At 70.0% G+C, this 57671-nt stretch carries 54 protein-coding genes (2 of these 54 running past the window's edge); 23 read left to right on the forward strand and 31 right to left on the reverse strand.

The features are described 5' to 3' along the window. The 5 genes from NCG93_RS12935 to NCG93_RS12955 form a co-directional block, all read right to left on the reverse strand. Positions 1–267: the 5' portion of a GNAT family N-acetyltransferase gene (locus tag NCG93_RS12935; RefSeq protein WP_194412243.1), read on the reverse strand. It extends 183 nt beyond the left edge of the window; only the first 267 of its 450 coding nucleotides appear in the window; the start codon lies at positions 265–267; its stop codon lies off the left edge, out of view. A gap of 156 nt (positions 268–423) precedes the next feature. Then, positions 424–1185, reverse strand: a complete 762-nt coding sequence (locus NCG93_RS12940) for a hypothetical protein (RefSeq protein WP_194412242.1) — start codon at positions 1183–1185, stop codon at positions 424–426. Positions 1186–1288: 103 nt separating this feature from the next. After that, positions 1289–1549, reverse strand: coding sequence for a hypothetical protein (locus NCG93_RS12945; protein WP_194412241.1), 261 nt, complete (start codon positions 1547–1549; stop codon positions 1289–1291). 108 nt (positions 1550–1657) lie between these two features. Further along, positions 1658–2620, reverse strand: coding sequence for an alpha/beta hydrolase (locus NCG93_RS12950; protein WP_194412240.1), 963 nt, complete (start codon positions 2618–2620; stop codon positions 1658–1660). Further along, entirely contained in the window at positions 2620–3537 is a 918-nt protein-coding gene (locus NCG93_RS12955) for an NAD-dependent epimerase/dehydratase family protein (RefSeq protein ID WP_194412239.1), read from the reverse strand. Before NCG93_RS12955 ends, NCG93_RS12950 begins: the two co-directional genes overlap by 1 nt. A gap of 91 nt (positions 3538–3628) precedes the next feature. On the opposite strand from NCG93_RS12955, the gene NCG93_RS12960 reads away from it, so the two are divergent. Then, a complete protein-coding gene (locus NCG93_RS12960) occupies positions 3629–3982 on the forward strand; it encodes a MerR family transcriptional regulator (protein ID WP_194412238.1) in 354 nt (117 codons plus the stop codon). Positions 3983–4047: 65 nt separating this feature from the next. On the opposite strand, the gene dnaB is transcribed toward NCG93_RS12960, so the two are convergent. Beyond that, entirely contained in the window at positions 4048–5433 is a 1386-nt protein-coding gene (gene dnaB, locus NCG93_RS12965; RefSeq protein WP_194412237.1) for a replicative DNA helicase, read from the reverse strand. Between the two features lie 612 nt (positions 5434–6045). Here dnaB and NCG93_RS12970 point away from each other — a divergent pair. The 3 genes from NCG93_RS12970 to NCG93_RS12980 all read left to right on the forward strand — a co-directional run bounded on the left by NCG93_RS12970 (position 6046) and on the right by NCG93_RS12980 (position 10390). Next, complete coding sequence (locus NCG93_RS12970) at positions 6046–7035, forward strand: hypothetical protein (RefSeq protein ID WP_252787549.1); 990 nt, start codon at positions 6046–6048, stop codon at positions 7033–7035. Positions 7036–7169: 134 nt separating this feature from the next. After that, positions 7170–8783: a hypothetical protein gene (locus NCG93_RS12975; RefSeq protein WP_194412236.1), complete on the forward strand. Its 1614-nt coding sequence runs from the start codon at positions 7170–7172 to the stop codon at positions 8781–8783. 332 nt (positions 8784–9115) lie between these two features. After that, positions 9116–10390 carry a GNAT family N-acetyltransferase gene (locus tag NCG93_RS12980; RefSeq protein ID WP_194412235.1) on the forward strand — a complete coding sequence of 425 codons (1275 nt, stop codon included), beginning with the start codon at positions 9116–9118 and terminating at the stop codon, positions 10388–10390. 117 nt (positions 10391–10507) lie between these two features. Here NCG93_RS12980 and rplI read toward each other — a convergent pair whose 3' ends face one another. From rplI to NCG93_RS13005, 5 genes are all read right to left on the reverse strand, one after another. After that, the gene (rplI, locus tag NCG93_RS12985; protein WP_194412234.1) at positions 10508–10960 is read right to left on the reverse strand and encodes a 50S ribosomal protein L9; all 453 of its coding nucleotides are present in this window, start codon (positions 10958–10960) and stop codon (positions 10508–10510) included. A 10-nt stretch (positions 10961–10970) separates the two neighbouring features. Beyond that, positions 10971–11225 carry a 30S ribosomal protein S18 gene (rpsR, locus tag NCG93_RS12990; protein ID WP_045301896.1) on the reverse strand — a complete coding sequence of 85 codons (255 nt, stop codon included), beginning with the start codon at positions 11223–11225 and terminating at the stop codon, positions 10971–10973. Between the two features lie 72 nt (positions 11226–11297). Continuing rightward, positions 11298–11828 (reverse strand): single-stranded DNA-binding protein, encoded by a 531-nt coding sequence (locus tag NCG93_RS12995; RefSeq protein WP_194412233.1) that lies wholly within the window; start codon positions 11826–11828, stop codon positions 11298–11300. 5 nt (positions 11829–11833) lie between these two features. Further along, the gene (gene rpsF / locus NCG93_RS13000) at positions 11834–12202 is read right to left on the reverse strand and encodes a 30S ribosomal protein S6 (RefSeq protein WP_163616223.1); all 369 of its coding nucleotides are present in this window, start codon (positions 12200–12202) and stop codon (positions 11834–11836) included. Positions 12203–12387: 185 nt separating this feature from the next. Further along, a complete protein-coding gene (locus tag NCG93_RS13005; protein WP_194412232.1) occupies positions 12388–13689 on the reverse strand; it encodes a glycosyltransferase in 1302 nt (433 codons plus the stop codon). A gap of 64 nt (positions 13690–13753) precedes the next feature. Here NCG93_RS13005 and NCG93_RS13010 point away from each other — a divergent pair, with 64 nt between their 5' ends. After that, positions 13754–14407, forward strand: a complete 654-nt coding sequence (locus NCG93_RS13010) for a TetR/AcrR family transcriptional regulator (protein WP_194412231.1) — start codon at positions 13754–13756, stop codon at positions 14405–14407. Positions 14408–14572: 165 nt separating this feature from the next. On the opposite strand, the gene NCG93_RS13015 is transcribed toward NCG93_RS13010, so the two are convergent. Then, on the reverse strand, positions 14573–15772 hold the full coding sequence (locus NCG93_RS13015; protein ID WP_194412230.1) for an acyl-CoA dehydrogenase family protein: 1200 nt from the start codon (positions 15770–15772) through the stop codon (positions 14573–14575). A gap of 286 nt (positions 15773–16058) precedes the next feature. Here NCG93_RS13015 and NCG93_RS13020 point away from each other — a divergent pair, with 286 nt between their 5' ends. From NCG93_RS13020 to NCG93_RS20360, 3 genes are read left to right on the forward strand one after another with little or no spacing between them, the layout of a single operon-like run. After that, positions 16059–16706 (forward strand): SGNH/GDSL hydrolase family protein, encoded by a 648-nt coding sequence (locus NCG93_RS13020; RefSeq protein ID WP_194412229.1) that lies wholly within the window; start codon positions 16059–16061, stop codon positions 16704–16706. Beyond that, positions 16703–17380 (forward strand): GntR family transcriptional regulator, encoded by a 678-nt coding sequence (locus NCG93_RS13025; RefSeq protein ID WP_194412228.1) that lies wholly within the window; start codon positions 16703–16705, stop codon positions 17378–17380. Before NCG93_RS13020 ends, NCG93_RS13025 begins: the two co-directional genes overlap by 4 nt. 58 nt (positions 17381–17438) lie before the next feature. Next, on the forward strand, positions 17439–18842 hold the full coding sequence (locus NCG93_RS20360) for a HupE/UreJ family protein (protein WP_194412227.1): 1404 nt from the start codon (positions 17439–17441) through the stop codon (positions 18840–18842). Between the two features lie 232 nt (positions 18843–19074). On the opposite strand, the gene NCG93_RS13035 is transcribed toward NCG93_RS20360, so the two are convergent. Then, positions 19075–20208, reverse strand: a complete 1134-nt coding sequence (locus NCG93_RS13035; RefSeq protein WP_194412226.1) for a WxL protein peptidoglycan domain-containing protein — start codon at positions 20206–20208, stop codon at positions 19075–19077. Positions 20209–20299: 91 nt separating this feature from the next. Then, positions 20300–22276, reverse strand: coding sequence for a purple acid phosphatase family protein (locus NCG93_RS13040; RefSeq protein WP_194412225.1), 1977 nt, complete (start codon positions 22274–22276; stop codon positions 20300–20302). A gap of 219 nt (positions 22277–22495) precedes the next feature. Here NCG93_RS13040 and NCG93_RS13045 point away from each other — a divergent pair, with 219 nt between their 5' ends. Further along, complete coding sequence (locus NCG93_RS13045; RefSeq protein ID WP_194412224.1) at positions 22496–23155, forward strand: type 1 periplasmic-binding domain-containing protein; 660 nt, start codon at positions 22496–22498, stop codon at positions 23153–23155. Between the two features lie 85 nt (positions 23156–23240). On the opposite strand, the gene NCG93_RS13050 is transcribed toward NCG93_RS13045, so the two are convergent. The 9 genes from NCG93_RS13050 to NCG93_RS13090 form a co-directional block, all read right to left on the reverse strand. Next, positions 23241–24287: a LacI family DNA-binding transcriptional regulator gene (locus NCG93_RS13050; protein ID WP_194412223.1), complete on the reverse strand. Its 1047-nt coding sequence runs from the start codon at positions 24285–24287 to the stop codon at positions 23241–23243. Between the two features lie 140 nt (positions 24288–24427). Continuing rightward, entirely contained in the window at positions 24428–26632 is a 2205-nt protein-coding gene (locus NCG93_RS13055; RefSeq protein ID WP_194412222.1) for an alpha/beta hydrolase, read from the reverse strand. A gap of 261 nt (positions 26633–26893) precedes the next feature. After that, positions 26894–27691 carry an amidohydrolase family protein gene (locus NCG93_RS13060; protein ID WP_194412221.1) on the reverse strand — a complete coding sequence of 266 codons (798 nt, stop codon included), beginning with the start codon at positions 27689–27691 and terminating at the stop codon, positions 26894–26896. Further along, the gene (locus tag NCG93_RS13065) at positions 27688–28629 is read right to left on the reverse strand and encodes an aldo/keto reductase (protein ID WP_194412220.1); all 942 of its coding nucleotides are present in this window, start codon (positions 28627–28629) and stop codon (positions 27688–27690) included. Before NCG93_RS13065 ends, NCG93_RS13060 begins: the two co-directional genes overlap by 4 nt. Continuing rightward, positions 28599–29390, reverse strand: a complete 792-nt coding sequence (locus NCG93_RS13070; protein ID WP_194412219.1) for an RraA family protein — start codon at positions 29388–29390, stop codon at positions 28599–28601. Before NCG93_RS13070 ends, NCG93_RS13065 begins: the two co-directional genes overlap by 31 nt. After that, positions 29383–31344 (reverse strand): DUF8034 domain-containing protein, encoded by a 1962-nt coding sequence (locus tag NCG93_RS13075; protein WP_194412218.1) that lies wholly within the window; start codon positions 31342–31344, stop codon positions 29383–29385. Before NCG93_RS13075 ends, NCG93_RS13070 begins: the two co-directional genes overlap by 8 nt. Before the next feature lie 2 nt (positions 31345–31346). After that, the gene (locus NCG93_RS13080; RefSeq protein WP_194412217.1) at positions 31347–32309 is read right to left on the reverse strand and encodes a carbohydrate ABC transporter permease; all 963 of its coding nucleotides are present in this window, start codon (positions 32307–32309) and stop codon (positions 31347–31349) included. Further along, positions 32306–33256, reverse strand: coding sequence for a carbohydrate ABC transporter permease (locus tag NCG93_RS13085; RefSeq protein ID WP_194412216.1), 951 nt, complete (start codon positions 33254–33256; stop codon positions 32306–32308). The genes NCG93_RS13080 and NCG93_RS13085 overlap by 4 nt, the downstream gene beginning before the upstream one ends. 114 nt (positions 33257–33370) lie before the next feature. After that, a complete protein-coding gene (locus NCG93_RS13090; protein WP_194412215.1) occupies positions 33371–34636 on the reverse strand; it encodes an ABC transporter substrate-binding protein in 1266 nt (421 codons plus the stop codon). 198 nt (positions 34637–34834) lie between these two features. On the opposite strand from NCG93_RS13090, the gene NCG93_RS13095 reads away from it, so the two are divergent. The 6 genes from NCG93_RS13095 to NCG93_RS13120 all read left to right on the forward strand — a co-directional run bounded on the left by NCG93_RS13095 (position 34835) and on the right by NCG93_RS13120 (position 40932). Then, a complete protein-coding gene (locus tag NCG93_RS13095; protein WP_194412214.1) occupies positions 34835–36061 on the forward strand; it encodes a hypothetical protein in 1227 nt (408 codons plus the stop codon). A gap of 337 nt (positions 36062–36398) precedes the next feature. Next, positions 36399–36887 (forward strand): FBP domain-containing protein, encoded by a 489-nt coding sequence (locus tag NCG93_RS13100; protein ID WP_194412213.1) that lies wholly within the window; start codon positions 36399–36401, stop codon positions 36885–36887. Positions 36888–37190: 303 nt separating this feature from the next. Then, positions 37191–38132 carry an ABC transporter ATP-binding protein gene (locus NCG93_RS13105; protein WP_194412212.1) on the forward strand — a complete coding sequence of 314 codons (942 nt, stop codon included), beginning with the start codon at positions 37191–37193 and terminating at the stop codon, positions 38130–38132. Further along, the gene (locus tag NCG93_RS13110; RefSeq protein WP_194412211.1) at positions 38129–38965 is read left to right on the forward strand and encodes an ABC transporter permease; all 837 of its coding nucleotides are present in this window, start codon (positions 38129–38131) and stop codon (positions 38963–38965) included. The genes NCG93_RS13105 and NCG93_RS13110 overlap by 4 nt, the downstream gene beginning before the upstream one ends. Before the next feature lie 180 nt (positions 38966–39145). Further along, complete coding sequence (locus tag NCG93_RS13115) at positions 39146–40330, forward strand: sensor histidine kinase (protein WP_194412210.1); 1185 nt, start codon at positions 39146–39148, stop codon at positions 40328–40330. Further along, positions 40327–40932, forward strand: coding sequence for a response regulator transcription factor (locus tag NCG93_RS13120; RefSeq protein ID WP_194412209.1), 606 nt, complete (start codon positions 40327–40329; stop codon positions 40930–40932). Before NCG93_RS13115 ends, NCG93_RS13120 begins: the two co-directional genes overlap by 4 nt. 437 nt (positions 40933–41369) lie before the next feature. On the opposite strand, the gene NCG93_RS13125 is transcribed toward NCG93_RS13120, so the two are convergent. Genes NCG93_RS13125 through NCG93_RS13135 form a run of 3 tightly spaced genes read right to left on the reverse strand, consistent with a single transcriptional unit; the run spans position 41370 to position 43811 of the window. Then, the gene (locus NCG93_RS13125) at positions 41370–41744 is read right to left on the reverse strand and encodes a group I truncated hemoglobin (RefSeq protein ID WP_194412208.1); all 375 of its coding nucleotides are present in this window, start codon (positions 41742–41744) and stop codon (positions 41370–41372) included. A 51-nt stretch (positions 41745–41795) separates the two neighbouring features. After that, positions 41796–42593, reverse strand: a complete 798-nt coding sequence (locus tag NCG93_RS13130; protein WP_194412207.1) for a DivIVA domain-containing protein — start codon at positions 42591–42593, stop codon at positions 41796–41798. A gap of 15 nt (positions 42594–42608) precedes the next feature. After that, entirely contained in the window at positions 42609–43811 is a 1203-nt protein-coding gene (locus NCG93_RS13135) for a globin domain-containing protein (RefSeq protein WP_194412206.1), read from the reverse strand. A 150-nt stretch (positions 43812–43961) separates the two neighbouring features. On the opposite strand from NCG93_RS13135, the gene NCG93_RS13140 reads away from it, so the two are divergent. Both NCG93_RS13140 and NCG93_RS13145 read left to right on the forward strand, forming a co-directional pair. Beyond that, positions 43962–44402, forward strand: coding sequence for a helix-turn-helix domain-containing protein (locus NCG93_RS13140; RefSeq protein WP_194412205.1), 441 nt, complete (start codon positions 43962–43964; stop codon positions 44400–44402). A 23-nt stretch (positions 44403–44425) separates the two neighbouring features. Next, positions 44426–44962 (forward strand): hypothetical protein, encoded by a 537-nt coding sequence (locus NCG93_RS13145; RefSeq protein WP_194412204.1) that lies wholly within the window; start codon positions 44426–44428, stop codon positions 44960–44962. A gap of 33 nt (positions 44963–44995) precedes the next feature. Here NCG93_RS13145 and NCG93_RS13150 read toward each other — a convergent pair whose 3' ends face one another. Both NCG93_RS13150 and NCG93_RS13155 read right to left on the reverse strand, forming a co-directional pair. Then, a complete protein-coding gene (locus tag NCG93_RS13150) occupies positions 44996–46423 on the reverse strand; it encodes a CCA tRNA nucleotidyltransferase (RefSeq protein WP_194412203.1) in 1428 nt (475 codons plus the stop codon). A gap of 44 nt (positions 46424–46467) precedes the next feature. Further along, a complete protein-coding gene (locus NCG93_RS13155; RefSeq protein WP_194412202.1) occupies positions 46468–47991 on the reverse strand; it encodes a DUF7059 domain-containing protein in 1524 nt (507 codons plus the stop codon). 184 nt (positions 47992–48175) lie between these two features. On the opposite strand from NCG93_RS13155, the gene NCG93_RS13160 reads away from it, so the two are divergent. From NCG93_RS13160 to NCG93_RS13180, 5 genes are all read left to right on the forward strand, one after another. After that, positions 48176–50545 carry a DUF6049 family protein gene (locus NCG93_RS13160; RefSeq protein WP_194412201.1) on the forward strand — a complete coding sequence of 790 codons (2370 nt, stop codon included), beginning with the start codon at positions 48176–48178 and terminating at the stop codon, positions 50543–50545. Beyond that, positions 50542–52155, forward strand: a complete 1614-nt coding sequence (murJ, locus tag NCG93_RS13165; RefSeq protein WP_194412200.1) for a murein biosynthesis integral membrane protein MurJ — start codon at positions 50542–50544, stop codon at positions 52153–52155. Before NCG93_RS13160 ends, murJ begins: the two co-directional genes overlap by 4 nt. A gap of 168 nt (positions 52156–52323) precedes the next feature. Further along, positions 52324–53310 carry a thioredoxin-disulfide reductase gene (trxB, locus tag NCG93_RS13170; RefSeq protein WP_194412199.1) on the forward strand — a complete coding sequence of 329 codons (987 nt, stop codon included), beginning with the start codon at positions 52324–52326 and terminating at the stop codon, positions 53308–53310. Positions 53311–53356: 46 nt separating this feature from the next. Then, entirely contained in the window at positions 53357–53722 is a 366-nt protein-coding gene (gene trxA, locus NCG93_RS13175; RefSeq protein WP_284444978.1) for a thioredoxin, read from the forward strand. A 211-nt stretch (positions 53723–53933) separates the two neighbouring features. Then, positions 53934–54350 carry a YciI family protein gene (locus NCG93_RS13180; RefSeq protein WP_194412197.1) on the forward strand — a complete coding sequence of 139 codons (417 nt, stop codon included), beginning with the start codon at positions 53934–53936 and terminating at the stop codon, positions 54348–54350. Between the two features lie 9 nt (positions 54351–54359). Here the strand turns inward: NCG93_RS13180 and NCG93_RS13185 are convergent, their stop codons facing one another. Beyond that, positions 54360–54707, reverse strand: a complete 348-nt coding sequence (locus NCG93_RS13185; RefSeq protein ID WP_372495992.1) for a tryptophan synthase subunit alpha — start codon at positions 54705–54707, stop codon at positions 54360–54362. Positions 54708–54764: 57 nt separating this feature from the next. Here NCG93_RS13185 and NCG93_RS13190 point away from each other — a divergent pair, with 57 nt between their 5' ends. Further along, positions 54765–56111, forward strand: a complete 1347-nt coding sequence (locus NCG93_RS13190) for an RNA polymerase sigma factor (protein WP_194412196.1) — start codon at positions 54765–54767, stop codon at positions 56109–56111. A gap of 7 nt (positions 56112–56118) precedes the next feature. Here the strand turns inward: NCG93_RS13190 and NCG93_RS13195 are convergent, their stop codons facing one another. Further along, entirely contained in the window at positions 56119–57096 is a 978-nt protein-coding gene (locus NCG93_RS13195; protein WP_194412195.1) for a ParB/RepB/Spo0J family partition protein, read from the reverse strand. Next, positions 57096–57671: the 3' portion of an AAA family ATPase gene (locus NCG93_RS13200; RefSeq protein ID WP_194413834.1), read on the reverse strand. It continues 1086 nt past the right edge of the window; only the last 576 of its 1662 coding nucleotides appear in the window; its start codon lies beyond the right edge, outside the window; its stop codon occupies positions 57096–57098. Before NCG93_RS13200 ends, NCG93_RS13195 begins: the two co-directional genes overlap by 1 nt.

Consider the following 57671-nt stretch of genomic DNA (forward strand, 5'->3'; position numbering starts at 1 on the left):
GCTCTGCACGTCCGCGGAGTGACGACTCACGTCGCCGAGATTGGGGGCCCGCTCGAAGACCACCATCCAGGCCATGCCGACCAACTGACCATCATCGTCGGCCACAGCGCACACGACGTCTGATCGCCGCAGCCACTCGTCCAGCGCGATCGTCAGCTGTTCGCTCTCACCGGCTTCCGCCTGCCGTCCCGCCCACTGAGTCTTCAACTCGACCAGGCCGGCCACATCCGGCGGAGCAGCGAACCGAACCACGACGCTGTCGATCATGGCCACAGCCTGTCAGAGACCGAGTGGCGGGGAACATTCTCGGCAGTGCGGCGAGCTGACTCCGCCGGAAGGAACCTCCGGTTCGGGCCGCGGCTCGTCGGCGCGCGATGGCGAGCATCACCGCTCGGGACATCCGCGGGGCCGGGTCGTCAAGAGCTACGCGAACATCTGGCGCAGCACGTCGAGGTCGCCGACGTCGAGTGCCTGCGCGATCACCTCGGCCTCGGCCGGGTCGGGGAAGAGGCCGGACAATTCGTTCGCGAAGATGTCACGCATCCGGTCGAGATCGCCGGCCTGCGCCGCAGCACTCATGGCTTCGACCGCCAGCTGGTACGGAATCTGCTGGTATCCGGCAGGCGCGGTCACGGGGTTGTAGTACGGCACCCACGGGATCGTCGGGTCGGGGTGGAGCAGCAGCACCTCGCCGGGCTGGATCGTGCGCGTGTGGTTCAGGGTCGCGATCGTGAGCGCGTTGGCGATGCAGAACCGGTCCCCGATGGCGAACAGCGCGTCACCCGCCGCGACCGTGTAGGTCTTGATCCGACCCTCGCCGTCGAGGCCCACCGTGCCCGCCGCGAATTCACGCTCCCCACGGTCGGCCAGGTCGCCGTTCAGGCGCGCGCTGGTCTGTCCCATGTGGAGCCAGATCGGCTTCTCGCAGCCCTCGGGCGTGTTCTTCGGGATCGCGGTCCCGTTCCCGACGTACACGTAGCCGTCACCCAGCTCGTCGATCATGTCCTCGCCGATCGCGTCATCCTCTGCGGTTCCCGGCTCGACGGCGGGCTGCTCGGTCGGCTGGAAGATCGGCCAAGACGACAGAGAGCCCTGCACCGAGGCGATGGCGGGCGCTGCGAGCGCCACCAGACCGCCGACGACGAGCACGACGACGCCCGTGGTGATCTTGGCGGCGAGGTTCATGGAACGAACCTAATGGGACTTGGTGTCCCTAAGCCATGGTCGTGTGTGCCGCGGAACTCAATGAGCTCCGCATCGGCGATCTCCTGCGTTGGGCCTCGGATCGCTACGGCCGCATGCGGCGCTCGCGCACCATGCGCGCAAGGGTGTAGACCGCGGCTCCGGCACCGAACGCCAGCAGACCCGCAAGCGCCGCCATCAGCAGTCCGCCGAGGACCTCGCCCGACGTCCACTGCTCCAAGACACCGGCGATCACAAAGGGGAGCAGGATGCTGCAGAAGAGGAGGAGCGCGCACGCCCAGAGCCCACGGCGCAAGCGAGTCTTGGGCGGCTTGCTGCGGCCGTAGGCGAACAGGGCCCAGGGCATGGCGACCTCACGTCGACGGAAACTCGTGCCAGTGTCTCACGGCGTGGCGGGGCATCCGGAAGTCGTTTGGAGGCCGTGGCATCGGATGCCAAGGGTGCCTGCGGAGCGTTACTCGGTTGTCTGTCTCCGCTCGTGCGGGGCAGCCGAGGGCTCGAGGGCCTTCCGGAGCGCTTCGGCGGCGGCCGAATGGAACTGGGTGGTCACGCCGGCGTTGCGGAAGACGGCGTCGAAACCGTGGAAGACTCCCGGGATCTCGAGGACTTCGGTGGCGACGCCGGCTTCGCGGAGGCGTTCCGCGTAGGCGAGGTCTTCGTGGTGGAAGAGGTCGAGTGTGCCGACGCCGATCCAGGCGGGCGGCAGACCGGTGAGATGGTCGCGTCGTGCGGGCACGGAGTACCGCGGCACGTTCGGGCTGCCGGCCGGTGCCCCGAGGTAGGACTCCCAGCCGAAGCGGTTGCTGGAGGGCGGCCAGATGCGGACCTGTCGGGTGTCGATATCAGTGCGGAGCACGGTGCGGTCGTCGAGCATCGGGTACATGAGCAGTTGGAAGACGGGCTCCGCCGTGCCGTCATCGTGGAGTCTTTGAGTGAGAGCTGCGGCGAGGCCGCCGCCCGCGCTGCCTCCGCCGATCGCGATGCGATCAGGCTCGACACCCCACTCGGCGGCACGGCCACGGATCTCGTGCCACCCGTCGTAGAGGTCGTCAAGGGCTGCCGGCGCGGGGTGCTCGGGCGCGAGCCGGTAGGAAGCGGCGAACACGACGATGCCGAGACGCTCGGCGAGTCCGATGAGGAAGCGGTCGTCCTGCTGCGGGGAACCCATCACGAGCCCGCCGCCATGGATCCAGAAAAATGCTGGACCGGTCCCGCCTGCGGCGCGCGGCCGGTAGACCCGGTACGGGAGCTCGCCGCCTGCGGTCGCGATGGTCAGGCTCGACACGTCGACATCGGGCGTGGACGCGCGCGGACGGGGCGGCCTTCGAAACAGGCGCAGGGTGCGCCGCGAGACGCCGGCGCGAGGGAACCAGCGTGCAGCGCGGACGTCGGGGTGGAACGGTTCCGGTGTGGACATCACGCCCCCGCCTTCACGGCCGCAGCGCCGGACGTCCGGTAGCTCCCGGTCCGAATGTCGTCGAGTATCGACCCGCCGACCGGTGCCCAATCGAACGTCTCCCGCGCCTTGTCACCGGCGAGGGTGCCAGGAGCTCCGAGGATGAGCGCGAGAGGACCGAGCACGTCTGTCGCGGTCTCACGGGGAAGGGAGACCGTCTGGGCGTCGGTGATCGCGCTGATCGCTTCAGCGAGTTCCCGCATCGTGAATCGATGCTCTCCTTTCGCGTTGAACACGCCGGGAGTCGGCCGCTCGAGGGCGGCGACGTACAGGTCCGCCAGATCGTCGACGTGGATCGCATCCCAAGGCTGGCCTCCGTCATCGACGTAAGCGGCCGCACCCGTCGTTTCGGCGGCGCCGATCAGGCCGGTCACGAGGCCCGAACCCCCGCGTCCGTGCACGAGCGCGGCCCGGAACACGATCGGAGTGATGTCCGCAGCGCTCAGCACGACACGCTCGGCCTGGCTCTTGACGGGCTGCGCGCTGCGCTCCGGCAGGCGTGCGTCTTCGTCGCGAGGCTGGCCGGGATCGATCCCGTAGACCAACCCCGTGCTCGTGTGCAGCACCGGCTTGTCGGTTCCAGACGCACCCGCGCCTGCGACAAGGGCGGTGACCGCGGCGAGCTCCGCCGCGGCAGCCGCCTCGGACATGCTGCTGTCGAATGCCGCATGCACCACCGCATCCGCCGACATGGCAGCAGCGCGAAGCACATCGGTGTCGTCCAGCGAACCGCGCACGGCGCTGGCGCCTGCATCGGTCAGCCGTTCCGCACCCGCGGCGGTACGCGCGAGCGCGTCGACCTCGTGCCCTGCGGCGAGCAGCCGCTCCAGAAGAACCGAGCCCAGGTACCCGGTGCCGCCCGTGAGGAAGATCCTCATCTCTCATCCTTTCCGTACGGGACCCTGCCCGGACAGGAACGACGGTAAAGTGTGACGCTAACGTCAATGTCAAGTCGGAAGGTGCGGCGTCATGAGAATCGGAGAGCTCAGTCGCCAGACCGGGGCGAGTCCCCGCGCCATCCGCTACTACGAGCAGACGGGTCTGCTGCAGTCCGAGCGACAATCGAACGGATACCGCGAGTTCGATGACACCGCCATCCAGACCGTCACAACGATCCGCACCCTCTTCGAACTCGGCTTCCCCTCAGAACTCGTCTCCCGCGTGCTCCCCTGCACCGGAGAAGCCGGCCCCATCGCCGGCGAGTGCGGCGCCCTGATGCGGCGTGTCATCGAGATCCGCGACGAGATGGACGAGAAGGCGCGTCGACTCGACGCCACCCGCGATCAACTCACGCAGTTCCTCGAGACCGCGAACCGGCGATAGCGACACTCGACCCACGCGTCGCGCGGTTGTCGGCGTCGCCACGTCGCGATGCCCGTACACGACGACTACCCGAAGTCGCCCGGGGCCATGTCGGTGAAGCGCGAGAAGTGGCCCTGGAACGCGACGGTGATCGTGTCGGTCGGGCCGTTGCGGTGCTTGGCGACGATGAGGTCCGCCTCGCCGGCGCGCGGCGAGTCCTTCTCGTACGCGGCCTCGCGGTGCAGCAGCACCACCATGTCGGCGTCCTGCTCGATCGAGCCCGACTCACGTAGGTCCGACAGGGCGGGCTTCTTGTCGGCGCGCTGCTCGGCACCACGGTTCAGCTGCGAGAGGGCGATGACGGGAACGCCGAGCTCCTTCGCGAGCAGCTTGAGGGCTCGCGAGAACTCCGAGACCTCCTGCTGACGCGACTCCACGCGCTTGCCCGAGGTCATGAGCTGCAGGTAGTCGATGACGACGAGCTTCAGGCCCGCGCGCTGCTTGAGTCGCCGGCACTTCGCCCGGATCTCGACGAGCGTCATGTTCGGGCTGTCGTCGATATAGAGAGGAGCGTCATTGATGCGGCCACGCGTCGCCGCGACGGTGGTCCAGTCGCGCGAGTCGAGCGTGCCCTTGCGCATCGACTGCAGCGGGATCGCGCCCTCAGCGCTCAGCAGGCGCATCGCGATCTCGCTGCGGCCCATCTCGAGCGAGAAGAAGATCGTCGGCATGTCGTGCTTGACCGCGGCGGAACGGGCGAAGTCGAGGGCGAGCGTCGACTTACCCATGGCGGGGCGCGCCGCGATGATGATCATCTGGCCCGGGTGCAGGCCGTTGGTGAGGGCGTCCAGACCCGAGAAGCCGGTCGGGATGCCGGTCATTTGGCCGTCGCGACCGCGCGCGGCCTCGATCTCTTCGACGGCGGCGTCCACCGCGATCGTGAGCGGCACGTAGTCCTCGGCCGCCTCGGCGCCGGTCACCGAGTAGATCTCGGCCTGGGCGTTGTTCACGAGGTCCAGCGCTTCGCCCTGACCCGAATACCCCATCTGCACGATGCGGGTGCCGGCATCCACCAGGCGGCGCAGCAGCGCGCGCTCCGACACGATCGAGGCGTAGTACCCGGCGTTGGCCGCCGTCGGCACGATCGACGTCAGCGTGTGAAGGTAGTCGGCACCGCCGGCCCGCTGCAGCTCGCCGGTCTTGATGAGCTCGTCGGTGACCGCGACGACGTCGGTCGGCTCGCCGTGCGAGTAGAGGGTGAGGATCGCCTCGAAGATCAGCTCGTGCTTCGGCACATAGAAGTCGGCGCCCCGGAGGGTCTCGATGACGTCGGCGACGGCATCCTTCGACAGGAGCATGCCGCCGAGCGCGCTCTGCTCGGCGAGAAGGTCGTGCGGGGGAGTGCGCTCGAAGTCGCGGCGCTCACCACGAGGACCTCCCATGCGCTCATCGGAGATGTCGGCGATCGACATAGGCTGCGAGTCCTCCTTATCGTTCGTTCACATCGTCCGAGTTGTCATGGCACGAGCGGGCGCGACTCGCCGGGCACGCGTGTGAGCGTGCACGGGCTGATCGCGGGATGCCGCAGCATCCCGCTTCCCCGTCGACCCCCGTGAGCGATCCCCTTTGCCGCTGCCACGCCGTTGTGTCCAGCACTGAGGCGCGCGCCACGAGTGGGCCGCACCCCACGCTAAGGACGACCTCCGACACGCGCAACACGACCTGTGGATAACTCTGTGGAGAGCCTGCGTGAAACGCCGACACGCCTGTGAACAACCGCTGTGGAGAACTCGCTGCTTTTCGAGCAGGATCTCCACAGAAAGCGCCGCTGACCAGCCGATGCCTCCTCCACAACCTGTGGAGAGGGATGTGATTGAAGTCGGGGTTGAAGGTTGGAGTGTGCATCACCCCCTGTGCACAATTCCGGGGACAGAGACACACCGTGCGCGCGATGAGCAGCGATCCGGATTCTTCGCGAGAGGGGTCTGGACAGGGCGACCGGCCAGGCGGTATCGTCGCAGGTCCAGGCACCCCTACGCACGATCCGTCCGGAACGTGCGGCTCTTTCGTCGTGGGAGGTGAACGTGGAGATCGCAACCTCGCAGCTGCCGAGGATCGTGCGGCTGGCCCTGATCGGGGTCGCAACCGCGTTCGCCTGGATCGTCGTCTCGCTGGTCCTCGGCCTCGGCCATGGGCAGGCGCATGCCGACGAGACCGATGACGGCGGAGTGCTCGGGGGTGCCCTCGGTGCCGTGACCTCGCTGGTCGACACGACCGCGACGACCGTCACCACCACCGTCTCGACCGTGACCACGGGCGTCACCGAGGCCGTCAACACCGTGGTCGCCACGGCTCCCGCGCCGGTCCAGCAGCCCGTGAGCCAGGTGGTGCAGACCGTCGGCACCGTCGTCACGAACGTCACCCAGCCGGTTTCCGACGTCGTCTCCGGCGGCGTCGTGGGCGGCATCACGCAGCCCGTCGTCGACCTCGTGACCGAGGTCCCGGTCGTGGGCGGCATCGTCTCCGGCATCGGCCTCGACGACGCGGTGAACGACCTCGGCGGCACCGTCGACGACACGCTGACCGGCGTCGTCGGCGCGGTCGACGAGACCGGCGCGACGATCGGGCTCCCGCCTGCGGGCGGCATCGGCGAGGTGCCCTCACTTCCCGGCATCATCGACATTCCCGGCGGTCCCGTGTTCGCGGGCCTCGCGGGCGATGCCGCGGCGTCGACCAGCAAGCTCGCCGCGCTGACGGATGCCGCATCCGCCCTCTTCTCGACCACTGCCGCATCGGTCGGCGGCTGGGCCGCGGCATCCGTGTCGCACGCTGCCGCTGCCGCCACGGTCGTGGTCTCGTCCGCCGCGCTGGCCGTGAGCGGACCCTTCAACTCTGCCGGCGGACTCTCTCTGCCGACTTCTTCCGCGGGACCCGGTGGTGCGGGTCTCGGCGTCTGGGCGCTTGCTGCCCTCCTCCCGTTCGCCGCACACCGTGCCTGGGTGCGTCGAGCCGGGCCTGGAGACGAGCACGCGCCCCCGGCGCCCGTCGGCTCCACCGACGTCTCCCCCGACTGATCGGCATCTCGCCGCCCTGCTCACCCGAGCTCGTGCGGCAGAGGAACCAGCGCGCCCTCACGCGCTGAGCAGCGCCTCCTGCGTCCTCTCATGGGCGCGCGCTGCGAACCGATCAATCCGCAAAGGGGAACACCATGCGTACTTTCTACAAGCGCGCCCTCTTGGGCACGCTACTCGCCGGCGGCATCACGCTACTCGGCGCGACGGTCGCGAACGCGGCCGAGCCTCCTACCGATCCGGGACTGATCTCGTCGGTGGTGGCCGACAACGGCCTGGTCGACTCACTCGTCGGCGATGCCATCGTCGAGCCGCTCCTGGGGGATGACGGCGCTGCCGCTCCCGTCACAGACGCGGTCGCCGCCGTGGTGGACGACGTGACCGGTACGACAGCCGGCACCACCGTCGTCGATGCGCTGGTCGGCGACGACAGCGCGCTGGATGACGTCGTCGGAGACGGGGCGCTGGTCGAAGGCGGCACCGTCGGAAACGTCGCGTCCAATGTCGACGCCGTTCTCGACGACGTCGCTGCGGGTGACGCGGACGCCGCCGTGGCGGACCTCGGCACCACGGTCCAGGACCTCGGCTCGGACGTCGGTCAGACGGTCACCGATGCCGCTGCCAACACGGATGAGCAGGTCATCAACGGCATCGTGGGCGGCGTCGTCACCGACGCGGTCGACGTGCTGGACGGCGTCGGCGACGGCGACGATCCGCTCGCCGGGGTGGACGACCTCATCCAGAACCTGGGCGACAACACGGCCGACGCGACCGACACGACCGGGCTGCTCGAGGACGCTCTCCAGACGACGCTCGAGGGCGGACCCACCTCGACGCCGGCAACGCCGGTCGACGATGCCGACGGCCTGCTGACGGGTCTGACGGAGAACGAGGGTCTGGTCGACGACCTTCTGGGCGACAGCGTGCTCGACCCGATCCTCGGCGACAGCGGAGCGCTCGAGCCGGTCACGGATGCGGTCGGCGACCTCATCGACGGCGCAACCGGCACCACCGCCGGTACCACCATCCTCGACGGTCTGCTCGGCGCGGACTCGGGCCTCAACGACGTCGTCGGCGACGGCATCCTCGTCGAGGGCGGCCTCGTGGGCAACCTCGTCGACAACGCGGACAACACCGTGGATGACCTGCTCGACGGCGACATCGACAGCGTGATCGACGATCTCGGCACCACCGTCGCTGACCTCGGCGGCGACCTCGGCACCACCGTGACCAACGCGACCGAGAACACCGCCGACCAGGTGCTGGACGGTCTCGTGACGGACGCGCTCACCGACGCCGGCAACGTCGTCGAGGAGCTGCTGAACGGCGGCGATGTGCTCGGCGCCGTCTCGGACACCGTGCAGAACGTGGGTGACAACGTGGCGGATGCATCGGACAGCACCGGCCTCGTGGATGACCTGCTCACCGACCTTCTCGGTGACACCGACGCCGTCGTCCCGACGGACCCGACGGACCCGACGGACCCGACGGACCCGACCGACCCGACGGACCCGACCGACCCGACCGACCCGACGAACCCGACGAACCCCACCAACCCGGGGGACAACGGGACGCCCGGTGACGACGGCTCTGCGACGGTCGTCGGCGCGGCAGCATCGGCCATCTCGGCCGGTGAGGCCACCCAGCTCGCCACGACAGGAGGAGCGGGCGCGATGCCGTTCCTGCTGCTGGCGCTCTCGCTGCTCGCAGCGGGCGCCATCGCGCGCGTGTCGCGGCGACGCTCCGCGTGAGTCGACGGGGCAAGTCGACGTTCCCCAGGCGCCCCTCGCCCCGACCCGCGTGAGCACCGCGGGAGGGCCGTCCCCAGCGGCCCTCCCGCCCCAGAACCGCCCCCGATCGCGAGAGCCGGCTCTTGCCTGGAACGGCCTTGCGATCGGGGGTGCACGACCCATCTCCGCCCGCCGCGTGCGGCCACGCCTGGATCCGGGTGCGGCGGGCGGGGGTGGCAGGCGGATGCCGCGACCCGGGGGGCTCGCGGCATCCGCTTCGTGCTGCCTCCGCGCGGCGCGCAGCCACCGGCCGCCGGATTGCGCACGCATCGACCACTCGCCAGAGTAGGGAGATGCCGGTTCCCGAGTCCTACCTCCTCACTCCCGTCGGCCACGAGCGCCTCGACGACGTCGTGCGTCTCGACGTGTGGGCATTCCCGACCGAGCGCTCGGTCGAGGCGCTGCGCGACCTGCCGAGCCCCCTCAGCTGGGACCGCACCTACGGCGTCTCACCGGTCGGTGACGACGAGCTGCTGGCCGGCTTCCACGGTGCTTACCCGCTACGGGCCTACCCGGTTCCCGGCGCGGAGGTGGCGTGCGGCTGGCTGACATGGGTCGGCGTGCATCCCGGCCACCGTCGCCGGGGCATCCTGCGCAGCATGATCGAGCATCACTTCGCCGACTGCCTCGCGCACGGCGAGACCATCTCAGGCCTGATGGCCGCGGAGACGCCCATCTACGGCCGCTTCGGCTACGGCATGGCCTCCACGCAGGTGAGCCTGACGATTCCGCGCGGCGCCGCGCTTCGGCCGGTGCCCGGCACGGCCGGTCTTGAGGTCGCCCTTGAGGAGTGGGATGCCGCTGCGCACGGCGACGTCGTCGCCGCACTGCACCGCGACTACGCGCGGCTGCCGGTGGGCCTGGGGCGTCCCGGCTGGGCGACCCGCGAGACGCCGGAGCAACGCACAGCGCGCGAGGCCGACCCCGCGCCGTTCCGCGGCGGCAAGGAGTCGCTGCGGCTGCTGCTCGTGCGCGACGAGCATGACACCGTGCTCGCCTACGCGACCTTCCGCCGCACGATGTCGTGGGAACGCGCCGGCGCCGAGGGCACCGTGCACGTGCGCGAGGCCGTGGCGCTGAGTGCTGCCGCCGCGCACCGCATGTGGTCGGTGCTGCTGGACCTCGACCTGACGACGCGCGTACAGGTCCCGAATCTGCCCGTCGACGACCCGATCGTGTCGCTGCTCGTCGATGTGCGCGGCGCCGCACCGGACTACCAGGACAACAGCTGGATCCGCATCGTCGACCTGCCCGGCGCGCTGGCGCGGCGCATGTACGCGGGCGCGGTCGACGTCGTGCTCGAGGTGACCGACGCGATGCTGCCCGCCAACGCGGGCCGCTGGCGTGTGCGCGCCGGCGCCTGGCAGCAGGCCGACGTGGTGCGCACCGACGACGAGCCCCACCTCGTGCTCGATGTCCGCGAGCTCGGTGCCGCGCACCTCGGTTCGGTGTCGCTCGCCTCGCTCGCGCAGGCGGGCCTCATCGAGGTGCGTTCGCCGGAGGCCCTGCGGTCCGCGTCGGTCGCGTGGTCGTGGCCGGTCGCCGCGGGGGCGAACTGGGTCTTCTGACCCTCAGCGCCGGAATGACGGACGCCGGAAACGCCGGATGCCGCGGGCCAGTGCTCGTGAAGAGCACCGGTCCGCGGCATCCTGGTTCGACAGGCTCACCAACCGGTGAGCGTCGTATTACTTGGCGGCGACCACCTGAAGGGTGATCACGGCGGTGAGGTCATCACGCAGGCGGATCGTCGCCTCGTGCTCGCCCACCGACTTGATCGGGGTGGTGATGTGGATCTTGCGCTTGTCCAGGTCGCCGAGGCCGGCGGCCTTCACCGCGTTCGCGACGTCGACCGTCTTGACCGCACCGAACAGGCGACCCTCGGCGCCGGCCTTGACCGACAGCTTGACCTTGTTGGTCTCGAGGGTGTTCTTGAGGGCCACGGCCTCTTCGTGGTCGTGGATCGCGCGCGACTCGCGGGCGGCGCGGATCGACGCCACCTGCTTCTCGCCACCGCGGGTCCAGGCCACAGCGAAGCCCTGGGGGATGAGGTAGTTGCGGGCGAACCCGTTCTTGACCTCGACAACGTCTCCGGCGCTTCCGAGCCCGGCGACCTCATTCGTGAGAATCAGCTTTGCCATTGGGTGCTCCTTAGCGGCCAGCGCCGGCGTAAGGCAGGAGCGCCATTTCGCGCGCGTTCTTGATCGCCTTGGCGATCAGACGCTGCTCCTGCACCGAGACACCGGTGATACGACGGGCGCGGATCTTGCCACGCTCCGAGATGAACTTGCGAAGAGTCGCGACGTCCTTGTAGTCGATGAGACCGACACGGATCGCCTTCGCGGGGGCCGCGTTCTTCGCGCCCTTCCGCGGCTTCCGGCGATCGCCGGTTGCCTTTCCAGCCATGGTGGTTCCTTACGTTTCCTTGATCGGATGCCTCGTGCCGAGGCATCCGGAATCTGCTTCTGAGATCGACCCTTAGAAGGGGGTGTCGTCGCCGTAGGCGCCGGGAGCAGCCCAGGCGTCGCCGCCTGCAGCGCCACCGGTCGAGCCGGGCGTCGACCACGGCTCGTCGGCGACCTGAGCCGGGCGAGCCTGACCGCCACCGCCACCGCCACCGAAGCTGCCGCCGCCGCTCGAGCCGCCCGCAGCGCGGGTGACCTGTGCGGTCGCGTAGCGCAGCGACGGGCCGATCTCGTCGACCTCGAGCTCGATCGCGGTGCGGTTGTTGCCCTCGCGGTCCTGGTAGCTGCGCTGCTTGAGGCGGCCGGTCGCGATGACCCGCATGCCCTTGGTCAGCGAGCCGGCCACGTGCTCGGCGAACTCGCGCCACACGCTCGCGCGGAGGAACAGCGCTTCGCCGTCCTTCCACTCGTTCGCCTGACGGTCGAAGTTGCGCGGCGTCGACGCGATCGTGAAGTTCGCGACGGGGAGGCCGTTCTGCGTGTACCGCAGTTCGGGATCAGCCGTGAGGTTTCCCACGACGGTGATGATCGTCTCGCCGGCCATCAGCCTTACGCCTTCGCTGCCTTGGCAGACTTGCGAGCGGCGCGCTCGTCGGCGCGCTGCTTCTCGGAGGCGATCATCGCGATGGCCTCTTCGGCACGCAGCACCTTGGTGCGCATGATCTGCTCGTTGAGGTTGAGCTGACGGTCGAGCTCCTGCGTGGTCGCGGCGGTCGCCGTGAAGTTGACGACGGCGTAGATGCCCTCGTTCTTCTTCTGGATCTCGTACGCGAGACGGCGCTTGCCCCAGATGTCGATGTTCTCGATGGTGCCGCCGTCGGTCGTGATGACCTTCAGGAACTTGTCGAGGTTGGCGCCGACCTGGCGCTCGTCGATCTCGGGGTTCAGGATGACCATGAGTTCGTACTGGTGCGTCACTAACCCACCTCCTTCGGACTAGAACGGCTGCCGGGCATTTCCCGACAGCAGGAGGGTGTGTGTGCACGTCATCCGCCAGGCACGCAGGTGCGCGCATATACGGACAACCCTCCAATGGTACCGGATGCCGCGCCACACGCCGAACCGGGACTCCGGCAGCCCGCCGGCCGGTTCCCGGGCCTCTGTCACTGGGCCGCGTCGAGCCGGCCGGAGACCACCTCCGCGAGCACCGAGTCGAGGCCCTCCAGCCCGTCGGCCGTGGCGAACTCCGCCGCCAGCTCACGTGCCCGCGTTCGGAAGGAGCTCTCCGCACGCACGCGTTCGACTGCTCGAGCCACCTGCACCGCGGTCGGCTGGTTCGTCTTGAGGTTGATGCCGGCGCCCGACCACCCGACGCGGGCACACACCTCGACCTTGTCTTCGGTCTGCCCGGCGACGACGAGGGAGACGCCGTGGCCGAGCGCCTGCTGAACGCCGCCATACCCGCCGTTGGTCACGACGACATCGGTGAGCGGCAGCAGGCGGTCGTACGGCAGGTACTGCGCGACACGCACATTGGCAGGCAGGTCCGATGGCAGGGCGCTGCGCGGTCGGCCTCCGGTCGAGACGACGACGAGAGCATCGGATGCCGCGAGCCCCTCGATCGTCGGGAGCACCAGCTGGCCGAAGTCGGCGTTCGCAACCGTTCCCTGTGTCACATGCACGACCGGTCGCGATCCGTCGAGGTCGCTCCACCAGTCGGGAAGTGCGACCCCGCTGGACGGTGCGGGCAGCACTCCCGCGAACCGCACGTTGGCGCGCAGGTCGGACCGCGGGTATTCGAATCCCGGCACGGTGAACTGCACGAGCGCGTCGGCGTGAGCGGTCCAGTCGAGCACGAAGCCGCCGAGCGTCACGCCGACCTCGCGGCGGCACAGCTCGTCGGCCTCCCGCTGCACCGCGCCGAAGATCCCGCGCTCCGCGATCACGGTGAGCAGGGCATTCCGGAGGCGCCCGAGTGCCCCCGGACGCGGGGTGACACCGAGACCGAACGGCGCGGTGTCACGGCTCTTGGCGCCCAGCGGGAAGATTCCGAGAGCGACGACGGGCGGGCGCTCGTCGCGCGGCAGCCGAGACAACAGCGCCGCGCCGATGAAGAGGGGCTCCGTCAGCACCGCATCGATGCGACCGGCCGTCAGTTCCTTGCGGACGGCGGCCAGCTGCGCGGCGGCCGGTCGGATGAAGAGGTTGGTGATGTCGAAGCGGATGGCGGCCGGTCCCGTCAGTCCGCGGCGCTCGGGGAACGCGCCATCCGCATCGTCGAGATCGACGTCGGCTTCCGCGGGCAGCGGCAGGAACTGCGCCCCCGCGGCGCGCACCGGATCCGCATAGCGAGGGCTGGTGAGGAAGTCGACCCGGTCTCCGCGCGCGATCAGATGCCGCGTGATCTGCAGGAGGGGCATGACATGGCCGTGGGCGGGTGTGCAGGTGATGAGGTAGCGGGACATGTGGGCGACTTTCGGTAGATTCGAATGTACTGTGGGAGTATTCACCACCATGAGAGGCAAGTCAATGACTGCTGATACATCCGGATCGGACGGACGTTCACGGACGTATCGATCCGAACTGCGCTCCCAGCAGGCACAGCAGACGCGGCGGCGCATCGTCGAGGCATCCGCCCGGCTCTTCGCAACTCGGGGCTACCAGGCGACGACCCTTGCGGCGATCGCTCGCGAGGCGGGGGTCTCCAGCGAGACGGTGAAGACGGCTGCCCCCAAGGCCGAACTGCTCCTCGCCGCGTTCGAGATCGTGTTCTCGGGCACGGTGGATGCGGAGTCGCTCACCGACACCGAGGTGGGGTCGGGCGTGATGTCCTTGCCCGACGCTGCGTTCCTGGACACCGTCCTCGAGCAGATCGCGATCGCCAACGCCCGCGGCCACGCCCTGTGGACGGTCATCCTCGGAGCTGCAGCATCCGATCCCGTGGTCGATTCCGCGCTGCAGGGGATGCTCAGCCGACGAGCCGCCGACTATCGCCGGCTTGTCGACGAGCTCGTCGGTCGCGGGTACGTCGGCGTCGTGTCCGATCCCGATGCCGTCGCGGCCGCCCTCTCATTCCTGCTCTCGCCGGAGGGGTATCAGCAGCTGGTCACGCAGTCGGGCTGGAGTCCCGAGCGCTACACGGCGTGGCTGCGCGAGGCTGTCCGCACCGAGCTCGCGCGCTGAGCGGGACAACACCGCGGCCGGCGCACCCCGGACGTCGCGGTCACCCGGGACGGGGGTGCCGGCGTCGAGACAGGGGATTCGCGCCGAGACCGGGGGTGTCGCCCTGTGTCTCGCGGGAAATCCCCTGGTTCGGCGCGGCCGAGCCCGGGGCCCGACGACGACGCGTCAGCGGAAGGCGTCGAGCCCCGTGAGGTGCTGGCCGAGGACCAGGGTGTGCACCTCGTCGGTGCCCTCGTAGGTGCGCACCGACTCGAGGTTCGCGGCGTGCCGGATCGGCGAGTTCTCGAGCAGCACCCCGTCGCCGCCGAGGATCGTCCGCGCCTCACGCGCGATCGCGATCGCCTCCCGCACGTTGTTGAGCTTGCCCAGCGAGATCATCGCGGGCGTCAGTGTGCCGGCATCCTTCGCGCGTCCGAGGTGCAGCGCGAGCAGCGCGCCCTTCTGCAGCTCGATCGCCATGTCGACGAGCTTGCGCTGCGTCAGCTGGAAGCCGGCGATCGGACGCCCGAACTGCTCGCGCCGCAGCGCGTGGTGCAGCGCCGCCTCGTAGCTGTCGCGGGCCGCGCCGAGCGCGCCCCACACGATCCCGTACCGCGCCTCGTTGAGCGCCGAGAACGGTCCGCGCAGCCCGCGCGCGCCGGGAAGGAGAGCGGATGCCGGCTGCCGCACGCCGTCGAACCGCAGTTCGGTCTGCACCGACGCGCGCATCGACCCCTTCGGCTCGAGCACGGTGATGTCGAGCCCCGCCGTGTCGGTGGGCACCAGGAAGCCGCGGACCCCCTCGTCGGTCTGCGCCCACACGACCACGATCTGCGCGATGGAGGCGAGCCCGATCCAGCGTTTCGCACCCTCGATGACCCAGTCCGACCCGTCGCGGCGTGCGTACGTCTTCATGCTCGACGGGTCGGATCCGGCGGTCGGCTCGGTGAGCGCGAAGCTGCCGATGGCCTCGCCCGCGGCCAGGCGCGGCAGCCACTCCTGCTTCTGCTCCTCGCTGCCCCAGCGGTGGATCGAGCCCATCGCGAGCGACCCCTGCACGGAGACGAACGTGCGGATGCCCGAGTCGCCGGCCTCGAGCTCGAGCGCGGCGAGTCCGTATTCGACGGCGCTGCGGCCGGGGCATCCGTAGCCGTCGAGTGTCATGCCGAGCACGCCCAGGCGTCCGAGCGCGGGAGCGAGTTCGACGGGGAAGTGACCACGGTCGAACCAGTCGGCGATGTGGGGGCGGATCTCGTCGTCGACGAAGGCGCGCACGCGGTCGCGGACGGCGCGTTCCTCGGCGCTGAGGAGGGCATCGATGCCGAGGATGTCGGATGCCGCGCGCAGCGCTTCGAGATCGTCAGGGTTCGTACGGGCCTCGGTCATGGCACCGATTCTGCCCGGTAGCGTGTGCGCCGTGTGCACACACCGGAGCTCGAGGCGCGGCCGATCCGCGAGGACACGATGCTGACGTGGGACGCGGACGATCTCAACCGGTGACGGGCCGACCCGGCGGCGACGTCGTCCGCGTCGGCCTCTCGCCAGGGCGCCCGCGAGACGATAGGTTCGCGGCAGCCTCGGGTGTTCCGTCGAGGTCCGCGAGCCGCGGGGACGGCCGCAAGCGATTATCGATTATGCTGACGGAACACGCTCCAACGATGGGACCGAACGGATGCCTCGCACGACCACTCTCGTCTTCGCCGGCGATTCGATCACCGACGCCGGACGCGATCGCGAAGACGCCGCGTCGCTCGGGGACGGCTACGTCGCGCTGATCGCCCGGGCCGTCGGCGACGGCGACCCCGGCGTGACCGTCGTCAACAAGGGGATCGGAGGCGACCGCGCGGTCGACCTCGCCGCACGCTGGGACGACGTGCTCGCCGCGCAGCCCGATGTGCTCACCGTGTACGTCGGCGTCAATGACATGTGGCGCCGCTTCGACAGCGATGACCCCACATCCGCCGAGGATTTCGAGGCCTCGGTCGCGGGGCTGCTGCAGGCAGCGCGCGATGCCGGCGTCGAGCGCCTCGTGCTCATCGAGCCGTTCTTCGTGCCGGTGCGCGACGACCAGGTGGCCTGGCTCGACGACCTGAACGGCAAGCGCGACGCGGTGCGCCGGCTGGCCGAGCGCTTCGACGCGACGCTGGTCTTGCTGCACGACGATGTCACGGCGGCTGCAGCAGAGAACGGCGCGCCGGCGATCGTGCCCGACGGCGTGCATCCGACCCCGCAGGGGGCCGAAATCATCGCCGATGCCTGGCTCCGGGCCCACGCCGCGCTGGTGCCGGTCGACGCGGCGGTCACGGCGGTGTCGCCATGACCGATGCGCTCAGCTCGGTCACCGAGCTCAAGCGCGGTCTGCTCTCGGACCAGATCTACGAGCTCGTCAAGACGATGATCAAGGAGGGCTCGCTCGTGCCCGGCGAGCAGCTGGTCGAATCACAGCTCGCACGCCGGCTGCAGGTGAGTCAGGCACCGGTGCGCGACGCGCTCAAGCAGCTCGCCCACGAGGGGCTCGTGACCCACGTGCGTCATCAGGGCAACTTCGTGTCGAGCTACTCCGACGAGGAGGTCGCGCAGGCCAAGGTCGCCCGTGCCGAGCTCGAATCGATCGCGGGCCGGCTGACCTGCGGCGACCTCGACGCCGATGCCCGCGAACGCCTCGAGCAGCTCATCGCCGACATGCACGCCGCAGCCGAGGCCAAGGATCTCGGCACCTTCCGCGAACTCGACTTCGCCTTCCACCGCGGCGTCATCGAGGCGAGCGGCAACGTCTACCTCCCGCGCATGTGGGACATCATCGAGCCCAGCCTGCGCGCACTCCACGTGCTCGGCGACCCTTCCTTCCCCGGGGACTGGCACACGGTCGCGGAGTGGCACCGCAGCCTGCTGGAGGCGCTCGACGCCGGCGATCCCGAGAGTGCGGCGCGACTGTTCTACGCGCACGCCGCGGGCACGCTGATGCCCGACGAGACCGACGACGCCGGCGCATAGCCGGCTCTGGTCACCTGCCGTTCGCCTGCTGTTCCCCCGCGCTCATTAGCGTCGCGGAGTGCTCTCCGCCGTTCCGCGCCTGTCCCGCCCCCTGATCGTCGGCATCGCCGCGGTGTTCGCCGCCGTGCTCGTGCTCCTCACCGCCTCGAGCGCCTCCGCACACCCGGCGGGCAGCACGGGTGTCTTCGTCACCGTGCAGTCGGATGCCGTCGACGTCGAGATGCAGATCCAGAAGGCCGGATTCGTCGCGGCCACGGGCTACGACCTGGCCACCGATCAGGCGGAGCTCGACGCCGTGGCCGACAACCTCATGACGTTCATCCTGAACCGCGTGACGGTGAACGACGACGTCTCGAAGCTCACCCCGACCGTCACCGAGGATCCCGAGTTCACCCGGGTCAACGGCGAGGACTCCATCCGCACCACGATCCGGTTCGCGGACGGCGACCGGCCGATCGAGGGCGCCGTCACCCTCGACTACGACTTCATCCTCGACGTCGTCCCCTCGCACCAGGTGTACGTCGCGCTGGTCAGCGACTGGGGCAACGGCCAGGTCGCCGAAGGCGATCCCGAGGTCGTCGGCGTACTCGGCGGCGGTGTGACCGAGATCACCCTCGACCGCTCCGCACGGACCCCGCTTGCCGGCTTCTTCTCGGTGGTGTGGCTCGGGATGCTGCACATCGCCGAGGGAACGGATCACCTGCTGTTCCTCATGACGCTGCTCGTCGTCGCGCCCTCGCTCGCCGTGCGCTCGAGGCGCGGTGTGCGGTGGACCGAGCCCATCCCGGTGAAGCGGGCGGTGCTGCGAGCGACCCTCATCATCACGTCGTTCACGGTCGGCCACCTCATCACGCTGGCCCTGGTGTCGCTGGGAGTGATCTCGTTCCCGACCAAGCCGGTCGAGATCCTCGTCGCGGTCTCGATCATCGTGGCCGCGGTCCATGCGATCAAGCCGCTGATGCCCCGCGGTGAGCTGCTCATCGCCGGCGTGTTCGGACTGGTCCACGGCACCGCCTTCGCGACCACGATCCTCGATCTGAACCTGAGCTTCGGCGAGAAGCTCGTCGCCATCGTGGGGTTCAACGTCGGCGTCGAACTCGCGCAGCTCTGTGCAGCCGTACTCGTGCTGCCGCTGCTGATCTGGCTGTCGCGCGCCCGCGCCTATCCGGTCTTCCGCACCGTGATCGCGGGGCTGGCGATCGTGGCCGCATCGGCGTGGATCATCGCCATCAGCGTGGACGGCACCACCGTCCTGCAGCCGGTCTTCGACGGCATCGCCCGGTCGCCCCTGGTCTGGTACCTCGCCCTGGTCGCCGTGGTGGCCCTGCTCTGGTACTTCACGCGCACCGGCCCGAGCAAGGGTGAAGCGGATGCCGCGTCCCTCGCGCCCGCGGACTCGCCTGAGGATCCTGCCGAGCAAGTGGCCGAGCACGAGGCGTTGTCGGACCGGACACCCGCGTAGGGCGCCACGCTTCGTCTCGCTAGCGCTCGCTCAGCGACCGGATACTCGCCGTGACCCCGTAACCCCCGACCGGTCCCCGCTGTGAGCCCCGGAACCCGGTCGAGGAGCGAGCGAGGAACGAGCGAGACGAAGCGCGGCCCACGCCCCAGGCCACGCTTCGTCTCGCTGGCGCTCGCTCAGCGACCGGATACTCGCCGCGATCCCGCGAACCACCGGGGCCGCGCGGTGTGGGTCAGTCGCCGGCGGGGGTCAGGGCCTTCGCGCGCTCCTGCTCGAGAGCCTGGGCGACGGCCTCGCTGACGCGGGCGTCCTCCTCCTGCTGCGCGGCAGCCTTCCGCTGACGGCGCCCGCGAACCAGAACCACGATCGCCACCACGACGAGCGCCAGGATGATGAGCAGCATCCACGGCACCGCGATGCCCACACTGGTCGCACCGACCTCGGCGATCGGGGAACGGGAGCCCGCGGCATCCGTCACCGAAGGAACCACCGTGGTCGAGCCGATCAGCGCGAACAACGGGGGGACGCTCGGAACGACGACGGTCTCGGTGCGGCTCTCGCCGGGAAGCAGCTCGGCCCCGGCGTCGGCGGCGGGGGCATCCATCGCGAGCAGGCCGAAGATGCCGCTCACCTTCGAGGCGGCGGCCGCCGTGATCGCCGCGTTGCCCGTGTTGTGCAGCGTGTAGGTGACGGTGGCGTCGCCGCCTGCGAACGGGTTGAGGCCGCCGTTCCACGAGACCGACAGGTCTTCGACGGCGAGCGACGGCGTGAGCTCGCCGCCGACGCGCAGGTCGACGCGGATGCCGAGGCGACGATCGACGTTCACACCCGTGGCCGCGTCGGGTACGGTCAGCGAGGTGACGATGCCGCCGGCGTAGTCGCCGGGCGTCGCGTCGTCGGGAATCGTGACGGTGAACGGGATGCTGGCGGTCTCGCCCGCCGCGACCGTGACGGTCTGCTGATCGGGCGTGATCCAGGCGCCGATGGCGGAGGACTTCTCACCCGCGACGAGGAGCGAGAGCGCGCCGTCCTCGGAGGTGAAGCCGTCTGCGGCGTAGACCCGCAGGTCGACGGGCTGCTGACCGTGGTTGGCGACGACGATGCCGTCGCTCACCGTGCCGCCGGGGTCGATCGTGTAGCCGTAGTTGGTGCGCTCCGAGCCGAAGTTGTTCGACGCGGTGCGGACTGTCCAGTTGACGTCGTCCGCGCCGTCGGCGGCGGCAGCGGCAGCGACGGGGATCACGGCTGCCGGTGCGGCAGCGGCTGCCGGTGCGGTGGGAAATGCGACGGCGAGCGCGACGAACAGTGCCGCGCACAGGGCGCGGGCACGATGGCGCGGTCGGGGAGAGGCGGGGCATGCGTTCACGGGTGGACTTTCAGGGTGGAGCGGAAACGGGACGATCCGTGGGAGAGGGGAAGCCCCCTCTCCCACGGATGTGGTGTGGCGATGAAGCTGATCAGCCGGCCAGGGCGGTGATCGTCAGCGTCGCGCGGTAGCTGCCGTTCTTGGTCTCGGTCGGCAGCTTCAGGTCGAGGTCGGCGCCGAGCAGCGCCTCACCCTTGTCGTGACCCTGCAGGGCGGCGCCGAGCACGCGCTCGACCGACAGGCCGGCTCCGCCGTCGAAGCCGGAGGTGACGGCCGCGCCCGCGACCGCGCCGGCGCCCGCGGTGAGCACCTTCGGCGTCCAGCCGAGGTAGCTGCCCGAGAACGACTTGTCGCCGTCCGAGAAGTCACCCAGCACCGAGGTCAGCGACCAGGGCGCGAGCGACGAGCGGGTGTCCGAGACCGCGATCGGGTTGATCTCGCCCGACGCCTCGAAGTAGCCGTCCTTCTCCTCGGCGGTGCCGAGGTCGACGAGACCGTTCTGGCCGTCGATCGTCCAGCCGAACTCGCCCGGGGCCGCAGTGGGGACGATGACCTGGAGGTCTTCGCCGCCATCCGCGTGGTACTGGTGGATGGTCACCGAATCGATGACCGAGCCCACGCCGCCGACCGGGGTCGTGGAACCCTCGGTGCCGCACCAGCCCACCTTGCCGAGCTCGACGGCCGCGTTCGGCGCGTCGCACGTGCCCGAGCGGATGCCCTCGACGACCAGGGCGTCCGCCTTGACCTGGACCTTCACGTAGCTGCGCACGTGCTCCTGGTTCTGCACCGAGTTGTACCAGTAGCTCTCGGGGTTCAGCGGGTCGGCGCCGTTACCCGCGCCGCTCGTGCCGCTGTTGTCGGGCGCCGTGATGTCGTAGTACTTCGAACCCGAGGCGGAGTTCGCCGTCATGTAGATGACGCCGCCTTCGCCGACGAAGACGTCGTTGGCGCCCGGCTGCTCGTCGGCGTTGGCCTTCTCGCCGTCCTTGATCTCGTAGCTGCGGGTGTACACGTGGTCGTGGCCTTGCAGCACGAGGTCGACACCGAGCTTCGAGAACGTGGTCGGGAAGTCGACGCGGCGCACCTTGTTGTCGGCATCCTTCGCATGAGAGGCGGCCGAGTAGATCGAGTGGTGGTAGACGAGCACGGTGTACTTCGCGTCAGCGCCGTGGGCGTTCACGACATCGGTCACGTACTGCACGTGCGCCTCGTCGCCGCCGCCGGTCGCGTCGTTGTAGCTGTTGCTGTTCAGGTCGATGAACAGCACATCCTTGTAGATGTACCAGTAGTCGCCGCCCGACTCGGTCGCCGTGTTGCCGGCGCGGTAGTAGTCGGCCGAGTAGTCGGTGTTGGGCGTGTAGAAGTGCTGCTCGTACGCCTTGCCGCCGACATCGTGGTTGCCGATGGTCGCCGCCCACGGGTAGGACCGCAGCTGCTCGGGCGCGAGGAACGCGTCCCACTGCGCCTCGGTGTTCGCCGTCTCGACCTGGTCGCCGCCCGAGACGAGCAGCTCTGCGTTCGGGTTGGCGGTCAGTGCGACGTTCATCGTGTCCACCCATCCCGCCTGGTCGCGCGCGACGTCGCCCGACGAGCCGATCTGGGGGTCGCCGAAGAACAGGAAGTCGAAGTCGCCCTCGAACGACTGCGTCTTGAAGGAGGAGATCGTCGACCAGTTGCCGTCCGACCCCACGCGGTACGAGTACTGCGTGTTCTCCTGCAGGCCCGAGATGGTCGCGTGGCGGTTGTAGCCGCCGCTCGTCGCGATGTTCGCGGTTCCGGTGGCGGAGAAGGTCGTCACCGAGGCCACGAACTCGCCGTTCACGACCGCGGAAGTGGGGGCGACCTGAACGACCTGCGCGCTGTCGGCCGACGTGTACCAGCTGACCGTGCGCTGCGCCTCGTCCGCGCCGACGCCGAGCACGATGCCGGTGTACGACGCGGTGGTGGCCGCCTGGGCGCCGGCGGGGGCGACGAGCGCTCCGCTGAACGCCAGTGCCGCGCTGACCGCTGCGGCCGAGAGCCACAGGGCCGCGCGGCCCGAAGGCCGTGGGGTTGCTACCGAGAGCATTTGTCTTCCGTTCTGTATTGAACTGGATGTGGGGATGCGGCGCCGGTTCCCCGGCTCCGACAGATGAGCCTCGCGACCCCACGTGACGGTCGAGGCCCAGCACTGTGAACGGCCGGAGCCGGGCGAGCGAACACTGGGCAAACGAGGCCGTTCACGAGCAAGGCGGCAGGCGCCGTCGCGCATCCTGGAAGCATCCGCCCTCCATCCGCTAGGACGACCGTGCTTCTTCGCACCCTTTCAGCGACGATCGTCGCTGCCGTGCTCCTGCTGTCGCTGACCGCCTGCGCCCATGACGAGTGGCGCTCGCCGCGCGCGGAACCCACCGCCGTCGGCACGCCGGCGGCGGGATTCCTGCCCGAGACCGAGCCCTCCCCGGAGGCGACGGTGGTGCCGGCGGATGGCTCCTGGCATGGGGTCTCGCCCTCGGCCGGCTATCGCGTGGTGCTGCTCACCAGCGGCGATGACAGCACGACCGAGACCCTCAACACCGCCGTGGAGGAGTGGGCGTCCGACGAGCACGCGTCCTTGCGGACAGTGAGGGCCGAGGACTCCGACCCCATCCCGGCCATCGTCGATGCGATGGACATGGACCCCGACCTCATCGTCAGCACCGGCGAGGCGCTGATCGACGCGCTCGCGATGGTCAGCCCGAACCACCTCGATGTGTCGTTCCTCGTCCTCGGCGCGGAGCTGGCCGAGCCCACCTACAACGTGACCTCCGTCGACTGGACCGGAGCCGGCTTCCGCGGTGAGGGGCTCGGCTCGGCCACGCACTTCGACGAAGGCACGTTCACCCCGCAGCGCGGTGCTGCGGCGATCCGGGCAGGCACGACGGCGGTGCTCTCGGGTATGACCGGCGTCGTGCTCTGGATCGACTGACCGCCGGCTGGGCGGTGCCGGCTCTGAATTCCGGATGCCGGCGGCCGCGGCATCCCATCGCTCACGGTTACCGGCGCCGGCGCCGTCAGCTCAGCGTCGACTGACGTTCTACCAGGCGGAAGTCGACCACCACCTTGCGCGGAGGAGGCTGATCGTCCTTCGCGACGCCGTCGAGGCGGAGGCGGATGCGCTCCTCGAGGAGCGCGACAGCGGCGGCGGCGACGGCCTCGCGGCCGAGGTCGATCGTGGTCAACGGCGGACGGGAGTAGCTGGTCTCTTCGATGTTGTCGAAGCCGATGAGCTGCACATCGTCGGGCACCCGCAGGCCGCGGTCGGCCAGCGTCGACAGCGCGCCGAGTGCAAGGGTGTCGGTGAAGGCGACGACGGCGTCGGGCTTCACGCCTCGGTCGAGGATCTCGGCCATGGTCGCGGCACCTGTGGCGTGGAAGTAGTCGGGCACCCCGATGATCGCGCGGGGATCCACCTGGAGCCCGTGCTCCTCGAGCGCCTGGAGAAAGCCCTCCATGCGCAGCGTGCCGCTGCTCGTCGACTGGTCCTCCTTCGCGCCGAGCGGCACGATCGTGCGCGCTCCGCGCGCGATGACGTGCTCCGCAGCTGCCTTCGCACCCTCGACGTTGTGCATCGTCACGTGATCCACGCCGACGTCGAAGACGCGCTCGCCGAGCAGCACCATCGGGAAGTCGACGTCGAAGAGGGCGGCATCCTGCTGTCCCAAGGCCAATGGCGAGTAGATGACACCGTCGACCATCGAGCGGTAGCTGCCGTTGACGACTCGCAGTTCGCGATCCCGCTCGTCGTTCGTCTGCTGGATGAAGACCGTCAGGCCGACCGTGGCGGCCTCGCGCATGATGGTGTCGGCGAGCTCGGCGAAATAGACGCCCCGCAGGGCGGGAAGCGCGAGGGCGATGACGCCCGTACGCCCGCGGCTGAGGTTCCGCGCCGAGACGTTGACGTGGTAGTGCAGCTCGCGGATCGCGTTCCGCACGCGCTCGTCGGTCTCGGGCCGGATGTACGGGTAGCCGTTCAGCACGTTCGAGACGGTCTTGATCGACACCCCGGCAAGCTCCGCGACATCGCGGATCGTCGCGGACCCGCTCGCCTTGCGTGCCATGGCGCTACCGCCTCCCGTCGGGTCAGTGGTCAGCGTATTACAGCGCTGCCTCGCTGCCGCTCGACCGATCACGCCGGCCCGGAGCGCGGACAGCGGAGTGCGGGGGCCGACGGTGGTCGGCCCCCGCACCTGTCGATCGGCTAGAAGAGTCGCGGCAGGAAGTCGATGAGACCCTGCCACCACACGTCGAAGCCGTGTGGCCCCGGGACCACCGTCTTCGCAACCGGGATCCCGTTGGCGCTCATCGACGACTCGATGCCATTGATCGCGTTGACGGCGCCGGTGTCGACGTCGCCGGCGAACAGCGTGACCGACTTCGTCGTCGCGATGGCCGTCTGGCCCCCGGGCGTCGAGGGATCGAGCGTCGCGGCGGTGAACGGCGGCGAGAACATCCCGAAGTAGCCGAACTGACCCGGGTGGTTCACCAGGGTGCCGTGCGTGAGGAACCCGCCCCACGACAGACCCGCCATCGCACGCTTCGCCGGGTCGTCCGACACGTTGTACTGCGACTTCACCAGCGGCATCACGTTGCCCGACAGCTCGTTCCAGATGTCGAAGGGCGCACCCGAGTACCCCGGCATCACCACGACCATGGGCTTGATCTTGCCCTGCGCGTAGAGGTTGTCGAGGATCTGGCTCGCGCGGCCGATCTCGGTCCAGGCCGCGTAGTTCTGCCCGAAGCCGTGGTACAGGTACAGGACGGGATACGGCTCGGCGCGGTTCGCGTCGTAGTCGACCGGCGTCCATACCTTCAGCTTCGAGGCGCCGAAGGCACCGCTGTAGTTGAGCGTCGCGAGCTCTCCGGTCTCGTCGGCTGCGGCATCCGCCAGCAGTGGCGTGCGCGTACCACCCGGGACGAACAGCTGGCTCTCGACGTTCACGACGTTCGTCGTGTCCTGAGGATCGTGGAACCCGACGCCGTTTACTTCGTAGCGCCAGTAGTAGTAGCCGTCGATCGGGCCGATCGTCGCCCGCCAGCGGTCGCCCTCCTTGGTGAGCGGGATGCGGAACCACTGCCCGTTCGGAGCCCAGTCGCCCCACAGCACGACGTCCTTCGCGTCGGCCCACTGGGTGCCGGTCTCGAAGGTGACCATGCCGTTCTCGTCGATGCTCGGGGTCGTGATGCTCCCCGCAGCGGGCGCGGTGTAGGGCTCGGTGAGCGGTGAGTGACCCTCGCTGAGGCCGTGGTCCTTGACGCTCGGCTTGAAGGCGCGCGATGCGAAGTCGCGCAGGTTCTCACGCCAGGTGTCCCAGACTCCGCCGGTCTCGGGGTGCACACCATCGAACTCGAGTCGAACGCCCGCCTGCTGAAGGGCGGTCATGGCCTCGTAGGTGCCGTTGTAGTTCTGGTCGAGCGTGTTGCCGACGTAGAACCGCAGCAGATCGGTCTTGGCATTGATCTTGCGAGCCAGGGAGGCTGTGACCGCCGTGCTGTCCGACAGGTAGCCGGAGAACGAGCCGACGGAACCGAAAACGCCGGGCTCGGCGGCCGCCACTTCGAGAGCCTGCGACGCGCCGCGCCCGATGCCGGCGATCGCGGTCTGCTTCACCTTGCTCGACACGTTGTACGCGGACTTGACGGCGGGGACGATCCCGTCCAGGAGCTCCGCCGCTGCGTCGGCGTCACCCGCGTCGGCCATCACCACGACCATCGACGAGAGGTCGCCGTTCGCCGCGAGGTTGTCGAGGATCTGGCGCGCGCGGCCGAGCTCGAGCCACTCGCGGAACGACTGGCCCTGGTCGGAGAGCAGGTAGAGCACAGGAAGCGCCTTGGCTGCCTTGGTGGTGTAGCCCGGCGGGGTCCACACGGCCAGCGACTGCTCGGACTGGGTCACCGGCGACCGGTACGTGAGTTCGGCGACAGAGCCGCCGCCCGCGGGGACGTCGTCCATCCACGCGACCTCGGGGCCGGGGATGAAGAGGGTGTTCCAGTCGGGGTGCGATGTGACCTCGACAGGAGTGTCGGCGTTGCGGAAGGCCACCCGCGAACGGTCGGCCATGGTGGCGACGTACTGGTAGTAGTACAGGCCGGGCTGGAGCGGGCCGATGTTGGCGGAGCAGTTCGAGCCGCTCGCGTCGAGCCCCATCCGCGCCCAAGTGTTCGACGGCCCGAAATTGCCCTCGACCTCAGCACCCGCGCCCGTCGAGTTGCCGCAGGCATTCGACGGCACGCTCGACGTGGGAACGGTGAAGCGGTGGTAGATCCCCGACTGCGACTCCCACGGATCAGGAGCGGCTGAGGCGGGGGCCGCCGTCAGCGCGACGAGCGACGCGGCGAGAACGAGTCCCGTCGCTGCCCGAGCTCGAAGGCCACGCGGCCACCGAACCCCGGTTTCATTCTTCATTGAACAGCCTTTCTTCGAAGGATGCAGCGGCAACCGCGCCCCTGCTGCTCGGCGCACGCGCTCCCCACGATCAGCCGTCTACGGCTGAGCAGGCGAAGTAGTACACCGGTGTAGTACGTGTGAAGCTACACCGGTGTACTACAACGTTGCAATAGCGCTCCCTGCCGAACGCGCCCGTTCAGCAATCCGTCGCGGGCCGCAGCCCCGGCTCCTGAGCGGATCGATGCGGCGACTTTCCGATCGCGCCGCGGGCGCCGGTCGTCACAGTCCGTAGACCTGCACGGATGCCGCTGCCCAGAGGTCGTCGGATCGCCCCAGCCACGCCCGCTCGACGCGATCGACCAGGCGCTCGTAGGAATCGACGCGGGCGGACATCGGCCAGTCGCTGCCGAACATCAACCGGTGCTCGCCGAACGCGTCGGATGCCGTCGCGGCGAGCGCGGCCAGACGGTCGTGATCGTCCGGCGCCGTCGCGAGGCCCGAGAACTTCGCGGCCGTGTTCGGCTCGGCGGCGCACCGCCGCAGCGACTCCTGCCATTCCCTCGTCGGCGCGCCCGCCCCCAGCCCGAGATGGCACAGGACGAACGTCGTACGCGGGTATCGGCCGGCCAGCTGCGCCACCGCATCGAGCTGGGCAGGACGCACGAGCAGCTCGACGACGCGCCCTGAGGAGCCCGCACCCTCGCACAACACGTCCAGCCCGGGGACGTCCGACAGGTCGGCCGCACCGCCCGGAGTCGCGACCCGGATGCCGCACACCCGGTCGTTCAGCACGTCGGATGCGAGCCCGGCCCAGCCGTCGAACCCCGGCACGTACTGCAGCACCACCGCCCGCACCACAGGATCCGCAGCGGCGACCTCGAGCAGCCACTGCATCTCCGGCAGCGTGTCCCCGGCCTGGACGGCGACGGCGGCAGTGACGGGACGCGCGGCGCCGGCCGCGGCATCCCGCAACGCCGCAGGCAGCGCCACACGCGGCAGGCCCATGTCGTCCCGGAACCACGACAGCGAGAACCGCGAGGGATCCCAGAGATGGATGTGCGCGTCGACGATGCTCATGCGCGATCGAGCTGGGCCCACAACTCGTCGGGGATCGACGCGTGCTCGGCGGCCACGAAGTCCTGCACCTCGGCCGGCGTGCGAGCGCCCACGACGACGGCCTCGACGGCGGGGAGGCGCAGCGGGTAGCGAGAGGCCGCGTGCCGCAGCTCGACCCCGTGCGCACCGCACAGGGCGGACAGCTCCAGAGCGCGAGTGCGCAGCGACGGCGGGGCCTCGCGGTAGTCGAAGTAGGGCGTGCCGACCGGGTCGGCGAGGATGCCGGAGTTGAACACGCCCGCTGCCACGACCCCCACCCCGCGCTCAAGAGCGGCGGGCAGCAGCTCGTGCTCGCCGCGATGGTCGAGCAAGGTGGTGCGCCCCGCGATCATCACAACGTCGATGTCGGCCTCCCGCACGAAGCGCGTCAGCGGGTCGGGCCACACCATTCCGACGCCGATCCCCCGCACCACGCCCTGGTCGCGCAGCGAGAGCAGTTCCGGCATCGCATGGGCGAGCGCCTCATCGACGTCCATCGGGTCATGCAGGTACAGCAGGTCGATGCGGTCGGTGCGCAGGCGCTTCAGGCTGCCCTCGAGGCTGCGCAGCACGCCGTCGCGTGAGAGGTCGGCCGCCGTATCGGCGCCCACGCCGCCCGACGGCACAGCGTCGCCCGCGGCATCCACGATCTTCCGGCCCACTTTCGTCGCGATGACGACCGAGTCGCGCGGGACCCCGTCGAGTGCACGCCCCAGCCGAGCCTCGCTCGCACCCGCGCCGTAATGCGGGGCGGTGTCGAAGAAGCGGATGCCGGCGGCCAGCGCCGCAGCGACGGTCGCGTCGGCGTCGGCATCGGCGACCGCGTGGAATAGGTTGCCGATCGGCGCACAGCCGAGCCCGAAGATCTCGGAGGCGTCGGGCGTCGGCGTCAGCGGGCGAAGGCCTGCGCGGAACGCCACAGCTCGTACTCCTCACGCGAGTCGGGCGTCAGGGGGTAGTAGTCGCTGAGGCGCGCGCCCTCGTCGAGGCGCCGACGGCTGAACGCCTCCCAGTCCTCGTGGTCGGCCGCCGTCTCGAGCACCGAGCCGGCCATCGCCTGAGGCACGATGACGGGGCCGTCGCCGTCGGCGATCACGACGTCGCCGGGCATGCACAGGGCGCCGCCGACCGCGACCGGCACGTCGTACGCCCACGGGAACAGCTCGGTCTGGGACGCGTAGTGCGGTGTGGTGCCGGTCGACCAGACCGGCAGACCCAGCTCCCGGATGCGGTCGGAATCGCGGATGCGCCCGTCGACCACGATGCCCACGCCGCCCTTCTTCACGAAGTAGCGCGCGAGGATGTCGCCGATGCAGCCCGAGTACCGACTGCCGAACGCCTGGATTACCAGCACATCGCCCGGCTTCACCTCTTCGAGCACGTGCCACAGCGCTGTATGCCGCTCGACGTATTCTTGTCCATGACCCGACGCGAGGTCCTCGCGCTGGGGCATGAACTGCAGCGTGATCGCCGATCCCACCACCCGCTGCCCTACCGCCAGCGGGCGGGGGCCCTCGACGAACGAGCGGGTGATTCCCATTCCATGCAGTTTGGCGCATGCGGTCGCCGACGACACCCGTTCGAGGTCGCGCAGCGTCTGCGTGTCGGGGCGGCGGTAGGCGCCGCCGCGCACGGGAAGTTCGAACGCCGGTCGTGGGAACGGCGCAGCGGGGTCAGACATGGGGCACTCCTTCGACGGGTACAGACAGGGGAAGAGCGGATGCCGCACGCCGGTGTCGCGGCGTGGCGCCGGAGTGCACCGTGTGCAGGGTCAGGTCGGCGCGATGCGCGGGCGGCAGCACGATCAGGAGCGCGTCGTCGTCGGCCGTCAGCTGGCGCGTCAGCGTCGACGGCGAACCGGGGGTGGACGCGTACGCCGTGCTGCTGCCGGGATACACGGCACCGGTCTCGGTCCGCACCGTCACCGAGCCGATGCGCCGCTCGCCGAACCGCGAGGCCCGCACCACCACACGGCGAGCGCGAGTGGTCGACGTGTTGACGAGTGCGAGGTCGATGTCGTCGCCGTCGAGGCGCGACACGAGGGCCGCGACATCGGGCGGCAGCCCCGGGCGCCCGGCGTCCGGATCCTCGTAGACGATCGCGGCGAAGGGCAGACCGCCGTTGTAGAGCACCTGCGGCGTGCCCGAGACCAGCTGACTCAGCACCTCGGTGACCACCGGGTTCACGCGCTGCCAGAAGTGCAGGTGCGCCGCGTCCGGATCCGTCGCCGCGCCCTGCATCAGCGCCACGCGACGCGCGACCTGGCCCAGTGCCATCTCGAGCGCCCGCGTGGGGTAGTCGGGCAGGTCGCCGTCGAGGAATGCGAGCCACGGCGCCTCGTGCCCGGCCTCGGCCTTGTCGCGGAACGGCTTGACCGGCTCGGCCATTGGCGGCAGGCCCGCGACGGCTCGACGCACCCGCGCCAGGTCGTCGTCGCGCCGCGACCACCACCACACCCACAGTGGCAGCTCGAGCGGCATCGGGCCGTAGTCGAACCAGCCATGGCGCCCGAAGCGGTGGGGGACCAGCAGGGCGGGGGTGGCGGCATCCGTCCCCCATCGCGCGAGCCAGCCGCCTCGCAGACTGAAGGGGGTCTCGGCGATCGGGGCGACGATGGCGTTGTCGAGCACGGTGTCGAGCACGGCTCGGGCCGGATCGAGGGCCGCGTCGTCACCCGTGACGAAGGATTCGTTGATGCCGGCGACCACCGCCGCCATGCCGATCGACGGGAGCCCGTGCGGCCAGGTCCAGCCGTAGTGGCCGCCGAACCAGCGGCCATCGTGCAGCCCACCGACGGTGCCGTCGGGCGCGACGTTGTCGGGGAGCAGTCCGCCGTTCGCGGCGGCACGGGCGCGCCAGCCGTCGACGTAGCTGCGCAGCCAGGCGGCCGACGCCTCGTCGCCGTCGTACAGCCAGCGGTTGGCGACGAGGCTCGTCGCGGCGAGGTTCACCGCCACGTCGCCCGCAGCGGCTCGGTGCATCGCCTCGCCCATCGCCGCGGCGAGCACCGGATCGGCCAGGTCGTCCCAATCGCCGATGCCCGGCACGAATTCGAGCGGCAGACCGTACGGACGCATCTCGCGACGCTCGGCCGAGTAGGGCTCGGGTTCATCGCTCAGTCCGGGGCGTGGACCGAGCGCACCGTTGTGGGGCGCTGTGATGATGTTGCGGATGCTGTCGTAGTTGCCGTGCGCGGCATCCGTGTACAGCTCTGCGAACCGGCGCGCACGCTCCGCGAACACGGGGTCGGCCGGGTCGGCGGCGCACAGGGCGTAGAAGAAGATGAGCGACTCGCCCTGGTGGAACCAGTCGTAGCCGTTCTCGTACTCGCCGGTGACCATGCCGGCATCGGCGAGTTGCGCCGTCACGCCTTCCCAGTGGTGCTTCGCCGCCGCCAGCACCTCGTCACTGCCCCCGAGCAGATAGAACGCCGGCCAGTTGAAGAACGGCTCGTACAGGTCGTCGACGCCGTCGCGGTCCTCGAAGACCGCGTCGAAGCGTAGGCCGCCGTCGGGCCGCGTGAAGGACTCCGAGAAGAGACGCCATGCGTCCTCGATCTCGTCGAACAGGCGGCGTTGCAGCACGGCCCACGCCGGGATCGACGACAGCGGCCGGGTGGGGATCGATTCCGGCACGCTCAGCCCTTCGTCGCCCCGGCGACGAGGCCGCCGATGATGTGCCGCTGCATGATGATGAAGAACGCGACGGCGGGGGCGATCGCGAGCAGCAGCGTCGGGAACAGCACGGTGTAGTCGGTGGAGAACTCGCCGACCGCCGCGTAGACGCCGGTGGTCACCGTGTAGATGCCCGAGCCGGGGCCGAGGATGATCTGCGGACTCACGAAGTCGTTCCAGACGCCGATCGAGTTGAGCACGACGATCGTCGCCACCACCGGGCGCATGATCGGGAAGATGCACGACCAGAACGCGCGGATCCGACCCGCCCCGTCGAGGGCCGCCGCTTCGTCGATGTCGCGGGGCACGGTGCGCAGGTACGCGGCGAACAGGAAGATCGTGACCGGCAGCGTCGCCGCCGTCTCGAACAGGAGGAAGCCCGGGATCGTGTTGATGAGGCCCAGCACGCGCAGCACGAACACCACCGGGATCAGCGTCACCTGACCGGGGATGAAGAGCCCCGACACGAACACCACGAGCAGCACGACGTGCCACTTCGTGCGGCCTCGGGCGATGACGTAGGCGACGGGCGCCGCCAGCGCGATGCAGAAGACGTTCACGAGCACGACGAACAGCAGGGTGATGCCGTACGCCCCGACCACGTTGAACTTCTCGCTCGTGATCGCGTTCCAGAGGTACTCGAACCTGAACATGTCGGGCGTGATCGCGAGCGGATGAAGGATGATGTCGGCCTGCGGCTTGAACGCGCTGATGACCAGGATGTACAGCGGCACCAGCATCACGAGTGCGAGTGCCCCGAGCAGCACCCATTTCACGATCGTGGCGGCGAGCGGCGTGCGCGCCGCCGCCGGCCCGCTGCGACGACGCGGACGGCGGCCGAACCTGCGCCGAGGCAGTTCGTCGGCGTCGGTCAGGAACACCTCGGCGGCGATGTTCGGGCCGGTGGTCTCGGTCGAGATCGTCATGATTCGCTCGCCTTCCGGTCGGCGCCGCGGCGCGCGAACGTCACCGCGAGCCCGATCGCCGCGGTCACGATGAGGAGCACGACCGACTGGGCCGCGCCGAACCCGAGTCGCGCCTGCGCGAACGAGTCCTTGAGGATCTGGTAGACGATCGTCTGCGTGGACGCCGCCGGCCCGCCATCGGTGAGGGCGAGCACGATGTCGTACGCCTTGAGCAGCCCCACCAGCGTCAGGACGAGGTTCACCGTGAGCACGGGGGCGATGAGCGGCAGCGTCACGTTGCGGAACTGCTGCCACCGCGAAGCACCGTCGACCGTCGCCGCCTCGTAGTACTCGGTGGGCACCGACTTGATGCCGGCGAGGTACAGGATCATGTTGAAGCCGAAGTGTGACCACACGATCGTGAGGATCACGCTCGCCTTCGCGAAGGTCATGTCGGTGAGGAACGGCAGCGGCGCCACCCCGAACTGGGCGAGCAGCGAATTGACGGCGCCCTGCGGCGCGAGCATCGCCGACCAGAGGAACCCGATGATCAGCGCGCTGATGATGTACGGGTAGAAGAAGACCGTGCGCAGCACCGTGTTGCCGCGACTGTTGCCGGCGATGAGGGATGCCACGGCCAGCCCGATCCCGTTGCACAGCACCGTGCCGACCACGGCGATGATCGCCGTGAACACCGCCGCATCGATGGTGCGCGGGTTCTTGAACGCATCGGCGTAGTTCTCGAACCCGATGAAGTCGAAATGGAGGCTGTAGCCGTTCCAGTCCGTGAAGCTCAGCACGATCGCCAGCAGCATCGGCACGATGAACATCGCGATGAAGACGATGAGCGCCGGGCCGCTCATGATCACGCCCGCGGCGCGGTCCTGCCATGATTTGCGCCGGCGGCGTGTGGGCGCTTCCGTTCGCGCTCTCGCGGTGCCGGCCAGCCGGGCCACGGTGTCGGCCATCTCAGTCTGCTTTCCCGCCCGTCGGGCTGTGGTCGCCATCGGGGTGTCGTGTCGTCGTCGATACGGGGAGGCCAGGCTTCCGCGCCGGCGCGGTGCCGGCGCGGAAGCCGTCCGTCAGTCGATGCTGGCGGTGAACCAGGCGTCCATGGCCCCGTTGACGTCGTCGGCCGGAGTGCCGCCGAGCAGGGCCTGCGTCTGGGTGTTGAGCTCGCCGGAGTAGCCGTCCGGCAGCTTGCGCTCGCCGTAGCCGCCGCCGGTCGGCGTGTAGGCCGATGCCGGGGTGTCGGCGACGATCGCCAGCAGCTCCTTGCCCAGATCGGTCATGTCGTACTCATAGCCGTCGCGGTAGTTGCCGTCGACCTCGAGCTGGCTCATCACCGCATCCTTGTCGGTGGTGAGGAACTCGAGGAGCTCGGCCGCGGCATCCTGGTGCTTCGACTCCTTCATGATCACGTACGGGCTCGCGATGTTCGCGCCCATGGCGGGATCGTCGACGCCGTCGACGGCCGGTCCGCGGAAGACGCCGATCGGCGCCGGGTTCTCGGCCTTCGCCTCGGTGCCCACGAACCAGCTGCCCATCGGGTAGAGGGCCGTGTTTCCGGCGAGGAAGTTCTGCTCGGCGTCGGGGTACTTGACGCCCAGCGCGTCGGCGTTGGTGTAGCCCTTCGCGATCCAGTCCGCGTAGAGGTCGGTGTAGTCGCCGTAGCTCTTCGAGAACGTGGTCTTGCCGGAGTTCATGTCGGCGTACCAGTCCGGGTTCTCGCCGACCACGGAGGGCAGCGCGAGTGTCTGCAGCGCGTGGCTCGACATCCAGTCGCCACCCGTCTGGATGCCGGTCCAGCCGGCGTCCTTGAGCTGGGCGAGATCGTCGCTGAGCTCGTCGACGGTGGTCGGCGGCTCGGTGATCCCCGCCGCTTCGAAGGCGTCCTTGTTGTAGAACCACAGGCTCTGCAGCTGCACGCCGACGCCCGCCATGTAGTACTTGCCGTCGATCGAGTACTGGTCGGCCAGCGGCCCCCCGGACGCCCAGTCGTACTCCGACAGGTCGACGAGCTCTTCGGCGAGGTCGGGGGTGGGCGCGAGCGACTGCACGATGTCGGGCGCCTGACCCGCGGCGAGCAGGCGCGGCACGGCGGCGCTGACACCCTCGGCGCCCGGGTTGTCGATCACCACGTCGATGTCGGGGTGCGCCTCTTCGAAGGGCGCGACGAGCTCGTTCCACCAGTCCTCGGTGAGGTTGGGCGTCACGTTCACGAGCACGCGCAACTCGACGTTCTCGTTGGAACTCTCACCCCCGCTCGGCGTGGAGGAGCAGCCGGCAAGAAGCGTCACGGCGGCCGCTCCGGCGCCGATCGCTGTGAGGGTACGTCTGCTGATCATCGTCGATCCTCTCGTGGGCACATCATCGGGACGAGACGACCCTACACTAATCGATAATCGGTTATCAACGATCTTCGTACGGCTCTGTCAGGACTCTACGCCGAGGCAGCGGAGGCATCGGAAGGGAAGCCACTACGGGACGGATGCCGCAACCCGACGATCCCGACACCCCGCAACGTGCCCAGGTAGCGTGGTCGAGTGAGCGTTCCCTCTGTCGCGCCCGGCGCCGCCTCGTCGCTGCCGTTCGACGCGCGTCCCCTCGTCGAGACAGTCCCGCCGGGCGCGGCGCGCGCCTTCGTGCAGGAACTGCGCCGCACCGGTCGCCTGAAGAGCTCGCCCTTCACCGGCGTGCTGATCTTCGCGGGAATCGCGGTCGTCGTGCTGGTCGTGTTCGGCTCGATCGCGACGACCATGATCTCCGCCGTCGTGAGCGCGATCGGCACCGGGGGCGGGGGCGGGATGGCGCTTCTCTTCGCGTTGGCCCCGATCCTCGTGATCGGCATCATCGTGGCCGTGGGCATCACGCTGTCCGTCCGGGCCGCCCGCACGGGCAGCGACCGCATGTACCGCCTCGACGGGTTCGCGCGCGCCAACGCGATGCAGTACGTGCCGCGGTTCGACAACCCCGGGCTGCCGGGCATGATCTTCTCGCTCGGCAACTCGCGGCACTCGACCGACCTCGTGCGGGGCGACCGCCCGCGCTTCGTCGAGTTCGCGAACTACCGGTACACGACCGGTTCGGGCAAGAACCAGCAGACCCACCACTGGGGCTATGTCGCGGTGAAGCTCGACACCCCGCTGCCGCACATCGTGCTGGACGCGACCAGCAACAACGGCCTCTTCGGGTCGAACCTGCCGCTCGCCTTCGACAAGGACCAGCGGCTCAGCCTCGAGGGCGACTTCGACCGCTACTTCTCCCTCTACTGCCCGGCCGACTACGAGCGCGACGCGCTCTACCTCTTCACGCCCGACATCATGGCGCGCTTCATCGACAACGCGGCAGCCCTCGACGTCGAGATCGTCGACGACTGGCTGTTCCTCTACGCCAAGCGCGATTTCTCGACCCTCGACCCGCAGACGTGGGCCTGGCTGTTCTCGGTCGTTGGGGCGCTCCTCGACAAGTTCGCCCAGTGGGCGCGATGGCGTGACGAGCGGCTCGCCGCCGACAGGATGATTCCGGATGCCGCGGCCCCGAGCACTGCGGCACTCGCTGCCGCCGCGGGTCTGGGCGCCACGCCGGCGACCGGCGGGGCGGCAGCGAGCGTCCCGTTCACGCCCCCACTGGATGCGCTCCGCCCACCGCCCGGCGTCGCAGCCCAGGGCCGCCGCCTGCAGCGCGGCGTGCCGTGGGTGCCGATCGTCGTCGGCGGCGTGGTGGTGCTGTTCTGGATCGTCGTGCAGGTCGGCGGCGCACTCCTGCGCTGAGCGGGTTCGGGGGCCACCCGGCGACGCCGCGCGGATCATGTGCTCTCGTCGAGGGCACACGTCGCGCCCGCACACAGCGGGTCGTCTCGGCGAGAGCACGTGATACCGACGTCTGCCCAGGCGCACGAGCGTATGCTGTCGGGCGTGCATTCGACGATCACGACGCCCCACGGGCGTGAGGGGGTACTCGGCGCTGTTCGCGCCGAGCGGAGGTAGCCGCACGCGTCGCCCGGTCTGGGACCAGGAACGACGCCGCCGACTCTCCGTGGACCATCGGTCCGCGGCATCCGCTCTCCGTCGCATCGCGACGAACCCTCTGTGAACAAGGAATCGAATCATGCACGCCTACACCCAGAAGGACATCCGCGCGTCCTTCGTCAACGCCTCCCTGCGCGAGCGCAACGCCCTCGTCGTCCCGGACCTCGCCGGAGTGAACTGGCAGGATCTGGACTACTTCGGCTGGCGCGACCCGAAGCAGCCGCTCGCCGGCTTCATCGTGGTGCCGGTCGACGACGACCCTGTCGGCATTCTGCTGCGCCAGACCGAGCAGCGCACGCGCACCCGCGCGCAGTGCTCATGGTGCGAGGACGTGACCCTGCCGAACGACGTCGTACTGTTCGGCGCGAAGCGTGCCGGCAAGGCCGGTCGCAACGGCGACACCGTCGGCACCCTGTTGTGCGAGAACTTCGAGTGCTCGGCCAACGCGCGCCGCCCCATGCCACCGGCGTACCTCGGGTTCGACGTCGCTGCCGCGCGACGCCGTCGCATGGAGGCGCTGCGCGCGCACGCCGAGGGCTTCGCACGCGACATCCGCGACAGCGCCTGACGCCGTTCCCGCTCCGGCCGCACCCTGGCCACTCCGGGTTTGGGGCGCACCGCGTCCGTTCGGGGCGTACGCCGTGCGCCCCGGCCACTCTCGGTTTGGGGCGCACCGCGCCCGTCCGGGGCGTACGCCGCGCGCCCCGGACGGGCGGCGTGCGCCCCAAACCCGGAGGAAAGGATGCCGTCGCCCTGGGCTGCCCGTCGGCGCGGGACGGCCGCATCCCCACATCCACCCATGACGGATGTCACGGGCACGTCGTGACGCGCGTGTGAGGGGGTCGATGCCCGGCCTCGCGACCATGGAGACATGGACATCACACAGACCACGACGGCGACGCGGGCCACGTCGACCGCCGCCCCGCTCTGGGCCGTCGACGCGACCGATCTGCACAAGGGCTTCGGCGCCGTCACCGCCGTCGACGGCGTCACACTGCGGGTGCGGCCCGGCGAGATCGTCGCATTCCTCGGCCCGAACGGCGCCGGCAAGACGACCACCATCGACATGCTGCTCGGGCTCTCGCACCCCGACTCCGGATCGGTGCAGGTGTTCGGCGAGTCGCCCCGCGCCGCCATCGCCCACGGCCTGGTGAGCGCGGTGCTGCAGACCGGCGGGCTGCTGAAGGACATCACCGTCCGCGAGACGCTCGATCTCACCGCGAGCCTGTTCGCCGACACCCGCCCGGTCGCCGAGGTGATGCAGCGCGCCGGCATCACCGAGATCGGCGACCGCCGGGTCGGGCTGTGCTCGGGCGGCCAGCAGCAGCGCCTGCGTTTCGCGATGGCGCTGCTGTCGGACCCGGGCCTGCTGATACTCGACGAGCCGACCACCGGCATGGACGTCGAGGGACGCCGCTCGTTCTGGGGCGCGATCCGCGCTGACGCCGCCCGTGGCCGCACCGTGCTGTTCGCGACCCACTACCTCGACGAGGCCGACGAGTACGCCGACCGCATCGTGCTGATGAGCCGGGGCCGCATCGTCGCCGACGGCACGACCGCCGAGATCAAGAACCTCGTCTCGGGCCGCATCGTGCACGCCACGCTCCCGGGCGCCGACCCGGTGTCGATCGCCGCTCTTCCGGGTGTCGACGACGTCGAGACCAAGGGCGACCGCGTCGCCATCCACACCAAGGACTCCGACGCCGTCGCCCGGCATCTGCTCACCCGCACCGCGGCGCGCGACGTCGAGATCACCGCCCAGAACCTCGAGAGCGTCTTCCTCGCCCTCACCTCGGAAGGGGACAAGTCATGACCACCGCCACCTCATCCACCGCCGGCACACCGACCACCGACCGCGTGCAGCTCGATCGCCGCGTGCCGCCCTTCGGCGGGTTCAACCTGACGTATCTGGGCATCGAGCTCAAGCGCAAGCTCCGCAACCGCCGCACGCTCATCTTCACCGTCGCATTCCCGGTCGTGATGTTCGTCATCATCGGTCTGCCGATGCGTGATCAGCAGCTCACCGCCACCCCGCTCTCGCAAGGCGGGCCGTCGATCGCCGCGTACATCATGGTGTCGATGGCGATGTACGGCGCCATGATGTCGGCCACCCAGACCGGCGCCGCCGTCGCGGTGGAGAGGGCGCAGGGCTGGAGCCGCCAGCTGCGGCTCACGCCGCTCAACCCGCTCGTGAACGTCCTGATCAAGATGATCGCCGGAATGCTCCTCGGTCTGCTCGCCATCGTCGCGACGTACCTCGCCGGTGCGATCAGCGGCATCGACCTCACGCCGGTGCAGTGGATCGCCACCGGACTCGCCGCCTGGCTGCTCGCCGGCGCCGTGTTCACGACGCTCGGACTCATGGTCGGCTACATGGTTCCCGGCGAGAACGCCGCACAGATCACGAGCCTCGCGATCGTGCTGCTCTCGTTCCTCGGCGGCCTCTTCTACCCGATCAGCACGATGCCCGACTTCATGCAGGTCATCGCCAGGTTCACGCCGGTCTACGGCATCAGCGAGATCGCGCGCGAGCCGCTCACGGGCGACCCGTTCGCTCCGCTGGCGCTCATCAACGCGATCGTGTGGCTCGGCATCTTCGTCGCCGGCACCGTCTTCTTCTTCCGCCGCGACACGAAGCGCGTGTGAGGACGGGAAGCGGATGCCGGCGGCCCTGGCCGCCGGCATCCGTCAGCATCCTGTGCGCCGAAGCAGGGGATTTTCGGCCAGACCGAGGGCGACGTCACCGGTCTCGACGGGAATCCCCTGGCTCGACGCGGAGCGCGACAGCGGATAACGGCGTCCTAGGGTGAGAGGCGAGGTGAGGCAGTGAGCGAGCGTTCCGACAAGCAGGCGTGGGGGCCGCTGTGGATGGTGCGGCCCGGCGACAGACGCCCGGGCGAGGGATACACGGTGCCCTCGGTGCTCTGGTCGATGCCCGCGCTGCGGTGGTACGTCGGCGGCGGCGTGTCACTGCTGTGGATGTTCAGCGCCGGCACCGAGATCGTGGGAGCCGCCGAGTCGTCGGCGTCGGCTGCGATCGGGATCGCGGTGCTGTGCGGCTACGCGGTCGCCTTCCTCGTGGCGACGCCGATCAACTGGACGATCCCGCTCCGGCTGCGCGCGGTGCCGATCCTGGCGGTCTTCGCACTCTCATTCGCGCTGTGGCCGTGGCTCGGCTGGGGGATCGGCGCGCTGTGGACGTACGTCGGCGTGCTGATCGCGACGGCCCTGCTGCCCTGGCGCGTGACGTGGATGTCGATCTTCAGCCTCGCTGTGCTCGCGCTGCTGTTCGACGTGATCGATGTGGGCTGGAACGCCGACGTGCTGTGGGTGCCCGCGATCATCGCCTCGATCTCGCTGATGATGGCCGCGTTCATGCGCTCCATCGATTCGCTCGCACGCATGCGGTTGGCCCAGCGCGAGGTCGAGCGCCTCGCCGCCGAGCGTGAGCGTGGCCGCGTCGCGCGCGACGTGCACGACATCCTCGGGCACTCGCTCACCGTCATCACCGTCAAGACCGAGCTCGCCGGGCGGCTGGTCGACGTCGATCCCGCGCGCGCCAAGGCCGAGTTGGCCGAGGTCGAGGCGCTCGCCCGCGGGGCGCTGGCCGACGTGCGCGCCACCGTCGCGGGCTTTCGAGGCGTGAGCATCACCGGCGAACTGGCCGCGGCCCGCGTCGCCCTCGCGGCCGTCGACATCGAGCTGAATGCGCCGGCGACCACCGATGCCGTCGCGCCCGAGCATCGGGAGCTCGCCGGCTGGGTCGTGCGCGAAGGCGTGACGAACGTCGTGCGGCACGCGAAGGCGCACCGCTGCCGCATCCGGCTCGAGCCACGCCGGATCGTCGTGGAGGACGACGGCGTCGGTCCGCTCGTCCCGAGCGAGCAGGACGCCGGCGGGACGGGCGGAACGGGTCTCGCCGGGCTCCGGGAGCGAGTGGATGCCGCCGGCGGACGGGTCTCCGTCGGCCGCAGCGACCTCGGGGGCTTCCGCCTGGAGGTGACGCTGTGATCCGCCTGCTCATCGCCGACGACCAGGCGCTGGTGCGCGGAGCGCTCTCGGCCCTGCTCGGGCTGGAGCCGGACATCGAGGTGGTCGCCGAGGTCGGCCGCGGTGACGAGGTCGTGGCGGCCGCCCAGGCTGCCGCAGCCGACGTCGCCCTGCTCGACATCGAGATGCCGGGGATGGACGGCATCGCCGCGGCGGCCGCACTGCGCGCCGCCTGTCCCGCCTGCCGGGTGCTGATCGTCACGACCTTCGGGCGACCGGGGTACCTCGCCCGCGCCATGCGGTCCGGCGCGTCGGGCTTCGTCGTCAAAGACACGCCGGCCGCCCAGCTCGCCGACGCCGTCCGCCGCGTCGCGCAGGGCTTGCGGGTCGTCGACCCGGCTCTGGCGGCCGACTCGCTCGCCCAGGGCGCGTCGCCCCTCACCGAGCGTGAGACCGACGTGCTGGCCGCGGCCCGGACCGGCGGCTCGATCGCCGACATCGCCCGCATGCTGCACCTGTCGGAGGGCACGGTGCGCAACCACCTGTCGAGCGCCATCGGCAAGACGGAGGGCCGCAACCGCGCCGACGCCGCCCGCATCGCGGAAGAGAACGGCTGGCTGTAGGACGGCACCGGCCGCCGGCATCCGCTCGTCGCCTCCCTCGCTGTCGCTGAGACCGGAGTCGTCGCCGAAACCGGGGAATGTCGCCGAAACCGGGGGCCTCGTCCTGCGTTTCGGCGGAGATCCCCGGTCTCGGCGATCCGGAGCGCCGGGTCGGCAGCCCGAACGGCACCATCGAGCCGCGTGGACGAGCCGCCACCGGCTCGGATGGGCCGATCAGGCCCTCGCGCCGGACCCCTCCGTCACGCGACGGCCTGATCGGCCAGCCCGACAGAAGGTGCTGATCTTGCAGAACGTTCGCCCGGGTGTGAAGACGCGCCTCGGCCGCGTCCGCGACAGCACGTCTTGCTGCTAGCAGAAGGCTACGCCGATATTCCTAGTTTAGCTAGCAATACCACGGCGATGTGCGATCGCGACGAGGCGTCCGGCTTCCCCGCCGTTCAGCCGGCCGTGGTGACCTCTGGGCGGAGCGGCATCAGCGCACCGGCGACCTGGCCGATCGTCTCCTCGTCGACGCCCGCGTCGGCGAGTGCCGCGGCCGCGTGTCCGATCACGCGGTCGAAGTCTGCGTCGGTGATGCCGCGCCCGGCGTGTGCCGCCTTCATGTCGAGGCCCTTGTAGCCGTCGGGGCCACCGGCGGCGGCGGCCAGGAAGAGAGCCATGTGGCGCTTCTGGTCGACCATGCGCGTGCCGGCGAAGTACGGCGCGAGCGTCTCATCGCCCAGGATGAGCCGGTACATGTTGTCGACGACGGCGGCGATGCCGTCGCCCTCGCCCAAGCGCTGGTACAGGGTGGCTTCGGTGGTGTCGGTCATGCGGGTGCTCCGATCGTGAGGGTTCGGCAGGGCTGGTATCGGCGGAGAGGATCAGCGTCCGGCGCTGCCGCGTCGCCACGGGCGATCGTTCGAGGGCTGATCGTCTGCGGCGGGCTGGTCCGGGGAAGGCGGCGCGGCAGGTGCCGGGGGGACGGGCGGCAGCGCGGGTGCCGGCGAGGCGGAAGGCTGCGCCGAGGACTGCGCGGAGGTCTGCGTCGGTGTCTGCGCGGGGGTCGCACCCAGTCGGCCGAGCTCCCGTTCGATCGACTCGAGCAGCGAGTGCACCTGGGCGGTGGCCATGCGGGCGAACTGGCGGGCACGCACGACGTCGTCCGGCGATGCCGGCCCGGCGGCCGCGAGATCGTCGGTGGCGAACGCGGACGACGGCGACCTGTCGGCCCAGGGCTCTGCCGGCCGAGCACCGACCGCGGGCGCCGCGACCTGCTCCGGCTGTGCGGCAGCGGCCTCAGCGATCGCTCCCGGGTGGGCCGCAGCCTGCTTCTCGATCGAGTGGGCGACGTGCTGCGCCCGCTCGATGATCTCGCGGTACTGCTTGCGCGCCGTCTCGATGAGGTCCTTGGCGTACGACTCCGCCTCGGCGACGGCATCGTCGGCGATGCGCTGGGCGCTGCTCAGCAGCAGCACCGCGCGGCTCGAGATCTCGCCCTCTTCGGTGGTCACGCCGCTGGCGGTCAGCGCCTCATTGTCGCGCCAGGCGACCTCGAGGGCGTCGGCCGCGGCTGCCAGCAGCTCCTGGACCTCGGCGCGGGCGTAGCCGTGGCGCTCCTCCGCGAAGGACACTCCGCGGAGCAGCTCCGGCGTGATGGATACGGATTCGGTCGCGGTCATTTTCGCTTCTGCCCTCTACTGGATTCCCCGCGCGATGCCCGGCTGAACGAGTTCGGGGGAGGCTGCCGGATCGCCGGTGGTGCGGGGTTGCTGGGTGAACGGGTCTTCGTACTTCTCGCTGCGGATGCTGTGCTCGTCGAACCCTGCCCGGCGCAGGACGGCGGTCGTGTGGTCGACCATGCGCGGTGAGCCGCAGACCATCGCCAGGCGGTCGTCCCACGGCCCGTCTGCGGCGGCGATGTCGCCGATCAGTCCGCGGCGACCCGGGAACGACGGGTCGTCCGACACCGCGTAGGTGACGTCGAGCCACGATGCGTCGGCGTAGCGATCGAGTTCGGGCTTCGCATAGAAACCCCACGGATGCCGCGCCCCGTGGTACAGCGCGACACGGGGCCCGCTGCCCCTCGCGGCGTGGCGGCCGGCGACCTGGTCGAGCACCGCGAGCAGTGGCGCGAGGCCCGTACCGCCGGCGATCAGCAGCAGGTCGGGCCACTCGCTGTCGAAGCGCAGGGTCAGCAGCTCGCCGATGGGCGGGCCGAGCCGCACCCGGTCGCCCGGTTTCACGTCGCGCAGCAGCGCTCCGCTGACCTGGCCGCCGGCGACCAGCTGGACGTGGAAGGTCATCGTGCCGTCGGCACGCGGCGCGTGCGTCGGCGAGAGGTAGCGCCACTGCCGCGGGCGCTGCGGGATCTCCATCGCGAGGGACTGACCCGCCTGGAAGCGGTACCTGTTGTCGGGCCGGATCGTGACGGTCCCGACATCCATCCCCCGCCGCTCGGTCGCGACCACCTCGCCGGACCAGGTCGCAGGCTCGGATTCGACCGCCTCCGCCGCCGTGATCATGGTGGTGGCGATCAGGCCGTAGGCCTCGGCCCAGTCGGCCGCGAGCTCAGGGGTCCATGCGGCACCGAGGAAGTGCTTGAGCGTCGCGAGCAGCGACGCGCCCACGGCGGGATAGTGGCCGGCGATGGTGCCGAACTTGCGGTGGTCGCGGCCGAGGTCCTCGATATAGCCGACGACGTCGCCGACGCGGTCGACGTTGCTCACCATGTGACCGAGCGCTTTGACGAGCCGGTCTCGCTGCGCCGCCATCGCGACCGGGAAGAGATCACGCGTCTCGGGGTGGGCGAGGAAGAGGTGCGCGTAGAAGTACCCGGGTACCGCGTCCCCGTGTGCCGCGACCTGAGCCCAGGTCCGCTTGAGCGCTACCGCATCCACCAGTGTCGTGTCCCATCCATCGGTCCGTCGATATCGGCCGACGCTAGCGCGTTACAGATGTATCTGCAAAGCACGCACGTGCAAGTGCAACCGGATACTATGGCGGCGTACAGCGCCGGTATGGTGGCGCGTCACGGGTCGGGGGGCCTTATGACCGTGGTGTTGACCAACGGGACAGTCTTCGTCGAGGAGAGCCTGCGCGAGCAGGCCGCCGACGTGGTGCGGCGTGCGGATGGCCCGGGCCCGCCGCACTTCTCGCTGACGACCGACGACGGCTCGACGACGGCGATCTCGGCGGAGCTCAGCAGCTTCCTTTTCCAGGTGCTCCGCGGGCTCGGGCGCGGCCACTTCGCCGTCGCCGCGCTGCCGGAGGAGCTGACCACCACCGTCGCAGCTGAGCTCGTCGGCGTCTCGCGGCCCACGCTGATGAAGATGGTGCGCAACGGTGAGCTGCCCTCCCGGCAGGTCGGCACCCACACACGACTGCGGACCGGCGATGTGCTGGCGCTGCGCAGACGGCGTGCGCAGGAGCGGCGCGCGGCTCTCGAGGCGCTGCGCGAGCTGGACGACGAATTCGGAGCGGATAGATAGCCGGCGGCGAGTAGCCTGACCTGGTGCTGCAACGTGTGTTCGTCGACGCCGACGTCCTCGCCTCGCGCACCCCGTACGACTGGCTGGCGCTGCTGCGCGACGAGACTGACGCGTTCCAGCTCCACTCCTCGCCGGCCGTCGTCGCCGATGCCGTGCGGCTCTGGCAGAGCCGGGATCCGGCCGCGCGAGAGGCAGCGATCCCGCGACGCCTCGCCCTGGTCACGACCACCCTCGACGAGGTCCTGGGCGGTGCGGACGCGGATGCCGAGCCCGGCGTCCTCAGCCGGCAGGACGGACGTGCCGTCGCGGACGCCCGGACCACCGGTGCGCACGTGCTGCTCTCGGCGAGCGCCGTCCCCGGCGAGGACGGCGACGGCCTGCCGTTCGAGATATACACCCCCGACGACTTCCTCTGCCTCGCGGACGACGCCACGCCTGACGCCGTGCGCGGCGTGGCGCGTGAACGCGCTGCCGAGCCGCTCGCCGCCGCCCTCGCCGCGGCCGGCTGCCCCGCGTTCGCGGAGCGCGTCGCATCGCACCTCAGCGCACTGTCGCGCTGACGTCACTCACCCGTCGCGGAATCGCGGTGGGGCTCAGGAGCGGGCGGCCCACCACTCGCGCAGGCGCTGCTCCGCGGCATCCGTGCCCATGACGCCCTCGTCGAGGCGCAGGTCGAGGAGGAACCGGTAGGCCTCGCCGACCTCGCGGCCGGGCGGGATGCCGAGCACCTGCTGGATGCGGTTGCCGTCGAGCTCCGGGCGCATGGCGTCGAGCTCCTCCTGGGCGGCGAGCTCGGTGATGCGCCGTTCGATGTCGTCGTAGGCGCGGGCGAGGCGCGTCGCCTTCTTGACGTTGCGGGTCGTCACGTCGGCCCGGGTGAGGATATGCAGGCGATCGAGCTCGGCGTCGGCATCCCGCACGTACCGGCGCACCGCCGAATCGGTCCAGGCGCCCTCGGAGTACCCGAAGAAGCGCAGATGCAGCTCGATGAGCCGCGTCACGCTCGCGATGGTGGCGCTGTCGAAACGCAGTTCCTGCAGCCGCTTGCGCGCCAGGCGCGCCCCTTTGATGTCGTGGTGGTAGAACGTCACGCCGCCGCCCGGCTCGAGGCGCCTCGTCGCGGGCTTGCCGATGTCGTGCATCAGCGCGGCGAGCCGCAGCGGCACGTCGGGCCGGGCACCGGGATTGCGTGCCTTCTCGAGATCTATCGCCTGACGCAGCACCGTCAGGGAGTGCTCGTAGACGTCCTTGTGGTGATGGTGCTCGTCGACCTCCAGCTGCAGCGCGGGGATCTCCGGGAGGAACTCGGCCATCAGGCCCGTCTCGACGAGCAGACGGATGCCGCGCACCGGGTCGTCCGTCGACAGCAGCTTGACGAGTTCGGCCTGGATGCGCTCCGGGCTCACGATCTCGAGCGTGCGACGCAGTTCGGCCATGGCCGCCTCGGTCGCCGGCTCGACGGCGAAGCCGAGCTGGGATGCGAAGCGGGCGGCTCGCAGCATGCGCAGCGGATCGTCACCGAAGCTGACTGCCGGGTCGGTGGGAGTGCGGAGGATGCCGTGAAGCAGGTCCTCGACACCGCCGGTGGGGTCGACCAGCGTCTGCCCCGGTACCCGCAGCGCCATCGCGTTGACGGTGAAGTCGCGGCGCACCAGGTCGCCCTCGATGGTGTCGCCGAACTCGACCGTCGGCTTGCGCGTGACGCCGTCGTAGCTGTCGGCCCGGTAGGTCGTGATCTCGACCTGCTCGCCGCGGACGCGGGCCCCGATCGTCCCGAACGCACGGCCGATGTCCCACTGCGCGCTCGAGATCGGCTTCACGATCCGGAGGATGTCGTCGGGGCGGGCATTCGTCGTGAAGTCGAGGTCGTTCGTGCGGCGACCCAGGAGCGCGTCGCGGACCGGACCCCCCACGATCGCGAGGTCGAAGCCGGCGTCGGCGAAGGCACGTGCGAGCGTCGCGACGACGGGAGACTCGGCGAGCGCGCCGAGGCGCGCAACGCCCTCGGCCATGTTGAGCATGGGTTCCAGCCTACCGAGGCCGCTGAGCGTGCCTGGCCCTCGGATCACTCCGGGAGCCGCAGGAATCCGGTGAAAGCCAGCTCTCGGATGCGGGGGAACAGATCGGCGCGGAGGGCCGCGGCGCCGACGTCGAGCAGCTCGGCGATCGCGTCGACGAGCACGCCAACGGGCAGATCGCCGTCGCACGCGCCGACGAGGGCGGCCAGCGCGGGGTCGACGGAGAGGGACCGCCCGAATCCGCCGCCCTGCCGCAGCTCGATGATCGTCGGGTCCTCGGCTCCGGGCAGGTGGTGGCGCGCCTCGGTGACATCGGGTGCGACGACCAGGACGGATGCCGCAAGCCCGGCGTCATCGACCCCCGCCAGGCGATCGTGGGCGTCGAGGGCCGCTGCCAGGTGGGCGCCGAGGCTGTCCCCGGCGAGCGCGGTGTGGAGCGATTCGTAGCGCGATAGCGTCGGCGAGCCCTCGAGCGGACGCCGAAGCAGCAGGTAGCCGAAGCCGACCTCGGTCACCCCGCGCGCCGCGAAGTCGTCGAGCCACGCATCGGCGAGGCGTGCGAAGCCGGGAGAGCCGGGCAGGGTCCCGCCGTCGCGCACCCACAGCTCGGCGTACGAGAGCGGGTCGAGACTCTCACGCTCCACGACCCAGGCGTCCAGCAGCACGGCCGACGATGCGACCCACTCACGCACGCGCTCGAGGCCCGGCACGCCGTTGCGCGTCTCCCAGTTGCCGAGGAGCTGCGCCACGCCGCCGGGCGCGAGATGCGCGCCCACGCCGGTGACGAAGGCGGCCACGAGGTCGTCGCCGACCATGCCCCCGTCGCGGTACTCGTAGGCGGGCACGCCGGCGACGCGCGGCGTGATGACGAACGGCGGGTTCGACACGATCCGGTCGAACTGCTCACCGGCGACCGGTTCGAACAGACTGCCGAGCCGCACCTCTATGCCGTCGACACCGTTGAGCAGCGCGTTCAGCCGGGTGAAGCCCAGCGCCCGCCGCGAGATGTCGGTCGCCACGACATGCCCCACCTGCGCGCGGGCGCGGAGCGCCTGGATGCCGCATCCCGCGCCGATGTCGAGCCCTCGGACCGCCGGCGTCGGCAGCTGCAGGCCCGCGAGTGTCAGCGACGCGCCGCCGACCCCGAGCACGTGATCCTCGGGCAGCGGACCGCCCAGAGCCGCCTCGTCCAGGTCGCTCGCGATCCACCACTGTCCGGTTCCGGAGGCGTCGGCGTACGACTGCGGACGCACCACCGCGAGGGGCTGCACACTGCTCCCGGCGGGGGTCGCCAGACCGAGGTGCGCGAGTCCCTCCGCGCCGGTGCGGACGAGCGCCTGATCGACGGATGCCGCGGCCTGCGGCATCCCGAGCACGAGAAGTCTGCCCAGCACGGCGAGCGCGTCGCCGCGATCGCCGAGCGCGCGCGCCGCCGGCGACCTGAGCCCGCGGGCGATGGCGTCATCCGCGGCGACGCCCCACGCGTCGCGGAGCGCCTCCGCCGTGAATCCGGCGTCACGGAGGTCGTCGGCGAGGTCACGGCACAGGGCGGGATCCGGTTCGGGGAGCACGCGTCCATTCAACCGCGCCGCGCCGCACGCGTTGCCCACGGACGCACCGACCGTCGCCCACGGACGCGCCGACCGTCCCACACGCGGCCCGGCGTCGGGCGGGCTCGAAGGCGTGGACCGTAGAATCGCACTCGATCGTGCGGTCAGGCCATCGCACAGGAGCGAACCCCCCGACAGGATGATCGTGACCCCACCGCGAGCCCTGCAGCGTCCCGCGCGCCGCGCCCGGCGCTTCGTGACCGCCGCCGCCGCGACGGTCGCGGTGTTCGCAGCACTGCTGATGCCGGGCGCCGCGATGGCGGCGAGCCCCGAGCCCACGCCCACCCCGACCTCGACGATCCCCGCCGGCACCACGGTCTTGACGCTGTCGCCGCTCGGCGACGGCATCGTCCGCCCCGGTGATGCGCTGAGCGTGACGGTCACCCTGCAGAACGGCACCGCCGCCCCCCTTCCTCCATCAACGGCGACGCTGTCTCTCGGGCGCACCGCCCTCGCCGATCGCGATGCGCTCGGCGAATGGCTGGACGGCACCGACACGTCGCCCGCACTCGAGCCCATCGCGTCCGAGACCTTGAACGCGGTGCAGCCGGGGTCGTTCGAGCGCCGCGGCATGAGCGTCGCAGCCGACGATCCGGCGCTCGCGGCGCGCGCACCCGGCGTCTATCCGCTCGCCGTGTCGTATCCGGGCGACGACGGCACGGTGACGGCGACGAGCGCGATGATCGTGCCGCCGGAGGACGCGACGGATGTCTGGATCGGCGTGATCGTGCCGATCACGGCCCGCGCGCAGGGCGAGGGGCTGCTCACCGCGGACGAGCTCGCCGAGCTGACCGCGCCCGACGGCGACCTGACCAACCAGCTCGATTCCGTGACGGGCACCCCGTCGATCCTCGCGGTCGACCCGGCCGTGCCCGCGGCGATCCGGGTGCTCGGCACGTCGGCGCCGGAGTCCGCCCTCGACTGGCTCGCGCGACTCGAGGGGATCCAGAACTCGCGCTTCGCCCTGCAGTTCGGCGATGCGGACGTCACAACCCAGCTGGAGGCCGGCCTGGCGCAGCCGCTCCAGCCGACGTCCTTCCTCTCTTACATGTCGCCCTCGGACTTCGCCGCGCCCACGCCGACGACGACGCCCACCCCGACCGCCACCGCTCCGACTGCCCCCGGCACACCCACCCCGTCGCCGACGCCGACGCCCACCGACACGCTGCCGACCACCGAGGCGCTCCTGGCCATCGGCCCCGCCACCCGCCCGGGCATCTACTGGCCCGCCGACGGGACGGCCGACACCGAGATCGTGACTCGCCTCGGCGAGCTCTCCACCGACGACGCCACCTCGGCCACCCTCATCCCGTCCGCGACGACGGATGCCGGCGCCGCGGGCCGCACGGTCTCGGCCACCGGCATGGTGGACGACGCCGACGCGCTCGTGTACGACAGCGACGTCTCGGCTGCGCTGGACGCCGCGTCGCAGAGCGACGAATCGTGGCTCCGCGGGGCCTCCCTCACCGCCGCGACGGCCTACCTCGCCTTCGCCACGGCCGAGGCCGACGGACCCCTCCTGGTCACCGTGGGCCGCGGCGAGGGACGCTCGCGCGTCGGGTTGGGTGCGGCGATCTCGACCGCCTTCTCCGCCCCCGACGTCGCCGCCCGCACCCTCAGCACGATCGCAGAGAGCGAGCCGCGTGAGCTCGAGCTCTCGGGGACCGAGGCGTCACCGGAACGTGCGGATGCGGCATCCGCTCTCCTCGGCGAGGAAGGGGAGCTCGCCCGGTTCGCGACGATCCTCGACCAGCCGTCGCTGTTGACCGGGCCGGAGCGCGCGGAGATCCTGCAGCTTCTGGGCGTCGCGTGGATCGGCGACGACGCCTGGTCCGCCGCACTCGCCGAACACCACGCCGAGACCGCGGGCACCCTCGGCTCGGTCGCGCTGCTGCCCACGAGTCCGAGCGACCTCTACGGCTCGAGCGCCGCACTGCGGTTCTGGGTGCGCAACGATCTGCCGTATCCGGTGAACCTCGTGCTCTACACGACGCGCGACAACCTCCGTCTCGACGTGCAGAGCGAGACGCCCGTCGTCGCGACGCCCTCCAGCAACACGCGCGTCGAGGTGCCGGTGCAGGCCCGCGTGGGCCGCGGCGAGGTCACCCTGACCCTTCAGCTGCGCAGTCCCGCCTTCGTCGCGATCGGTCAGCCCGAGTCGGTCGACATCAACGTCTACGCCGACTGGGAGGGCGCCGGCATCGCCGCCCTCGCCGTACTGGTCGGCGCGCTGCTGCTGATCGGCATCGTACGGACGGTCCTGCGCATGCGTCGCCGGCGACGGGGAACGGATGCCGCGGCTGCGGGTCCGGATGAGGGCCCGGGTGCTGCGCCCGGCGACGCGGACACTGGCGAGGCTGAGGAAGACCTCGAGCCTGAGCGGCTCGCTACACCGGCGCACGACGAGGCTGGGGAAGGCGTCACGCCTGCGCAGGATGAACCTGCCGTCCAGTCAGCCACCGAAGACGCGGACACCGCAGCCGACGTCGCACCCGGCGACGGGCCGGGACGTTGAGCGGCATCGGGCGCGCGAGCGTCATGATCGGGGCGGGCACCATCGTCTCGCGGCTCACCGGTTTCCTGCGCGCCGTCGTGCTGGTCTCGGCCGTGGCTGCGACGAGCGCCGGTGGCAATGCCTTCACGGTCGCCAACCAGTTGCCGAACAACATCTACACGATCATCTCCACCGGGCTGCTGAGCGCCGTCGTGGTGCCGCAGATCGTCAAGGCAGCGGCACACGACGACGGTGGACGGGCGTTCGTCTCCAAGCTGTTCACGCTCGGGGCTGTCGTACTGCTGGGCACCACGGTCATCGCCACTCTGGCTGCACCGCTGCTCGTCGCCCTGTACGCACCCGAGTACAGCGCATCGCAGCAGGCACTGGCTACTGCTTTCGCCTACTGGTGTCTCCCCCAGATCCTGTTCTACGGGCTCTTCGCCATGGTGGGGGAATCCCTCAACGCGCGCCGCGTGTACGGGCCCTACACGTGGGCGCCGATCATCAACAACATCGTGTCGATCGCGGGCTTCCTCGTCTTCATCTGGCTGTTCGGCCCCGCCGCGAAGGGGACCGTCTGGACGTCCGAGATGGTCGCGGTGCTCGGCGGCACGGCGACCCTCGGCATCATCGCGCAGACGGCGATCCTCTTCGTCTTCTGGCGCCGAACCGGCCTGCACATCCGTCCAGACTTCCGGTGGCGAGGCGTGGGCCTCGGCCAGATCGGCAGGCTCGCCGGCTGGACGTTCCTCATGGTGGTGGCCGGCCAGCTGGCCGGTCTGGTCCAATCACAGGTCATGTCGAACGTCCCCGACGGCGCACCCGGAATGTTCGTCGCCGCGAATGCCTGGCTGCTGTTCATGCTTCCCTACTCGATCATCGTGCTGTCGATCGGCACCCCCTACTTCACACAGCTGAGCGAGCATGCGAAGGCCGGGCGCGACGAAGAGGTCCGCGGCGACATCGGCCGAAGCATCCGTACGCTCGGCTTCTTCGTGGTCGTCGCGACGGCGGCCATGGCGGTCGCGGCAGTCCCGGCATCCCGAATCTTCACGGGCGATCCGGATGAGGCCCTCGGCGCTGCCGGAGTGCTGCTGTGCTACCTGGTCGGGCTCATCCCCCTCGCGGTGCTGTTCGTGGTGCAACGCACGTTCTACGCCTACGACGACACCCGCACGCCGTTCTTCTTCACCGTCCTGCAGTGCGCGCTCGTTGTCGCGTCCGCCTGGGGAGCACTGTGGGCCTTCGACGCCGGCATCCTCCCCATGTCACAGCTCGTCGCGGCCGTGGCTCTCGGGCAGTCCGTGTCGAGCGTTGTCCAAGTGATCGTCGCGACATGGCTGCTGCACCGCCGACTGGGTGGCATCCAGGTCGCGTCGTGGCTGACGGCGCTCGGTCGGTTCGCCCTGGCCGCTATCCCCGCCGGTCTCGTCGGCTGGCTGACGTTCCAGCTCATGGGCGGAGTCGACGGCTGGGCCGTCTCGGACAAGATCCTGGGCGCCCTGGGTGCGGCGATCATCGGCATCGTCGTGATCGCGGTCTACGTCGGCATCCTCGCCATCTTCCGAGCGCCCGAGCTCTCCGTCGCCACCGGCCTCGTGCGGCGCTTCCTGCCCGGCCGACGCTGACCCGCTCGCAACTCGACCCGACGCGACCGGCCCGGCGTACCCGCCACCCGGCACGCCTGCAAGGGGGCGTGGTGCGGAATGCCGCGCGGTTACCATGTGTTGAGGCATCCGAGGCCATCGCGTCCGTCGCGACACGCTTCGCAAGGCTTCACGAGGAAAGGTGCGCACGTGCGTCAGGTCATCATCATCGGCTCCGGTCCCGCGGGTTACACGGCGGCCATCTATGCCGCTCGGGCCAACCTGAACCCGCTCGTCGTGGCCAGCTCGGTCGAGGCGGGCGGTGAGCTGATGAACACCACCGAGGTCGAGAACTTCCCCGGTTTCCCCGAGGCGATCATGGGGCCCGACCTGATGGCGAAGATGCAGGAGCAGGCCGAGCGGTTCGGCGCCGAGGTGCTCTACGACGACGTCGTCGAGCTCGACATCGACGGCCCGGTGAAGAAGGTCACGCTCGGCAGTGGCGGCAGCCACGAGGCAGACGCCGTCATCTTCGCGACCGGTTCCGCTCCCCGCAAGATCGGCATCGAAGGCGAGTCCCGACTGTCGGGCCGTGGTGTGTCGTACTGCGCGACGTGCGATGGATTCTTCTTCCGTGAGCGGGTGATCGCGGTCGTCGGCGGCGGCGACTCGGCGATGGAGGAGGCGACGTTCCTGACCAAGTTCGCGTCCAAGGTGTACGTCATCCACCGTCGCGACGAGCTGCGCGCGTCGAAGATCATGCAGGAGCGCGCCTTCAAGAACGACAAGATCGAGTTCGTCTGGAACAGCGAGGTCGTCGACATCCTCGGTGAGGACGCCGTGAACGGCATCGTCCTCAAGGACACCGTCGACGGGTCCACGCGGGAGCTCGCGCTGGACGGCGTGTTCGTCGCGATCGGCTACGACCCCCGCACCCACCTCGTGCACAAGAAGCTGGACCTGACCTCCGAGGGCACCGTGTGGGTGGACGGTCGTTCGTCGCGCACCTCCGTTCCCGGTGTGTTCGCCGCGGGTGACGTGATCGACCCGACCTACCGCCAGGCGGTCACCGCCGCCGGCAGTGGCACGGTCGCCGCGCTCGACCTCGAGCACTACCTCGCCGGTCTCGGCGAGGCGGGCGAGCCGGACGCCGCGGGCGACCAGATCGCCGGCTTACCCGAGGTCGCTCAGGTCTGAGCGGTACGGCGTGGCGACACGCCCGGGAACAATCGCGCGACCGGCGCTGTTTGACACAACGAAAGACTTCCACCGAAGGAGAAATCAGATGACCGCCAAGGCGACGACCTCCGCCACGTTCGAGCAGGACGTGCTCCAGGCCGAGGGGCCGGTGCTCGTGGACTTCTGGGCCGAGTGGTGCGGACCGTGTCGCATGGTCTCGCCGGTCCTCGACCAGATCCAGGCCGAGCACCCCGACAAGCTCACCATCCTCAAGCTCAACGTGGATGAGAACCCCGACCTCGCGATGAAGTACCAGATCACGTCGATCCCCGCGATGAAGGTGTTCAACAAGGGCGCCGTCGAGACGACCATCATCGGCGCCAAGCCGAAGTTCGCGCTCGAGAAGGATCTCGCCGCCTACATCGGCTGAGACCGAAGTCGACTTCAGAAACCCCGCCGGCTCTGCCGGCGGGGTTTTCTGCTTCTCATCTGGTTTTCTTGACGTATGCCGGTCAAGGCATCCCAGTCCCAGGAAATTACTTGTCCTCCGGTGTCGATTTCGGCGAGGCTTGTTCGACGCACAGAGTGAAGGGGCCACTCGGGCCTCGAAACCGGGCCCAGCCCCGACGAAGGGAAACGTCATGCGTTACATGCTCATCATGCAGGTCGGTGCCGAGGCGGCAGCGGCGTTCGACCCCGAGACGTTCGACATGGCGGAAGCGTTCGCCGCCATGGGCGCCTACAACGAAGAGCTGCAGAAGGCGGGCGTCTTCCTCAGTGCCGAGGGCCTGTCGGATGCCGCGGAGGGCTTCCGCGTCGACTTTGATTCCGTTCCACCCGCCGTGACCGACGGACCGTTCGCCGAGGCGCGCGAGGTGTTCACCGGTTTCTGGATCATCGAGGTGTCCTCGCGCGAGGAGGCCGAGCACTGGGCGCGCAAGTGCCCGCTCGGACCCGGAACGGCGCTCGAGGTCCGCCGCGTCAACGATCTGAGCGACTTCGACCAGAACGACGAGTGGGTCGCCAAGGAGCAGGAGTGGCGCGCCGCCAACTCGTGACCTGGAGCGTCAGCTCGCCTCCGCGCGCACCGTCGGGTCCCACCGGCGGTGCGTGTTGGCGTCGCCCAGCAGCGACCACACCGCTTTCGTCAGGGGAGGGTACTCCAGAGCGATCTGACGCAGGACCCGATAGTGGCGGCTGGCGTTCGGACGGGATCCGCCGTCGGCGGCGATGTTCTCAGCCCGCAGCAGATACACGACGAGTTCGTCGACGGTCGGCAGTTCATCCATGAACTCCCACGGATCTTCGCCGGCTCGCAGCCGTTCGTGCACCAGCACCGAGAGCTCGTCTGCGGCCTCCGCGCGCAGCAGCTCCAAACTCGCTCGCCGTCGCAGGGTGTGCTCGTCGTTCGCCACCAATCCAGGGTACGTTGCGATTCCGACACCGTGGGTCACCCCGCCTACGCTGAGAGCATGACCTCCGACGACGGACACGCTCGCCGTGCTGTGGAGGCCGTCTGGCGGGACGAGTCAGCCCGCATCGTCTCGGCGCTGACACGCCACACGGGCGATTTCGCCTGGGCCGAGGATCTCGCGCAGGAAGCGCTCGTCGAAGCCCTCGCGAGCTGGCCGGCCGGCGGCATCCCGGACAATCCCGGAGCGTGGCTCATGTCGGTCGCCAAGCGGCGAGCCATCGATGGGTGGCGCCGGCGCGAGCGGCTGACGCAGCGAGAACCGCTCTTCGTGACCGAGGCGCTCCAGCGGGAAGCTGTCGATTCCGTTCCCGACCAGGCGGATCCCGACCACATCGACGATGACATCCTTCGTCTGGTGTTCGTCGCGTGCCATCCCGTTCTCCCCGCGCAGGCGCGGCTCGCCCTGACCCTGCGGACGGTCGCGGGCCTCACCACCGAGCAGATCGCGCGCGCGCTGCTCATGACGGTGCCGACGGTGCAGCAGCGGATCGTCCGCGCCAAGCGCGCACTCGCCGACGAGGGTGTGGCTTTCGAGGTGCCCGATCGTTCTGAGCGGCCGGCGCGGCTCGCGAGCGTGCTGCAGGTGATCTACCTCCTGTTCACGGAGGGCTACTCCGCCACGGAGGGGGAGGGGCTCGTACGTGTCGACGTGGCACGCGAAGCGGTGCGCCTCGGCAGGCAGCTCGCCGCTCTCATGCCCCACGAGCCCGAGATCTGGTCGCTCATCGCCCTGATGGAGTTCCAGTCGTCGCGATTCTCCGCACGCATCGACGCGGACGGCATGCCGCTGACGCTCGAAGAACAGGATCGGCGTCGCTGGGATCGCTCAGCCATCGCCCGCGGCAACGAAGCGATGACGAGAGCACTCCCCGCGCCCCCTTTCGGCGATGGCGCCGGCACGGCCGCTGCGCCGGAAGCGGCGATGCGCACCGCCCAGACCCGCGGCCGAGGGGTCGGCTACTACGGACTGCAGGCGGCGATCGCCCAGTGTCACGCCGTGGCCCCCGCGTTCACCGCGACGGACTGGGACCGCATCCTCCGGCTCTACGACGCCCTCTACACCCTCGCGCCGTCGCCCGTGGTGCGACTCAACCGCGCGGTGGCCCTGTCGATGACCGCCGGTCCTGAGCAGGCCCTCGCAGAGGTGGACGCACTCGCCGACGAGCTGGCCGGGTTCCGGCCGCTGCCCGCCGTGCGCGGCGAGCTGCTCGAGCGCCTGGGAGAGACGGATGCCGCAGCCGCCGCGTTCCTCGAGGCCGCCGGACTTCCGGGCAACGACGCCGAGACGGCCCTGCTCCGACGTCGCGCGGCGCGCGCAGCCTCCTCGGCACCGGATCCCACTTAACCCGGCGTCACGCTGGGCCGTACCCCGTCTCGCCCAGTTCGCCGAGAATCCGGTTGAGATCCTCAATACTCGCGAAATCAATCGCGACCTGGCCTTTTCTAGCTGTCAGCGAGATCTTCACGCGAGTGTTCAGACGATCGCCGAGTCGCTCGGCCACCTCGTCGAGGTGCGCCCGGCGCGAACCGGCCTGTGGCTTCGCCGCGCGCGTGGGCGAGGCATCCGGAAGCTTCGCCGCGGCCTCCGCCGCACGCACAGAGAGGTCCTCGTTGACGATCTTGTCGGCGAGGCGCTGCATGGCCGTGGCGTCCTCGAGCGAGAGGATCGCGCGGGCGTGGCCGGCGGTCAGCACACCGGCGGCCACGCGCTGCTGCACCGGCATCGGCAGCTTGAGCAGCCGGATGGTGTTGCTGATCTGCGGCCGCGAGCGGCCGATGCGCGTCGCGAGCTCTTCCTGGGTGATGCCGAAGTCCTCGAGCAGCTGCTGGTATGCCGACGCCTCTTCGAGCGGATTGAGCTCGGAACGGTGAAGGTTCTCGAGCAGCGCATCGCGGAGGAGGTGCTCGTCGGCGGTATCGCGCACGATCGCGGGGATCGAGGTGAGTCCCGCCTCCCGGGCAGCGCGCGTACGACGCTCACCCATGATGAGCTCGTACTCGCCTTTCTCGTTCGTCCGCACGACGACCGGCTGAAGAACACCGAACTCCCGGACGCTGTGCACCAGTTCGGCGAAGTGCTCGTGATCGAAGTTGGTACGCGGCTGACGAGGGTTGGGAACGATCTCGTGCGGATCGATGTGGGCGAGCCGCGCACCGGGAACCTCGACGAGGTTCTCCTGGACGTCGGTGCCGGCCGGTTCGGGCGACGGCGCCTCGTCGACCGCGACCGCGCGGGGGAAGAAGACGTCGGAGGGACGGTCGTCAGCCTGCTCGTTGGTGGGGATCAATGCGCCGATTCCGCGGCCGAGCCCCGTGCGCTTCGCTGCCATCAGTCGCCCCTTTCGTTCGAGGCGCTGTCGCGCCGGATCATCTCAACAGCCGCTTCACGGTACGCGATGGCGCCGGCCGACTGTCCATCGTAGGCGAGCACGGACTGTCCGAAGCTCGGTGCCTCGGAAACGCGCACCGACCGCGGGATGATGGTGTCGAGCACCTCCTTGGGGAAGTGCTCGCGCACCTCATCGGCGACCTGCTGCGCGAGGCGGGTTCGCCCGTCGTACATGGTCAACATGATCGTCGACAGCTCCAGCCGGGGGTTCAGGTGCTTCTGGATCATCCGCACCGTTCCGAGCAGCTGGCTCAGGCCTTCGAGTGCGTAGTACTCGCACTGGATCGGAATGAGCAGTTCGGTCGCCGCCGTGAAGGCATTGATGGTGAGCAGACCGAGCGAGGGCGGGCAGTCGATGAGGATGAAGTCCAGTTGTCCCTCGTGCTTCGCCAGGTATTCGTCGACAGCGACGCGCAGCCGATGCTCGCGGGCCACTTGGGAGACCAGCTCGATCTCGGCGCCGGCGAGGTGGATGGTGCTCGGCGCGCAGAGCAGGTTGGGCGACTCCGGACTGAC

This window comes from Microbacterium yannicii (genome assembly GCF_024055635.1).
GTDB classification, from domain to species: Bacteria; Actinomycetota; Actinomycetes; order Actinomycetales; family Microbacteriaceae; genus Microbacterium; species Microbacterium yannicii.

Bases quoted from the DNA above. Each gene is read 5' to 3' on its own strand.
- NCG93_RS13005 (WP_194412232.1), bottom strand. From the start codon at position 13,689: ATGTCCCGCTACCTCATCACCTGCACACCCGCCCACGGCCATGTCATG.
- NCG93_RS12955 (WP_194412239.1), bottom strand. From the start codon at position 3,537: ATGAGGATCTTCCTCACGGGCGGCACCGGGTACCTGGGCTCGGTTCTT.
- NCG93_RS13130 (WP_194412207.1), bottom strand. From the start codon at position 42,593: ATGACCGCGACCGAATCCGTATCCATCACGCCGGAGCTGCTCCGCGGA.
- NCG93_RS13070 (WP_194412219.1), bottom strand. From the start codon at position 29,390: ATGTCTGACCCCGCTGCGCCGTTCCCACGACCGGCGTTCGAACTTCCC.
- NCG93_RS13100 (WP_194412213.1), top strand. From the start codon at position 36,399: ATGCACGCCTACACCCAGAAGGACATCCGCGCGTCCTTCGTCAACGCC.
- NCG93_RS13085 (WP_194412216.1), bottom strand. From the start codon at position 33,256: ATGGCCGACACCGTGGCCCGGCTGGCCGGCACCGCGAGAGCGCGAACG.
- NCG93_RS13110 (WP_194412211.1), top strand. From the start codon at position 38,129: ATGACCACCGCCACCTCATCCACCGCCGGCACACCGACCACCGACCGC.
- NCG93_RS12945 (WP_194412241.1), bottom strand. From the start codon at position 1,549: ATGCCCTGGGCCCTGTTCGCCTACGGCCGCAGCAAGCCGCCCAAGACT.
- NCG93_RS13015 (WP_194412230.1), bottom strand. From the start codon at position 15,772: ATGACCGAGGCCCGTACGAACCCTGACGATCTCGAAGCGCTGCGCGCG.
- NCG93_RS13040 (WP_194412225.1), bottom strand. From the start codon at position 22,276: ATGCTCTCGGTAGCAACCCCACGGCCTTCGGGCCGCGCGGCCCTGTGG.
- NCG93_RS13080 (WP_194412217.1), bottom strand. From the start codon at position 32,309: ATGACGATCTCGACCGAGACCACCGGCCCGAACATCGCCGCCGAGGTG.
- NCG93_RS13055 (WP_194412222.1), bottom strand. From the start codon at position 26,632: ATGAAGAATGAAACCGGGGTTCGGTGGCCGCGTGGCCTTCGAGCTCGG.
- NCG93_RS12975 (WP_194412236.1), top strand. From the start codon at position 7,170: ATGCGTACTTTCTACAAGCGCGCCCTCTTGGGCACGCTACTCGCCGGC.
- NCG93_RS12940 (WP_194412242.1), bottom strand. From the start codon at position 1,185: ATGAACCTCGCCGCCAAGATCACCACGGGCGTCGTCGTGCTCGTCGTC.
- NCG93_RS13105 (WP_194412212.1), top strand. From the start codon at position 37,191: ATGGACATCACACAGACCACGACGGCGACGCGGGCCACGTCGACCGCC.
- NCG93_RS13020 (WP_194412229.1), top strand. From the start codon at position 16,059: ATGCCTCGCACGACCACTCTCGTCTTCGCCGGCGATTCGATCACCGAC.
- NCG93_RS13125 (WP_194412208.1), bottom strand. From the start codon at position 41,744: ATGACCGACACCACCGAAGCCACCCTGTACCAGCGCTTGGGCGAGGGC.
- NCG93_RS13090 (WP_194412215.1), bottom strand. From the start codon at position 34,636: ATGATCAGCAGACGTACCCTCACAGCGATCGGCGCCGGAGCGGCCGCC.
- NCG93_RS12950 (WP_194412240.1), bottom strand. From the start codon at position 2,620: ATGTCCACACCGGAACCGTTCCACCCCGACGTCCGCGCTGCACGCTGG.
- NCG93_RS13025 (WP_194412228.1), top strand. From the start codon at position 16,703: ATGACCGATGCGCTCAGCTCGGTCACCGAGCTCAAGCGCGGTCTGCTC.
- NCG93_RS13195 (WP_194412195.1), bottom strand. From the start codon at position 57,096: ATGGCAGCGAAGCGCACGGGGCTCGGCCGCGGAATCGGCGCATTGATC.
- NCG93_RS12960 (WP_194412238.1), top strand. From the start codon at position 3,629: ATGAGAATCGGAGAGCTCAGTCGCCAGACCGGGGCGAGTCCCCGCGCC.
- NCG93_RS12995 (WP_194412233.1), bottom strand. From the start codon at position 11,828: ATGGCCGGCGAGACGATCATCACCGTCGTGGGAAACCTCACGGCTGAT.
- NCG93_RS13060 (WP_194412221.1), bottom strand. From the start codon at position 27,691: ATGAGCATCGTCGACGCGCACATCCATCTCTGGGATCCCTCGCGGTTC.
- rplI (WP_194412234.1), bottom strand. From the start codon at position 10,960: ATGGCAAAGCTGATTCTCACGAATGAGGTCGCCGGGCTCGGAAGCGCC.
- rpsR (WP_045301896.1), bottom strand. From the start codon at position 11,225: ATGGCTGGAAAGGCAACCGGCGATCGCCGGAAGCCGCGGAAGGGCGCG.
- NCG93_RS13050 (WP_194412223.1), bottom strand. From the start codon at position 24,287: ATGGCACGCAAGGCGAGCGGGTCCGCGACGATCCGCGATGTCGCGGAG.
- NCG93_RS13150 (WP_194412203.1), bottom strand. From the start codon at position 46,423: ATGCTCAACATGGCCGAGGGCGTTGCGCGCCTCGGCGCGCTCGCCGAG.
- NCG93_RS13140 (WP_194412205.1), top strand. From the start codon at position 43,962: ATGACCGTGGTGTTGACCAACGGGACAGTCTTCGTCGAGGAGAGCCTG.
- NCG93_RS13180 (WP_194412197.1), top strand. From the start codon at position 53,934: ATGCGTTACATGCTCATCATGCAGGTCGGTGCCGAGGCGGCAGCGGCG.
- NCG93_RS13190 (WP_194412196.1), top strand. From the start codon at position 54,765: ATGACCTCCGACGACGGACACGCTCGCCGTGCTGTGGAGGCCGTCTGG.
- NCG93_RS13010 (WP_194412231.1), top strand. From the start codon at position 13,754: ATGACTGCTGATACATCCGGATCGGACGGACGTTCACGGACGTATCGA.
- dnaB (WP_194412237.1), bottom strand. From the start codon at position 5,433: ATGTCGATCGCCGACATCTCCGATGAGCGCATGGGAGGTCCTCGTGGT.
- NCG93_RS12980 (WP_194412235.1), top strand. From the start codon at position 9,116: ATGCCGGTTCCCGAGTCCTACCTCCTCACTCCCGTCGGCCACGAGCGC.